This window comes from Stutzerimonas urumqiensis, from assembly GCF_003640395.1.
GTDB lineage: Bacteria > Pseudomonadota > Gammaproteobacteria > Pseudomonadales > Pseudomonadaceae > Stutzerimonas > Stutzerimonas urumqiensis.
This window is the reverse complement of the sequence record NZ_RBZQ01000012.1, coordinates 1-40,845: the sequence shown is the minus strand read 5'-3', so window position 1 is coordinate 40,845 and position 40,845 is coordinate 1. Positions and strand designations below refer to the sequence as shown.

40 protein-coding genes are annotated in these 40,845 nt (G+C 65.8%); 22 read left to right on the top strand and 18 right to left on the bottom strand.

Annotated features, from left to right (window positions below; genetic code table 11):
• Positions 1 to 531 precede the first annotated feature (531 nt).
• On the bottom strand, positions 532 to 957 hold the full coding sequence (locus D7325_RS18570; RefSeq protein ID WP_120997944.1) for a VOC family protein: 426 nt from the start codon (positions 955 to 957) through the stop codon (positions 532 to 534).
• A gap of 100 nt (positions 958 to 1,057) precedes the next feature.
• Here D7325_RS18570 and D7325_RS18565 point away from each other — a divergent pair, with 100 nt between their 5' ends.
• Positions 1,058 to 1,930 carry a LysR family transcriptional regulator gene (locus D7325_RS18565; protein ID WP_120997943.1) on the top strand — a complete coding sequence of 291 codons (873 nt, stop codon included), beginning with the start codon at positions 1,058 to 1,060 and terminating at the stop codon, positions 1,928 to 1,930.
• A gap of 226 nt (positions 1,931 to 2,156) precedes the next feature.
• On the opposite strand, the gene D7325_RS18560 is transcribed toward D7325_RS18565, so the two are convergent.
• The 6 genes from D7325_RS18560 to zur form a co-directional block, all read right to left on the bottom strand.
• On the bottom strand, positions 2,157 to 2,930 hold the full coding sequence (locus D7325_RS18560) for a MetQ/NlpA family ABC transporter substrate-binding protein (protein ID WP_120997942.1): 774 nt from the start codon (positions 2,928 to 2,930) through the stop codon (positions 2,157 to 2,159).
• A 44-nt stretch (positions 2,931 to 2,974) separates the two neighbouring features.
• Positions 2,975 to 3,652: a methionine ABC transporter permease gene (locus D7325_RS18555; protein WP_120997941.1), complete on the bottom strand. Its 678-nt coding sequence runs from the start codon at positions 3,650 to 3,652 to the stop codon at positions 2,975 to 2,977.
• Complete coding sequence (locus tag D7325_RS18550; RefSeq protein WP_120997940.1) at positions 3,652 to 4,659, bottom strand: methionine ABC transporter ATP-binding protein; 1,008 nt, start codon at positions 4,657 to 4,659, stop codon at positions 3,652 to 3,654. The genes D7325_RS18555 and D7325_RS18550 overlap by 1 nt, the downstream gene beginning before the upstream one ends.
• Before the next feature lie 114 nt (positions 4,660 to 4,773).
• Positions 4,774 to 5,562 (bottom strand): zinc ABC transporter permease subunit ZnuB, encoded by a 789-nt coding sequence (znuB, locus tag D7325_RS18545; protein ID WP_120997939.1) that lies wholly within the window; start codon positions 5,560 to 5,562, stop codon positions 4,774 to 4,776.
• Positions 5,555 to 6,328 carry a zinc ABC transporter ATP-binding protein ZnuC gene (gene znuC / locus D7325_RS18540; protein WP_120997938.1) on the bottom strand — a complete coding sequence of 258 codons (774 nt, stop codon included), beginning with the start codon at positions 6,326 to 6,328 and terminating at the stop codon, positions 5,555 to 5,557. Before znuC ends, znuB begins: the two co-directional genes overlap by 8 nt.
• Positions 6,325 to 6,810: a zinc uptake transcriptional repressor Zur gene (gene zur, locus D7325_RS18535; protein WP_120997937.1), complete on the bottom strand. Its 486-nt coding sequence runs from the start codon at positions 6,808 to 6,810 to the stop codon at positions 6,325 to 6,327. The genes znuC and zur overlap by 4 nt, the downstream gene beginning before the upstream one ends.
• A 66-nt stretch (positions 6,811 to 6,876) precedes the next feature.
• On the opposite strand from zur, the gene D7325_RS18530 reads away from it, so the two are divergent.
• Entirely contained in the window at positions 6,877 to 7,887 is a 1,011-nt protein-coding gene (locus tag D7325_RS18530) for a zinc ABC transporter substrate-binding protein (RefSeq protein ID WP_120997936.1), read from the top strand.
• Here D7325_RS18530 and D7325_RS18525 read toward each other — a convergent pair.
• The 4 genes from D7325_RS18525 to D7325_RS18510 form a co-directional block, all read right to left on the bottom strand.
• Positions 7,869 to 9,098 carry a nucleoside recognition domain-containing protein gene (locus tag D7325_RS18525; protein WP_120997935.1) on the bottom strand — a complete coding sequence of 410 codons (1,230 nt, stop codon included), beginning with the start codon at positions 9,096 to 9,098 and terminating at the stop codon, positions 7,869 to 7,871. The two genes, D7325_RS18530 and D7325_RS18525, sit on opposite strands and share 19 nt — an antisense overlap.
• Before the next feature lie 425 nt (positions 9,099 to 9,523).
• Complete coding sequence (locus D7325_RS18520) at positions 9,524 to 9,694, bottom strand: DUF1328 domain-containing protein (protein ID WP_120997934.1); 171 nt, start codon at positions 9,692 to 9,694, stop codon at positions 9,524 to 9,526.
• Between the two features lie 237 nt (positions 9,695 to 9,931).
• Positions 9,932 to 10,171 carry a hypothetical protein gene (locus D7325_RS18515; RefSeq protein WP_120997933.1) on the bottom strand — a complete coding sequence of 80 codons (240 nt, stop codon included), beginning with the start codon at positions 10,169 to 10,171 and terminating at the stop codon, positions 9,932 to 9,934.
• Positions 10,172 to 10,359: 188 nt separating this feature from the next.
• Positions 10,360 to 10,791 carry a PA2169 family four-helix-bundle protein gene (locus tag D7325_RS18510; protein ID WP_120997932.1) on the bottom strand — a complete coding sequence of 144 codons (432 nt, stop codon included), beginning with the start codon at positions 10,789 to 10,791 and terminating at the stop codon, positions 10,360 to 10,362.
• 294 nt (positions 10,792 to 11,085) lie between these two features.
• On the opposite strand from D7325_RS18510, the gene algB reads away from it, so the two are divergent.
• Genes algB through D7325_RS18495 form a run of 3 tightly spaced genes read left to right on the top strand, consistent with a single transcriptional unit; the run spans position 11,086 to position 14,651 of the window.
• Entirely contained in the window at positions 11,086 to 12,432 is a 1,347-nt protein-coding gene (algB, locus tag D7325_RS18505) for a sigma-54-dependent response regulator transcription factor AlgB (protein WP_120997931.1), read from the top strand.
• Positions 12,429 to 14,216 carry a KinB sensor domain-containing domain gene (locus tag D7325_RS18500; protein WP_120997930.1) on the top strand — a complete coding sequence of 596 codons (1,788 nt, stop codon included), beginning with the start codon at positions 12,429 to 12,431 and terminating at the stop codon, positions 14,214 to 14,216. The genes algB and D7325_RS18500 overlap by 4 nt, the downstream gene beginning before the upstream one ends.
• Positions 14,217 to 14,246: 30 nt before the next feature.
• A complete protein-coding gene (locus D7325_RS18495; protein ID WP_120997929.1) occupies positions 14,247 to 14,651 on the top strand; it encodes a DUF1330 domain-containing protein in 405 nt (134 codons plus the stop codon).
• A gap of 59 nt (positions 14,652 to 14,710) precedes the next feature.
• Here D7325_RS18495 and D7325_RS18490 read toward each other — a convergent pair whose 3' ends face one another.
• The 6 genes from D7325_RS18490 to D7325_RS18465 all read right to left on the bottom strand — a co-directional run bounded on the left by D7325_RS18490 (position 14,711) and on the right by D7325_RS18465 (position 21,537).
• Entirely contained in the window at positions 14,711 to 16,249 is a 1,539-nt protein-coding gene (locus tag D7325_RS18490; protein WP_120997928.1) for a nucleobase:cation symporter-2 family protein, read from the bottom strand.
• 187 nt (positions 16,250 to 16,436) lie between these two features.
• On the bottom strand, positions 16,437 to 17,210 hold the full coding sequence (locus D7325_RS18485; protein ID WP_120997927.1) for an N-acetylmuramoyl-L-alanine amidase: 774 nt from the start codon (positions 17,208 to 17,210) through the stop codon (positions 16,437 to 16,439).
• A gap of 120 nt (positions 17,211 to 17,330) precedes the next feature.
• Positions 17,331 to 19,217: a GGDEF domain-containing protein gene (locus D7325_RS18480; RefSeq protein ID WP_120997926.1), complete on the bottom strand. Its 1,887-nt coding sequence runs from the start codon at positions 19,215 to 19,217 to the stop codon at positions 17,331 to 17,333.
• 12 nt (positions 19,218 to 19,229) lie between these two features.
• A complete protein-coding gene (locus tag D7325_RS18475; protein WP_120997925.1) occupies positions 19,230 to 20,099 on the bottom strand; it encodes an endonuclease/exonuclease/phosphatase family protein in 870 nt (289 codons plus the stop codon).
• Positions 20,100 to 20,105: 6 nt separating this feature from the next.
• Positions 20,106 to 20,735: a thiol:disulfide interchange protein DsbA/DsbL gene (locus D7325_RS18470; protein ID WP_120997924.1), complete on the bottom strand. Its 630-nt coding sequence runs from the start codon at positions 20,733 to 20,735 to the stop codon at positions 20,106 to 20,108.
• 169 nt (positions 20,736 to 20,904) lie between these two features.
• A complete protein-coding gene (locus D7325_RS18465) occupies positions 20,905 to 21,537 on the bottom strand; it encodes a c-type cytochrome (protein ID WP_120997923.1) in 633 nt (210 codons plus the stop codon).
• Between the two features lie 246 nt (positions 21,538 to 21,783).
• Here D7325_RS18465 and yihA point away from each other — a divergent pair, with 246 nt between their 5' ends.
• Complete coding sequence (gene yihA / locus D7325_RS18460) at positions 21,784 to 22,428, top strand: ribosome biogenesis GTP-binding protein YihA/YsxC (protein WP_120997922.1); 645 nt, start codon at positions 21,784 to 21,786, stop codon at positions 22,426 to 22,428.
• Between the two features lie 55 nt (positions 22,429 to 22,483).
• Positions 22,484 to 22,909: an OsmC family protein gene (locus D7325_RS18455; RefSeq protein ID WP_120997921.1), complete on the top strand. Its 426-nt coding sequence runs from the start codon at positions 22,484 to 22,486 to the stop codon at positions 22,907 to 22,909.
• A gap of 46 nt (positions 22,910 to 22,955) precedes the next feature.
• Here D7325_RS18455 and D7325_RS18450 read toward each other — a convergent pair whose 3' ends face one another.
• The gene (locus D7325_RS18450; protein WP_120997920.1) at positions 22,956 to 24,059 is read right to left on the bottom strand and encodes a TRAP transporter substrate-binding protein; all 1,104 of its coding nucleotides are present in this window, start codon (positions 24,057 to 24,059) and stop codon (positions 22,956 to 22,958) included.
• Positions 24,060 to 24,302: 243 nt separating this feature from the next.
• On the opposite strand from D7325_RS18450, the gene D7325_RS18445 reads away from it, so the two are divergent.
• From D7325_RS18445 to D7325_RS18375, 15 genes are all read left to right on the top strand, one after another.
• Entirely contained in the window at positions 24,303 to 24,848 is a 546-nt protein-coding gene (locus D7325_RS18445) for a TRAP transporter small permease subunit (RefSeq protein ID WP_120997919.1), read from the top strand.
• A complete protein-coding gene (locus tag D7325_RS18440) occupies positions 24,841 to 26,217 on the top strand; it encodes a TRAP transporter large permease (protein ID WP_120997918.1) in 1,377 nt (458 codons plus the stop codon). The genes D7325_RS18445 and D7325_RS18440 overlap by 8 nt, the downstream gene beginning before the upstream one ends.
• A 93-nt stretch (positions 26,218 to 26,310) precedes the next feature.
• Positions 26,311 to 27,213: a D-hexose-6-phosphate mutarotase gene (locus tag D7325_RS18435; protein WP_120997917.1), complete on the top strand. Its 903-nt coding sequence runs from the start codon at positions 26,311 to 26,313 to the stop codon at positions 27,211 to 27,213.
• Positions 27,214 to 27,522: 309 nt separating this feature from the next.
• A complete protein-coding gene (tssA, locus tag D7325_RS18430) occupies positions 27,523 to 29,085 on the top strand; it encodes a type VI secretion system protein TssA (RefSeq protein WP_120997916.1) in 1,563 nt (520 codons plus the stop codon).
• Between the two features lie 32 nt (positions 29,086 to 29,117).
• Positions 29,118 to 29,624 (top strand): type VI secretion system contractile sheath small subunit, encoded by a 507-nt coding sequence (tssB, locus tag D7325_RS18425; protein ID WP_120997915.1) that lies wholly within the window; start codon positions 29,118 to 29,120, stop codon positions 29,622 to 29,624.
• Positions 29,625 to 29,649: 25 nt separating this feature from the next.
• Complete coding sequence (gene tssC / locus D7325_RS18420; protein ID WP_120997914.1) at positions 29,650 to 31,128, top strand: type VI secretion system contractile sheath large subunit; 1,479 nt, start codon at positions 29,650 to 29,652, stop codon at positions 31,126 to 31,128.
• A 4-nt stretch (positions 31,129 to 31,132) separates the two neighbouring features.
• Positions 31,133 to 31,540 carry a type VI secretion system baseplate subunit TssE gene (gene tssE / locus D7325_RS18415; protein WP_120997913.1) on the top strand — a complete coding sequence of 136 codons (408 nt, stop codon included), beginning with the start codon at positions 31,133 to 31,135 and terminating at the stop codon, positions 31,538 to 31,540.
• Between the two features lie 8 nt (positions 31,541 to 31,548).
• A complete protein-coding gene (locus D7325_RS18410) occupies positions 31,549 to 32,052 on the top strand; it encodes a PAAR domain-containing protein (RefSeq protein WP_120997912.1) in 504 nt (167 codons plus the stop codon).
• Between the two features lie 11 nt (positions 32,053 to 32,063).
• Positions 32,064 to 32,879 carry a hypothetical protein gene (locus D7325_RS18405; RefSeq protein WP_245962114.1) on the top strand — a complete coding sequence of 272 codons (816 nt, stop codon included), beginning with the start codon at positions 32,064 to 32,066 and terminating at the stop codon, positions 32,877 to 32,879.
• On the top strand, positions 32,869 to 33,210 hold the full coding sequence (locus D7325_RS18400) for a hypothetical protein (protein WP_120997911.1): 342 nt from the start codon (positions 32,869 to 32,871) through the stop codon (positions 33,208 to 33,210). Before D7325_RS18405 ends, D7325_RS18400 begins: the two co-directional genes overlap by 11 nt.
• Positions 33,211 to 33,323: 113 nt before the next feature.
• A complete protein-coding gene (gene tssF / locus D7325_RS18395; RefSeq protein ID WP_120997910.1) occupies positions 33,324 to 35,114 on the top strand; it encodes a type VI secretion system baseplate subunit TssF in 1,791 nt (596 codons plus the stop codon).
• A complete protein-coding gene (gene tssG / locus D7325_RS18390) occupies positions 35,078 to 36,145 on the top strand; it encodes a type VI secretion system baseplate subunit TssG (protein WP_120997909.1) in 1,068 nt (355 codons plus the stop codon). The genes tssF and tssG overlap by 37 nt, the downstream gene beginning before the upstream one ends.
• A gap of 9 nt (positions 36,146 to 36,154) precedes the next feature.
• Complete coding sequence (gene tssH / locus D7325_RS18385; RefSeq protein WP_120997908.1) at positions 36,155 to 38,764, top strand: type VI secretion system ATPase TssH; 2,610 nt, start codon at positions 36,155 to 36,157, stop codon at positions 38,762 to 38,764.
• Positions 38,765 to 38,816: 52 nt separating this feature from the next.
• Entirely contained in the window at positions 38,817 to 40,286 is a 1,470-nt protein-coding gene (locus D7325_RS18380; RefSeq protein ID WP_425452332.1) for a sigma-54 interaction domain-containing protein, read from the top strand.
• Positions 40,287 to 40,415: 129 nt separating this feature from the next.
• On the top strand, positions 40,416 to 40,845 hold a 430-nt coding region (locus D7325_RS18375), incomplete at its 3' end, for a contractile injection system protein, VgrG/Pvc8 family (RefSeq protein ID WP_281273545.1).

The following is a 40,845-nucleotide window of genomic DNA, read 5'->3' as shown; positions in this document are numbered from 1 at the left end:
TGATCCAGCACCAGGCTGGCTGCTTCGAGTTTGAAATCTGTACTGAATGATCTTCTGGTCATGTAAACAACACCGTATGGCTGGGCGAAGCTTAGCGCCCTATCGGGGTGTCCAGAATCATTGAGCCACAACACACCGGCTTCCGCCGCACGCCTGTAGGAGGCCGCTTGCGGGCGATTCGTGCCGGCACGCATGCGCGCAAGGACACAGGGGCTGAATGACGAGAAGCTCGCCAAGCAGGCAGCAAAGGCTGAGCCGAAATACCCGTGGCCGACATCGTTCGTAAGGCGCGCCCTGGGGGCGGTTTGGCTCAGCGGCGGAATCCATCGCCCGCAAGCGGGCTCCTACAAAAAAGTTACCGTTGCCCACGTGCCCTGGCGCCGCATCGCCGCATGCCGCATCGGCATCCGTCGCACCGCGGCACGCCGCTCGCCTCACGCCTCACGCCTCACGCCTGTAGGAGCCCGCTTGCGGGCGATCCGTGCTACCGCAGCGATGCCGGGTCCACCGGGCGCCAGGTACCTTGGCGGATCACTTGGCGAACAGCTGGCCGATGTCCTTGAACGCCTTGAACTCCAACGCGTTGCCGCACGGGTCGAGCAGGAACATCGTCGCCTGCTCCCCGACCTGGCCCTTGAAGCGCACGTAGGGTTCGATCACGAACCGCGTCTCGCGCGCCTGCAAGCGATCGGCCAATGTCTCCCAGGCCGCCCAGTCGAGTACCACACCGAAATGCGGCACCGGCACGTCGTGCCCATCGACCGGGTTACGGTGGGCGGCCTCCTGGTGCGGCATTTTCGGCGCTTCGTGAATCACGAGCTGGTGGCCGAAGAAATCGAAATCGACCCAGTGGTCGCTGCTGCGTCCCTCGGCGCAGCCGAAGACATCGCCATAGAAATGCCGGGCAGCGGCGAGGTCATGTACGGGAATGGCAAGGTGAAACGGCGATAGAGCCATGCGCGGCTTTTCCTGGCGTGGATGATTCACCGATTCTCAGCAACAAGCCTTTCGATGAAAAGCGCATATCCTTGCAGCCGAGCCTCAAGGATTTCGATCAATGCGCGAACTCAAGACCTTCGTCGCCGTCGCTCGGCATGGCACCTTCGCCGCGGCCGGACAGCATGTCGGCCTGACGCAATCGGCGGTCAGTGCACAGATGCGCGCCCTGGAGCGCCAGCTGGGCGTAGCCCTGTTCGAGCGCAGCGGGCGGTCGGCCGTCCTCAACGCCGCGGGCCGGCATGCGCTGCCGCTGGCCGAGCAGATCCTCGCGCTGTTCTCGCAGATGGCGCGACCCGATGACACTGCCCATTGGCGGGGCGAGCTGCGCATCGGCGCGATCGCCACGGTCCAGACGGGCCTGCTGCCTGACGCATTGCCGCGCTTCCGGCAGCAGGCGCCGCACATCGAGCTCAAGCTGGTGCCGGGCGTGTCGCTGGATCTGCTCAGCCAGCTCGATGCCGGCGAGCTGGACCTGGCGCTCCTGATCAAGCCACCGTTTCCGCTACCCAAGGAACTGCTCGAAGTGCCGCTGGCACGCGAACCCTTCGTGCTGGTGTTGCCGGACCACCTGGCCGGCGACGATCCGATCGCCCTGCTCGCGAGCCAGCCGCTGGTGCGCTACGACAGGCGCTCGTTCGGTGGTCGGCTGGTGGAGCGCTTCCTGCGCCAACAGCGCCTGCAGGTGCGCGAAACGCTGGAGCTGGACGAGCTGGAGGCCATCGTGCGGATGGTCGAGGCCGGCATGGGCGTAGCGCTGATTCCCCGCGCCGGCCTCTGGCTTCAACGCCAACCCCGCGTGCGCATTCTCGAACTCGGGGCGCTGACCTTCTACCGCGAACGAGTCGCCGTGCTGCGTCGCGCCCAACGCCAGCCGGCCCTGGACTGCCTGCTCGAGTGCCTGAGCGAGGTGAGCGACGTCCGGCACCGGTAAGCCAGGGCGCTACTTCCCCGAGAAGGACGGCCCACCCTACAAGGGGCTGCGCCAAACACGTTACCGGCATGCCATGCCGAGCCCTTGTAGGAGCCGGCTTGCCGGCGATCGGCGCCAACGCCAGGGCCATCGCTCGTCTCCGATCCAGGTGCAGGCAAAGCGGCCTCTGGTTCGGCCTCAAGAACGAAAAAAGCCCGCAATGCGGGCTTTTTCAGCGAAGCGACAATCAGAACGCCGGTACCACTGCGCCCTTGTATTTCTCGTCGATGAACTGCTTGACCTCGTCGCTCTGCAGCGCTTTGGCCAGCTTCTGCATGGCGGTGCTGTCCTTGTTGTCCGGGCGGGCCACCAGGATGTTGACGTACGGCGAGTCGTTGCCTTCGATGATCAGCGCATCCTTGGTCGGGTTCAGCCCGGCCTCGAGCGCGTAGTTGGTGTTGATCAGCGCCAGGTCGACCTGGGTCAGTACGCGCGGCAGGGTGGCGGCTTCAAGCTCGCGGATCTGCAGCTTATTCGGGTTTTCGGCGATGTCCTTGACGGTGGCGGTGATGCCCGCGCCGTCCTTCAGCGTGATCAGACCGGCCTTGTCCAGCAGCAGCAGCGCGCGGCCGCCGTTGGTGGCGTCGTTGGGGATGACCACATTGGCGCCTTCGGGCAGCGCATCGAGGGACGTGTGCTTGTCGGAATAGGCGCCAAACGGCTCGATGTGCACGCCGGCGACGCTCACCAGCTCGGTGCCGCGGCCCTTGTTGAACTCATCGAGGTACGGCTGATGCTGGAAGAAGTTGGCATCCAGGCGCTCTTCGGCGACCTGGATGTTGGGCTGCACGTAGTCGGTGAAGACCTTCACGTCCAGCTCGACGCCCTGCTCGGCCAGGGCCGGCTTGATGTGTTCGAGAATCTCGGCGTGCGGCACGGCGGTGGCCGCGACGGTGAGTTCCTCGGCGGCCTGGGCCGAGATAGCCGCGACGGCGGCGAGGGCAGCGATCAGTTTCTTCATGTGAGCTCCTTTCGTTCTGTAGCGCGATGACAGCGCTTAGGCAGTTATTTGCGGGAAAAATGCACCACCAGCTTGTCGCCGACCGATTGCAGCACCTGCACCAGTACCAGCAGCAGGATCACTGTCACGACCATCACGTCGGTCTGGAAGCGCTGGTAGCCATAGCGGATCGCCAGGTCGCCGAGCCCGCCGGCGCCGACCACGCCGGCCATCGCGGTGTAGGACACCAGGGTGATGGCCGTGACCGTCACCGCGGCGATGATGCCGGGGCGCGCTTCGGGCAGCAGCGCGCTGAAGACGATCTGCCGGGTGCTGGCGCCCATCGCCTGGGTCGCCTCGATGATGCCGCGGTCCACCTCGCGCAGCGCGGTTTCCACCAGCCGCGCGAAGAAGGGCGTGGCCCCGACCACCAGCGGCGGAATCGCCCCCGCGACGCCCAGCGAGGTACCGGTGATGGTCACGGTGATGGGGATCATCACGATCAAGAGGATGATGAAGGGCAACGAGCGGAGCACGTTCACCACGAACGACAACAGCGCATACAGCGGGCGGTTCTCGAACAGCTGGCGCGGGCCGGCGAGGAACAGCAGCACGCCCAGCGGCAGGCCCAGCAGGATGGTGAACAGCAGCGAGCCGCCGAGCATCAGCAGGGTGTCGAGGGTGGCGAGCCAGATGTCGTACCAGTCGACGTTGCCCAGCAGGGATTCATACAGGGCTTCCATCAGCGCAACACCTCCACGTGCACGTCGGCGGCATCGAATTCGGCCAGCGCGGCGGCGAGGTCACCACCCACCAGCGCCAGCGTTAGCTGGCCGTAGGGCACGTCCTTGATGCGGTCGATGCGGCCCGCCAGGATGCTGTAATCCACGCCGGTCCGGCGCGCCACCGTACCCAGCAGCGGGGTGTAGGTCGCTTCGCCCTGGAAGGTCAGCCGCAGGATGCGGCCCGGCACATGGGCGAAGTCATCGTGCTGCTCGTTCTCGTCGAGCGCTTCGTCTTCCTGGACGAAGCGCTGGGTGGTCGGGTGCTGCGGATGCAGGAACACCTCGGCGACCGTGCCCTGCTCGACGAGCCGGCCGCCGTCCATCACCGCCACGCGATCGCAGACGCGGCGGATCACGTCCATCTCATGGGTGATGAGCACCACGGTGAGCTTCAGCTCGCGGTTGATCTCGGCGAGCAGCTGCAGCACCTGGGCGGTGGTCTGCGGGTCGAGCGCACTGGTCGCCTCGTCGCACAGCAGGATGTCCGGCTCGGTCGCCAGGGCACGGGCGATACCGACGCGCTGCTTCTGGCCGCCGGACAATTGCGCCGGGTATTTGCGTGCCTGTTCGGCCAGCCCGACGCGCTCGAGCAGCGCGGCGACGCGGCGGTCGATGTCCTCGCGCGAGCGGCCGCCGGCCAGGCGCAGCGGCATGGCGACGTTGTCGGCGACGGTCTTGGACGACAGCAGGTTGAAGTGCTGGAAGATCATGCCGACGCGCTGGCGGAAGCGCCGCAGGCCGTCGGCCTCCAGCGCGGTGACGTCCTCGCCATTGATGACGATGCGACCGCCGGAGGGCTCCTCGAGCCGGTTGATCAGCCGCAGCAGCGTGCTTTTGCCGGCGCCGGAATGGCCGATGAGGCCGAACACCTCGCCGTTCTCGATGGCGAGACGGGTCGGTTGCAGCGCGACGATATCGCGGTTGCCGACGCGGTACGTTTTGTGGACCTGGTCGAATTCGATCACGGGCGAGCCTTGTGGGTCGACGAAGCGGTGCCGGGCGATGGCCCGAGGGGGCGCATTCTACCGATTTGGCCGGCCGCCCGCAGGTATCGGAGGCCAACCGCGCCGAACGCGCGGTCAGGCCGGCCGGCGCGGAAGGATGAAGCTCGCCAGGAACAGCCCCGCCGCCGACACCACGATCGACGGCCCGGCCGGGGTGTCCTCGTACCAGGACATCGCCAGGCCCAGGCAGACCGCCACCACGCCCAGCAGACTGGCGCCGACCGCCATGCCCTCGGGCGTACGCGCATGGCGCTGCGCGGCGGCCGCCGGGATGATCAGCAGCGACGTGATCAGCAGCACGCCGACAATCTTCATCGCCACGGCGATCACCACCGCGATCAGCAGCATCAGGGCCAGGCGGATCGCCGTGACCGGCAAGCCTTCGACCCGCGCCAGCTCCTCATGCACGGTGACCGCCAGCAGCGGCCGCCACAACAGCATCAGCAGCACCAGCACCAGGGCGCTGCCGCCGACGATCCACAGCAGGTCGTGGCTGCCGACCGCCAGCAGGTCGCCGAACAGGTAACCCATCAGGTCGATGCGCACGTCGCGCATGAAACTCAGCGTCACCAGCCCGAGCGACAGCGTGCTGTGCGCCAGAATGCCGAGCAGGGTGTCCGACGCCAGCGGCTGGCGTTGCTGCAAGGTCACCAGCAGCACCGCCAGCAGGACGCAGGCGACCGTCACCGCCAGCGTCGGGCTGACGTCGAGCATCAGGCCCAGGGCGACGCCGAACAGCGCCGCGTGGGACAGCGTATCGCCGAAATAGGCCATGCGCCGCCAGACGACCAGCGAGCCCAGCGGCCCGGCGACCAGCGCCAACGAAAGGCCTGCGATCAGGGCGTTGACGAGAAAATCAGCCATGCCTGTGCCCGCACTTGTCGTCATGCACATGCGGGCGCAGCACGGCGCCATGCAGGTCGTGCGCATGATCGTGATGGTGGTGGTAGATCGCCAGGCTGCGGGCATCCTGGCCGAACAGCTCGCGGAACGCCGGGTCGTTGCTGACCTGCTCCGGGTGGCCCGAGCAGCAGACGTGGCGGTTCAGGCAGACCACCTGGTCGGTGGCGCTCATGACCAGGTGCAGGTCATGGGAGACCATCACCACACCGCAGCCATGCCGGTCGCGCAGCCGGCCGATCATCCGGTAGAGCTCGGCCTGGCCGGTCACATCGACGCCCTGCACCGGTTCGTCAAGCACCAGCAGCTCGGGCTCGCGCAGCAGCGCCCGCGCCAGCAGGACACGTTGCAGCTCGCCGCCGGAGATCGATTGCAGCGGGCTGTCGATCACCTGTTCGGCGCCGACCTCGGTCAGCGCGGCCAGCGCGCGCGACCGATCGACGCCCGGCACCAGGCGCAGGAAGCGCAGCACCGTCAGCGGCAGCGTGGCGTCGACATGCAGCTTCTGCGGCATGTAGCCGATGCGCAGCCTGGGCTTGCGCCACACGCTGCCACGGTCGGGCTTGAGCAGGCCGAGCACGGTGCGCACCAGGGTCGTCTTGCCGGCGCCGTTGGGGCCGATCAGCGTGACGATCTCGCCGGCGCGGACGTCCAGCCGGGCGCCCTCGAGCACCGGCTGACGGGCGAAGCGGACATGGATGTCCTCCAGACGAACCAGCGCCTCGCTCATGCCGCCCTCCGACAGGGCGCACAGAGGCCGACCACCTCGACCGTCTCGCCCTCCACGGCGAACCCGACCTGTGCGGCAGCCTCGCCGATGGCGTTGCGGATGGCAGGCTCCTGCATTTCGATCGCCGTGTGGCAATCGCGGCAGATGAGGAACTGCCCCTGGTGCGGGTGCTCCGGGTGGTTGCAGCCGATGAAGGCGTTGAGCGACGCGATGCGATGCACCAGCCCGTTTTCGAGCAGGAAGTCGAGCGCGCGGTAGACGGTTGGCGGCGCGGCGCGGCGGCCATCCTGCTCGCTGAGGATCGCCAGGATGTCGTAGGCGCCCAGCGGCTTGTGGCTCTGCCACACCAGTTCGAGCACCCGTCGGCGCAGCGCGGTCAGCCGCACGCCCTGTCGCGCGCAGAGCTGATCGGCCTCGGCCAGGGCATGACTGACGCAGTGAGCATGATCGTGAGGGGTGCAGGCCAGCGGAGTATCGGACATGACGGCGGACGCGTTTGGCGAGAGACGTTATTATGTTACCCATTCTGACCTGCCGAGTATGCCCCTGTGCCGCGTCTTCGTCCGCTCCTTGCCTCGCTCATTGCCTCTCTGGGCCTGTCCGCCCTCCCCGCCCACGCCGAGGTCGAGCTGCTGACCAGCATCAAGCCGCTGCAACTGATCGCCGGGGCCGTGCAGGCCGGTATCGACGAACCGGGCCTGCTGCTGCCGGCCGGCGCCTCGCCGCACCATTACAGCCTGCGCCCGTCCGACGTTCGGCAGTTGCGTCAGGCCGACCTGTTCTACTGGATCGGCCCGGACCTGGAGAGCTTCCTGGCCAAGCCGCTGGACGGTCGTGACGGCCCGGCGCTGGCGGTACAGACGCTGCCCGGGCTGACCCTGCGCCACTTCGGCGAACACGAGCACGGCCATGCGGGTGAGTCATCGGAGGAACACGAGGCGCACGAGCACGAGGACCATGCGCATGACGACCATGAAGCCCACGGCGAGCACGACCACGCCCACCGACCCGGCAGCCTCGACGCCCACCTCTGGCTCGATCCGCACAACGCCCGGGTGATCGCCCGGCGCATGGCGACCGACCTGGCCGCGGTCGATCCGGCGAATGCGCAGCGCTACCAGGCCAACCTGAAGGCGTTCGAGCAGCGGCTCGACGCGCTCGACACGCAATTGAAGCAGTCGCTCGCCGCGGTCGAAGCCGTGCCGTTCTTCGTCTTCCACGAAACCTACGACTACTTCGAAGCCGCCTACGGCCTCGAGCACACTGGCGTGTTCGCCCTCGGCGAGGTGCAGCCCGGCGCACGGCAGGTGGCCGACATGCGTGAGCGACTGCGCGAGGCCGGCCCGAGCTGCGTGTTCAGCGAGCCTCCGGTTCGTCCGCGCCTGACCGAAACGCTGACCGAAGGCCTGCCAGCGCGGCTGGCCGAGCTGGATGCGATGGGGCTGGACCTAGCCGCTGATGCGAACGGCTATCCGCGGCTTCTGGAGCGCCTGGCCGCCGGGCTGACCCAGTGCCTTACCGCCGTCGCCGAGCAGGCCGATCAGCCGAAGAACCAGTAGCAGACCAGGATCGCCGCGATCACGCCGGCCAGGTCCGCCAGCAGCGCGCAGCCGACCGCATGGCGCGCGCGCTGGATACCCACCGCACCGAAGTAGACCGCCAGCACGTAGAAGGTCGTTTCGGTGCTGCCCTGCACCGTGGCGGCGACCAGCGCCGGAAAGCTGTCGACGCCCTGGCTCTGCATGGTTTCGATGAGCATCGCGCGCGCCGCGCTGCCCGAGAACGGCTTGACCAGCGCAGTCGGCAACGCGTCCACGAAACGGGTATCCCAGCCGAGCGCCTCGACCAGCCAGCGAATGCCCTCCAGGCCGAAGTCGAGTGCACCCGACGCGCGCAAGGCGCCGACCGCCACCAGCATCGCGACCAGATAGGGCAACAGGCTGCGGGCCACGTCGAAGCCTTCTTTCGCGCCTTCGACGAAGGCTTCGTAGACCGGCACGCGCCGCAACGCACCGATCGCCACGAACGACACGATCAGCCCGAACAGGGTCAGGTTGCCGAGCAGCGACGACAACTGCGCCAGAGCGGTCGCCGAGAGCCCGGCCAGCAGCGCCATGAAGCCACCGAGCAGCAGCGCGCCGGGCACCAGATACGCGAGCACCACCGGGTCCCAGAGCCGCAGCCGCTGGACGATCGCCACGCTCAGCAGGCCCGCCAGCGTCGAGGCGCTGGTGGCCAGCAGAATCGGCAGAAAGACCAGCGTTGGGTTGTCCGCGCCCTGCTGCACGCGGTACATGAAGATCGACACCGGCAACAGGGTCAGCGACGACGCATTGAGCACCAGGAACAGGATCTGCGCATTGCTCGCCGTGTCCGGCAGGGGGTTGAGTTCCTGCAGCGCGCGCATCGCTTTGAGGCCGATCGGCGTCGCGGCGTTGTCCAGGCCGAGGCCGTTGGCGGCGAAGTTGAGTGTGATCAGGCCCAGCGCCGGGTGTCCGCGCGGCACCTCCGGCATCAGCCGGTAGAACAACGGACCCAGCAGGCGGGCCAGCCATTCGACCAGCCCGGCCTTCTCGGCGATGCGCAGGAAGCCGAGCCAGAGCGTGAGCGTGCCGAACAGCAGGATCATCACCTCGACCGACAGCTTGGCCATCGCGAACAGGCTCTCGACCAGCGCGGCGAAGACATCGGGATCGGCGCCGAACAGCCAGCGCGCCAGTGCCGCCACGGCGGCCACGATGAAAAAGCCGAGCCAGAGGCCGTTGAGCATGTCGTTCTCCCGGTGAGCGAAGCCCCGGATGATAGCGGCCCGGACCGGCCATGGTCATTGACCGCGCGCTGGTTCACGCAGCCACGCATTCACGGAAGGCTGCGTCACGGTGCGGTTCGGTTGATAAGGAGAAAGACGGAAGGATTTGAAAATCGCGGACCGGAGCGCGAGATGATCGCTGCTCCAGCCGCGATTTCACCGGACCTGGCCCTCAGACGGGAGTACTCCCTGTACTCCTAGATCGGATCGCGTCGATCGCAACCCGTTCCGGCCCCCTGGTCCACCCCGGCGACGGGGCGGAAATGGGTACGGCTTATGGCCGCATCCCTACTTGCTGGCGCGCGCCGGGCGGCACGTGCCGGGAAGACTGGCGAATCCCTGCCGCTGCGACCGCTCACTCCGGAGCGGCCGTTGCAGTGGCTGCGTCAGACCCGCGGTCCGCGTCCGCGACCGAAGATCAGCGAGGCGACGAACAGGACCAGGAACACGACGAACAGTATCTTGGCGATGCCGGTTGCCGCGCCCGCGATACCACCGAAGCCCAGGACCGCAGCGATGATGGCGATGATCAGGAAGGTAATGGCCCAACTCAACATGGTGTATCTCCTACTCGGTTAGGATCGGTCGTCGGATGGGTGGCCGACACTGGCCCCCCTCCGAGAAATTGCACCTGCATCCATGCCTTCTAGAGAATGCTGTGTCACCGGTCGCTGCATGCGCGAGTCCCACAGGGCCTGACCTGCGTAAGCAAGGTTGGCCGCCAGACTCACCAGCAGGCAGCACACCACGACAAGCATCGACAAACTGGCTAACCACATAGCGTTATTCCCCGCTCAGAACACCCAGCGCTTTCCGCCGACCTGGGTGTAGTTCCCTCTCTGCGAGTCCTGGTACGACGCCTGTCGTGCGAACTCGATCGGTTGAGCGTCGTAGAGGCGAATTCGTTCCGCGACATCGCGTTGCGCCTTGCTCAGCGGCTGGGACATCGGACGATCGGCGCCGAACATCAGCGTGACGGCAGCGACGGTCAACAGCCCCTTGCACGCAAGAGAAAAGCTGGCTTGGCGGATCATCCTCAACTCCTTCTGTACCAAATCGGTCGTTCTTGAGTAGAGAGATTGCAGCCAGCGTGCCAATCACAACGTCAAAATAAACTCTTGAATATCAATAAGTTATGGATAACCATCGCCCCGTCTTCAGCTTAAAGTGCACGATGCCCCATCCGGCGGTCGTGCATTCTGCAAGGCGCGCCTCGGCAGCCTCAGGTACGGCCGACCTGTACGTGCCGAATGCGCTCGTGGCAGGCGCGCAGCCTGGGCAGCTCGATCGCCAGCAAGGCGCGCAGGTCGGGCTCGGCGCCTTCGAGCGCATCCTCGAAGGCGCGGACGATGTGCGCCTCCATGTCCTGAAGCTCCGTAATGTAGGTCGCCTCCTTGTGGCCAAGCCGAGCCTTGGCATCGGCGTACTTCTCGCGCAGGCGACCCTGGAGCGTGCCGTGCTGCGACGGCTGCTCGTGGTTGGCCGCCACCTTGACGCTCAGCGCCTGGATGACGTGCGTCTTGGCTTGCGCCATGTCGCGGAACAGGTGCTGGAGCTCCACGTCGGCCACTTCCTCCATGGCGTGCTGGTAGAAGCGCTGGCCGTCACGGGTGATTTCGATCAGCTCGTTGAGGTGGTTCATGCTCTGGTTCATGGCTCCTCCGGTGCGATTGCCGAGCGGGGCGAACGCCCGCCGTTCAGACTTTGACCGCAATTGCGCCGCGAATAGCCGCGGCGATGCCCATCGCATCGGCTGCTGCGACAAACGCCGCGCCAGTCCGCCCGGCCATGAGGCCCAACTCCGCCGAATTCGCCCGAACCGTGCAACTTGCACGGCAATGCGTACACTAAGCAGGGCGCGCCAACCCCAACGGCGCATCGAAGCAGGCCGCGAGGCCGCGCCGCCGGCGCTTCCTGCCGGCAGGACCGTCCATTCACGGGAGCTTTCATGGAACCTACGCCGGAACTCAGCGGCCGCATCCTTCTGGTGGATGACGAAGCCGCTATTCTCCGAACCTTCCGCTATTGCCTCGAAGACCGCGGCTACACGGTGGTGACCGCCGCCAGCGCCGCGCAGGCCGAAGCCATCCTGCAGCGACAGGTGTTCGACCTGTGCTTCCTCGACCTGCGCCTGGGCGAAGACAGCGGCCTCGACGTGCTGGCACATATGCGGGTAGTGGCGCCCTGGATGCGCGTGGTGATCGTGACCGCGCACTCGGCCATCGACACGGCGGTCGACGCGATGCAGGCCGGCGCAGCGGACTACCTCGTCAAGCCGTGCAGCCCCGAACAACTGCGACTGGCCGCGGCCAAGCAGCTCGAGGTCCGCCAGATGGCGGCACGCCTGGAGGCGCTCGAAGGCGAGGTGCAGAAGCGCAGCGACGCGCTCGGCTCCAACAGCCCGGTCATGATGGGCATCCTGGAAACCGCACGGCAGGTCGCCGACACCGATGCCAACATCCTCATCCTCGGCGAGTCGGGCACCGGCAAGGGCGAGCTCGCCCACGCCATCCACAACTGGAGCCGCCGCGCGAAGAAGGCGTGCGTGACCATCAACTGCCCGTCGCTGTCGGCCGATCTGATGGAAAGCGAGCTGTTCGGCCACAACCGCGGCGCCTTCACCGGCGCCACCGAGAGCACGCTTGGCCGGGTCAACCAGGCCGACGGGGGCACCTTGTTCCTCGACGAAATCGGCGACTTCCCGCTGGCGCTGCAGCCCAAGCTGCTGCGCTTCATCCAGGACAAGGAATACGAACGTGTCGGCGATCCGGTGACCCGCCGCGCCGACGTGCGCATCCTCGCGGCCACCAACCTCAACCTCGAGGACATGGTTCGCGAAGGCCGCTTCCGCGAAGATCTGCTGTACCGGCTGAACGTCATCACCCTGAAGCTGCCGCCGCTGCGTGAACGCCCCGAAGACATCGTCACCCTGGCCGAGCGCTTCCTCGCCCACTTCGTCAAGAACTACGGGCGTCCGGCCCGCGGCCTCAGTGACGAAGCGCTGGCGGCCCTGCGCGCCTACCGCTGGCCGGGCAACGTGCGCGAACTGCGCAACGTCATCGAGCGCGCCAGCATCATCTGTCCCCAGGCGCTGATCGAACTCAGCCACCTGGGACTCGGCGGCCAGGCGGCCAGCAATGCGCCGCGCATCGGCGAGCCGCTGAGCCTAGAAGAACTCGAAAAAGCCCACATCGCCGGCGTGCTGGCCACCAGCGACACGCTGGAACAGGCCGCCCGCACCCTGGGCATCGACGCCTCCACCCTCTACCGCAAACGCAAGCAGTACGGCCTATGAGACTGCAGATGAAGCTCAGGACGCGCCTGTTCCTGGGATTCTCCGCGCTGATGACGGTCGCCCTCCTCGGCCTGCTGCTGGCGCTGGTCAGCGTGGTGCAGATGGCGCGCAGTCAGGAGCACCTGATCCGCGACAGCTTCTCGGTCATCGAGATCAACCAGAAGCTGCGCCAGGCACTGGGCAACCAGATGGTCATCCTGCTGCGCCAGGAACGTGATCGCGGCGCGCTCGACGAGAGCCGCCAGGCCTTCGAGCAGACCCTCGCCCGCGGCATCGCTCAGGCGCCGGACGAGCGCGACCGCGCGGCCTACCGGGAAATCGGCCAGGCCTATGCCGACTTCATCGGGCAGATCGAGACGCCCCAGGGCCTGCGCTGGACCCTGACCGAAGAGAGCGAGCTGAGCCGGTCCTTCAACCAGGTGCGCCTGCTGATGGTGGACATGCAGCAGGGTGCCTACGACCAGATCCGCAATACCGAGATCGAAGGGCGCGAGCGCGCCGTGCTGCTGGCCGGCCTGCTCGGCCTGACGGGCATCGCGGTGCTGCTGATCGGCTTCGTCACCGCCCACGGTTTTGCCCGGCGCTTCGGCGAGCCCATCGAGAAACTGTGCGCCGCGGCCGACCAGATCGGACGTGGCGATTTCAACATCGTCCTGCCCTCTTCGCCGATCGCCGAGTTGTCGATCCTGATCCGCCGCTTCGGGCTCATGGCCCAGGCGGTGCACCAGTTCAAGCAGACCAACGTCGAGGCGCTGGTCAACGGCCAGCAACGGCTCCAGGCGCTGCTCGACAGCATCGACGACGGCTTGCTGATCATCGACCGCGACGGTCGGCTCGAGCACGCCAACCCGGTCGCCCAACGTCAACTCGCCTGGGAAGCCGGGCATATCGGCGCGCCGCTGGGCAAGGCGCTGGGCCATCCGGAGCTCGACGCGGCGGCCGAGCAGGTCCTCAACGACAACGCCCTCGCCGCGCCGCCGCAGGACCTGGAAATCGAAGCCGACGGCGAGCGACGGCTGCTGGCCTGGCGCATGAGCCCGGTCAGCCACCACGACGGTCGGATCAGCGGTGCGGTGATGGTGCTGCACGACGTCACCGACCAGCGCACCTTCGAGCGCGTTCGCAACGAGTTCGTCCTGCGCGCCTCGCACGAACTGCGCACCCCCGTGACCGGCATGCAGATGGCCTTCAGCCTGCTGCGCGAGCGCATCCACTTCGCCCAGAACAGCCGCGAAGCCGATCTGCTGAGTACCGTTCACGAAGAGATGCAGCGCCTGGTCCGGCTGATCAACGACCTGCTCGACTTCTCGCGCTACCAGAGCGGCCAGCAGAAGCTCGAGCTGATGCCCTGCGACATTCCCGAACTGCTCGAAGCGGCACGCCAGCGCTTCCTGCCGCAGGCGCTGGATCATCGCATCGAGCTGGGTCTGGAGCTGCAACCGCCCCTACCGAACCTGCTGCTCGACCGCCCGCAGATCGAGCGCGTGCTCGACAACCTGTTGAGCAACGCCTTGCGGCACACGCCCGATGGCGGCGAGATTCGCCTGCTGGCGCGCCGGCACGGCGAGCGGGTGATCCTCAGCGTCGAAGACAATGGCGAGGGCATCCCCTACAGCCAGCAGGCACGGATTTTCGAGCCCTTCGTGCAGATTGGACGCCGTCGCGGCGGCGCCGGACTGGGCCTGGCCTTATGCAAGGAAATCGCCCAGCTGCATGGTGGTCGCATCGGCGTGCATTCACGTATCGGGCATGGAACGATCTTCTACATCGCGCTGCCGATCTGAGCCGCGCCGAACCGGAAGAAGGAGCCCCCGATGCCGAGCCTGGAGCCGAGCCGCGAGCAACTCGAACGCTACGCGCAGGCGATGCCTGCCGACCAACCCGTGCTGATGCTGAACCTGCTGCGCTTCAACGAGCAGGCCCGCTATCCGGCCGACAGCGGCCAAGGCCCCTGCACTGGCCGGGAGGCCTACGCCCGCTACAGTCGCGTTGCAGGCAGGAAGGTGCAGGGCGTCGGGGGTTCGGTCGAGCTGTTCGCCGACGCGCACGTGGCGCTCATCGCGCCCGCCGGGGAGCAGTGGGACGAAGTGCTGCTGGTCCGCTATCCCTCGCGAGAGGCCTTTCTCGGCATGCTCGCCGATCCCGAGTACCGCGCGGCCACCCTGCACCGCCGCGCCGCACTGGCGGATTCGCGCCTGATCGGCACCACCCGCCGTTGAATACCTTCGCTTAAGCCACCTGTCCGCCGACCCAGGGCCGGCGGACGGCAGGCTGCCGGTCAGGCGCTGCTCGGGTCGGTGACCTGAATCCGGCTCGGAGCGGATGGGTCGGCGGCGGCCCGGGTATTCGCCGGCGCCTCGTCCTCGACGACCGGCACCTCGTTGCCGTCGGCGTCGTACAGCTTGCCATCGACCAGGTGATCGCCGTCATTGAGGGCCGCGATGTCGCGGTAGCACACCGTTCGCTCCGTGCCGGCGACGAACACCGACTGCTGATCGGAGTTACCCGCGGTGAAGTGGTTGAACGCCAGGTTCAGCAGGATGGCCATGACCGCGGCCGAGCTGATGCCGGAGTGGAAGATGGTGGCGAACCAGTCCGGGAAGTCATGGTAGAAAGTGGGCGCGGCGATCGGAATCATGCCGAAGCCGATCGAGGTGGCGACGATCACGAGGTTCATGTTGTTGCGGTAATCGACCTTGGCCAGGGTGCGGATGCCGCTGGCGGCGACCGTGCCGAACAGCACAATGCCCGCGCCGCCGAGCACCGCCGTCGGAACCGCGGCGATGATGCGGCCCATGATCGGCAGCAGCCCCAGCATCACCAGGATCAGCCCGCCCGTGGCCACCACATAGCGGCTCTTGATGCCGGTGACCGCGACCAGTCCGACGTTCTGTGCGAAGGCGCTCTGCGTGAACGAGCCGAAGAGCGGTGCCAGCGCGCTGGACACCATGTCGGCGCGCAGGCCGTTGCCCAGCCGCTTCGAATCGACCTTGGTACCGATGATGTCGCCGACCGCCAGGATGTCGGCGGAGGTCTCGACCAGGGTCACCAGAATCACGATCAGCATCGAGATGATCGCCGCGACCTGGAATGTCGGCATGCCGAAGTGCAGCGGCGTGGGCAGGGCGACCACCGGCCCTTCGGTGACCTGCGAGAAGTCGGCCATGCCGAAGGCCATCGCCATCAGCGTGCCGATGACGATCGCCAGCAGGATCGACAGCCGCGAGATCGCCGCGCTACCGACCTTGCTCAACAGCAACACCGTTACCAGCGTGAGGGCCGCCAGGCCGATGTTGCCCATGCTGCCGAAGTCGGGCGCCTGGCTGTTGCCACCCATCGCCCAGCGCGCGGCCACCGGCATCAGGGTCAGCCCGATAGTGGTGATGACGATGCCCGTCACCAGCGGCGGAAAGAATCGAATGACCTTGGAGAACACCGGCGTGATCAGCAGGCCGATCACCGAGGCGCCGATGATCGCGCCGAGCACCGTCTGCATCCCGCCCTCGCCATCGGTGCTGACGATCGCAACGATGGTGGCCACGCTGGCGAAGGAAACGCCCTGTACCAGCGGCAGCTGGCAGCCGAAGAAAGGCAAGCCGAGGGTTTGCAGCAGGGTCGCCAGGCCGCCCACGAACAGCGAAGCGGCGATCAGCAGGCCGATGTCGGCCGGGGACAGACCGGCGGCCTGGCCGACGATCAGCGGCACGGCAATGATGCCGCCGTACATGGTCAGGACGTGCTGGAAGCCATAGGCGATGTTGGCACCGATGCCAAGGTTCTCGTCTTCCGGCCGCGGTTGGGCGTGGGGTGTCGTCATGGGGCTGCTCACTCTTGTTTTTGTAGTCACTGTGGACAAGCGCGCGATTAATTGCACACGACTTTGTACACAATCGAGTGTAGGCCGGCAGATCGGCGATTGCTAGCACCCTGAGGCGCCAGCGAGACAGACGGATCCGGTTGTTCGATCAGAAAGGGGAAGGGATTGGCCGAGGATGCGAGGCGACTCAATCCATGTCGTCGAGGACGGTGAGGAGCGCGGCGGTCTCGGCATCCGGCTCGCCGTCGAAGCGACTCGGGCGGTATTTCATCTGGAAGGCCGCGAGCACGTTGCGGGTGGCCTCGTCGAGCAGGCCCGTGCGCGGCACCGCGTAGCCCTGCCGCGCCAGCCGCTCCTGGAACCAGCTCACCGGCGGCAGCGCATCGGCGAAGACCTGCTGGTGGAGGGCCACCGCGCGCGCGTCCGGCCAGTGCATCAGCCCCGCCTCGGCCAGGCGCTTCCAGGGAAACAGCGGCCCCGGATCGACCTTGCGCTGCGGCGCGATATCGCTGTGCCCGATGATGGCGCCCGGCTTCAGGCCGTGCCGCGCCATGATGTCCTTGAGCAGCGCCACAAGCGCCTCGATCTGCGCATCGGTGTAGGCGTACCAGCGCCGCCCTTCGGGTCCGTCGATATACCCCGGGTTCACCAGCTCGATGCCGATCGAACTCGCATTGAGCCAGGTGCGGCCCTGCCACTCGCTTTCGCCGGCATGCCAGGCCCGGCGGTCCTCGTCGACCAGCTGATAGACCGTGGCCGGCGCATCGCCGATGAGGTAGTGGGTGCTGACGTCGGTCCCCGTAAGCAGGGCCAGCGAGCGCTCGGTGTCGGCCGAGGTGTAGTGCAGGACGATGTACTGCACGCGGCTGTCGTGCCCGGCCGAGGGATGGCTGCGATCGATGCGCAGGCCGCTGCTGCAACCGACCAGCAGGAGCAGCGCGAAGGCGAGAAGGGGCTTCATGAAGGTTCTCCGAGCGACGGCTTGAACGGTCGGCAACTGCCTGGGCGGCAGCGACGCGATTATACCGAGGCCGCGCGGCGCGCCGATGACAGCGACGTCATTGCTCGACCGTCTGTCGATTCAGCCGCCGCTTTCGATCCGGTTGCGACCCGCACCCTTGGCGCGGTACAGCGCCTTGTCGGCACGTCCGAACACCTGATCCGGCACGTCGCCGTCGCGAAACACCGTGACGCCGGCCGAAAAGGTTACCTGAACCCGCTGGCCCTTGAAGTGAAACGGGCAGTTCTCGATGCCCTTGCGCAAGGTTTCGAGCAGCTGCATGGCACCCGCCAGCTCGGTGTCGGTCAGCAGCATGACGAACTCTTCACCACCGAAGCGCGCGAGGAAGTCCGTCTTGCGGACCCGCTTGCGAAGTTCGTTGGCGACGATCTTCAGTACCCGGTCGCCAGCCAGGTGGCCGAAGCCGTCGTTGATCCGCTTGAAATGGTCGATATCGATCACCGCCAGCGCCAGCTGATGGCCGTAGCGCTGCCAGCGCGCCACTTCCAGCATGAGGCGCTCGTCCCAGGCGGCCCGATTCGGCAGGCCGGTGAGCGTATCGGCCAGGGCTTTCTGCCGCTGCTCTTCGAGGTGGTCACGCAGATCGCTCGCGGCCTGCTCCATCACCATTACCCGCTCGGACAAGGCGCCGAGCCGCTCGCCCAACGCCTGTTCGGTGTCACTGCGCTGCTGGCGGTACGCATCGACGGTACGCAGCAGCCCTTCGAGCCGTCCCTCCACCGTGCGCTTGAGGGCTTGCAGGTCGGATGCCTCCATGACGCTGGTCTGCAGGCCATCGACCTGTTCGCGCAGCTCCGCGTCCAGCGCTTCGGCGGCGGCCTGGTTCTGCGCGTGCCCCTCGCGTGCCACCGCGAGGTGATCCTGCATGGCGCAAAGCCGCTCATTGAGCTGCTGCAGGTAGCGCTCGAACTCACGCTGGCCGAGATCGGCCACGGCCAGCATCAGCATGGCCAGGTCGTCCAGCACCGGTACCAGTTCGTACCAGTTGAGGCCATGTGCGATTCGCTGACGCAACGCCTCGGCGCGCGGCCGGTGATGCTCGGGTAGCGGCAGGTCTTCGAGAAGGCTGCGCAGCGTCGCCTCGACGCGCTCGGCAATGGCGCTGTAGCCGGGCTCCGGCGAGGCCGGCAGGGCGAAGGGATCGGCGGCTTCAGGCTCGGTGGGCACGTCCACCGGCTCGGTTTGGGCTTCGCCTGACGGCGCCGCCGCGGGTGCGGCCGGCGCCTCGGGCGACGCTTCGGACAGGGTCGGCGGCGGTACCACCGAAGCCTCGCTGTCGGGTGTCGGCACTGGGTTTTCCGATGGTGCCGGCGCGAGCGGCACCACCGTCTGGTCGCCCGGCGAATCATCGGCATGAGACGGGTACGCCAGCTCGATCGGACGCTCCGGCAGCGCACTCGCATCCGCCAGGGCTGCGGCTTCTGCCGGGCCCTGCCGCCCGAACAGCCGCTCCAGCAAGCCGCCACGGCCGGGCGTGCCCGCCTGCTCGGCAAGCGCCTTGTGCTGCAGGTCGGCCAGTTCCACCAGCAACGCAGGCACCTCCCGCGCCTGGGCGACGCGCTCGTCGAGCGAGCGGGCAAAGCGCTTCAATCCCTTGCGGACGTCGGCGGGCACCGGCTGCGCTTGCAGTTGCTCGACCAGCCGCCCCAGCGCGGCCGCCAGTTGGACGGCGCGGTCCTGCCGGTTTCGTTCGGAGTCGAGCACGGCGCGCTCGAGCCGCGGAATCAGGCGCTCGAGCCCCTGATCGAGGTCACCGTCACGCAGCAGCTCGCGCATCTCGTTCATGCACTGATCGACCGCACGGTCCGCGCCTTCGACCGCCAGGCTGCTGCGCACCAGGCCCCGGCGCAGCAGGTCCACGCGCGCTTGCCAGCGGGTCTCGAGGCGCTCGTGTTCCTCCAGCGAGGCGAGGTATTTGTCCTTCCAGCGACCGTTATCGTCTGTCATGGGGAGTCATCGCTAGGAGGCGGGCACCATCGGAACGGGCAGCGCCGGGTGGGTCAGGCAATCGGGCAGGCGAATCTCGACCGCGACGGGCAGGTGGTCGGAAATCGGCTGCGGCAACACGCGCACACGCTCCAGCGTCAGGCTGGGGCTGATGAGGATGTGATCCAGGCAACGCTGTGGCTGCCAGCTCGGAAAGGTCGCTTCGATCTGCGGGGCCAACAGGCCCAGATCACGCAGCGGCGAGTGCTCGAGCAGGTCCACGGCATGGGTATTCATGTCGCCCATCAACACGCAGTGGCGGTAGCCCTCGACGAGCTCGCGGATATAGGCCAACTGGCGCGTGCGAACCCGCGTGCCCAGCGCCAGATGCATCATCACCACGATCAGCGCATCGTCGCCTTCGCCGAAGCGCATGACGATTGCCCCGCGGCCGGACGGGCCGGGCAAGGGGTGGTCTTCGAGCGACTGCGGCTCGAGACGACTGAGCAATCCGTTGCTGTGCTGGGCCAGCCGACCCAGGTTGCGGTTGAGCTGCTGATACCAGTACGGGAAGGCGCCAAGCTGGGCGAGGTGTTCGACCTGGTTGACGTAGCCGGAACGCAGGCTGCCGCCATCCGCTTCCTGTAGCGCGACCAGATCGTATTCGCCCAGCAGCGCCCCGATGCGCTGCAGGTTCGCGGCACGCCCGGCATGCGGCAGCACATGCTGCCAGCTGCGGGTCAGGTAGTGATGGTAGCGACCGGTATTGATACCGACCTGGATGTTGAAGCTGAGCAGACGCAGGCGCCCATCGGCAGGCAGCCCGCTGTCGTCGAGGCAGTTGGCGTTGACACGGGCACGTCCCGGAATGGCCGTGCGCGGCGAACTCCAGCGGCGCAGCATGGGAGATTACTCCGCCGCGCGCTCTTTCTCGATCAGGTAGTCGGCCACCTGGAGCGCACGCTCCGGGCCGCCGGCCGAGCCCAGGTCGAAGCGGTACTTGCCATTGACGACAAGCACCGGAACGCCGGTGATCTGGTAGGCCATGCCCTGCTTCTTGGCCTTCTCCACACGGCTTTTCACGCCGAAGGAGTTGTAGGTTTTGAGGAATTCGGCTTCGTCCACGCCCTGGGTGGCGAGGAATTCGGCCATCTGTTCAGGCGTTGCCAGTCGCTTGCGCTGCTGGTGAATGGCATCGAACACGGCGTCATGCACCTTCGCCTCGACACCCATGGCTTCCAGGGTGAGGAACAGCTGGCCGTGCACATTCCACTGGCCACCGAACATCGCCGGAATGCGCTTGAAATCCACGTCGTCAGGCAATTCGGCGACCCAGGCGTTGAGGGCGGGCTCGAACTGATAGCAGTGCGGGCAGCCGTACCAGAACAACTCGACTACTTCGATCTTCTCGGGATCGGCAGTCGGCACCGGGTTGGACAGCTCGACGTATTCCTTGCCCGCCTGGAATTCCTGGGCGTTGGCCGACACGGCAAGCAGGCTGGACGCCACGAGAAAGGCGCTGAGAACGAGTTGACGCATGGAAGTCTGACTCCTGGTCTTTGTGGACGGTACTGGCGTGGCAGCGGCCGTCCTTCATGGGCGGCGAACGCTCACCGGCGAACCGAAACCGCTCCATTGTAAGCAGCGAAAATGAAAAAGGGCGACCGGACAGCGCGTCCGATCGCCCTTTGGTGACCGCTACCCGCTGTCAGTGCAGGCCCTGAATGTAGCTCGACAGCGCTTGAATGTCCTTGTTGCTGAGCTTCGAAGCGATGGTCCGCATGACCATGGTGTCGCCATCGTTGGTGCGCACACCCTCGCGGAAGTCGGTCAGCTGCTTGGCCACGTACGCCGCATGCTGACCGCCAAGACGCGGAAAGCCGGCCGGCTCGTTGCCCACGCCATCGGGCGCATGGCAACCGGTGCAAGCCGGCATGCCAAGCTCGACCTTGCCACCCCGGAAGAGCGCTTCGCCCTGATCGACCAGCGCGGGATCGGCTTGACCGATGCTCATCTCCTGGCTGGCGAAATAGGCCGCCAGGTCGGCGAGGTCCTGATCGCTGTAAGGCGAAAGAATACCCGTCATCTCGGGCACCTTGCGACCGACATCAGCCGGCGCGCCGGGGGCACTGCCGACCTTGATGTCATGGAGTTGCTTGAGCAGATACCGCTCGCCCTGGCCAGCCAGCTTCGGGAAGTTCGGGGCCACACTGTTGCCGTCGGGGCCATGGCAGGCGCCACAGACCGCGGCCTTGGCCTGGCCTGCTGCCGGGTCGCCTGCGGCATGTGCCATACCGGTGATGCCAAGGGTCAACAGCAGACTCACGAGTACTTTGTTCATCAGCTCATCCAACTACGGCTAGGGGTGTTAAAGGAATGCATCGGCTAGCGAGCTGCCTGGCGGCTCGATGCCTGCTTATTGTGCAGAATGACTGCATGCCAGCGACTACGTCACCTGCGCTCGAGGCCTTGTGCGGCAAGGCTTCCAGGCGAACAAAGCGCACACAAAATCTGCGGCATTATATACTGCCGACCCTAAAACGGAAACGAACCGTTGCCGCACCCCCGCGCACCTACCGGAAGGTCCATGTCTACCAAGAACCCCATCGTCGGCCTCTGCCAGCAAGCCACTTTCACCATCAGCGCGGCCAAAGTGGACCAATGCCCTGCCGACGAGGGCCGCGAGGTGGCCTTCGCAGGTCGCTCCAATGCCGGCAAGTCGAGCGCCATCAACACGCTCACCCACGCGAACCTCGCCCGCACCTCGAAAACACCGGGGCGTACCCAGCTGTTGAACTTCTTCCGCCTGGATGACGAGCGTCGACTCGTCGATCTGCCGGGCTATGGATACGCCAAGGTGCCTATCCCGCTGAAGCAGCACTGGCAGCGCCACCTGGAAGCCTACCTGGGAAGCCGCGAGAGCCTTGTCGGGGTCTTCCTGATGATGGACATCCGCCACCCGCTCACCGACTTCGATCGCATGATGCTGGACTGGTCGATTGCCGCCGACATGCCCCTGCATATCCTGCTGACCAAGGCGGACAAACTCGCCTATGGCGCGGCCAAGAACGCCCTGTTGCAGATTCGCCGCACGTTGCAAACCGAATGGGGCGACGGCGTGAGCATCCAGCTTTTTTCCGCGCCCAAGCGGCAAGGCATCGAGGAAGCCCATACCGTTCTGGCTCGCTGGCTGGATCTGGCGATGGACGAGGCCGTCGATCCGTCGGTCTGAACTTGCCGCACGAGCCCTTCTCTGAAGAGAACTCTCACACAGAGGAGTTCGAATCATGAAGAAATCGGCATCCGCCATCTGGCAAGGGTCGCTGAAGGAAGGCAAAGGCACCATCAGCACGCAAAGCGGCGCGCTCGATGGCAATCCCTACGGCTTCAACACGCGCTTCGAAGGCGCGCCCGGGACCAATCCCGAGGAGCTCATCGGCGCGGCGCATGCGGGTTGTTTCTCGATGGCCCTCTCGATGATGCTGGGCCAGGCGGGTCTGACGCCTGAACGCATCGAAACGAAGGCCGAGGTGACGCTGGACAAGCAGGGCGAGGGCTTCGCCATCACGGCGATCGATCTCCAGCTCAAGGCACGTGTGCCCGGCGCGGACGAAGCGCAGTTCCAGACGATCGCCAACCAGGCAAAAGAGGGTTGCCCGGTGTCCAAGGTGCTGAACGCGACCATCACGCTTTCGGCCACGCTCGAGCGCTGATAACGCGCGGAATGAAGCGCCCGGAGGCTCCGGGCGCTTTCTTCGGTCAGCCGACGCGAATGTTGTAGATGTCCTTCTCGTTCAGCTCGGCGTACTCGTAGAGACGCTTGAGATAGGCGCTCTGCTGCTCCCACACCTTCGCCGCGACCGGGTCGGCGGCGGCCGACGCATCGACCACTTCCGACGCGACTTCACGCAGGCGAGTCAGCACTTCGTCCGGCAGGCGCCGCACCTCGACGCCCTGCTTGCGCAGCTCTTCCATCGCCTCCATGTTCTTGGCGTTGTAATCGTCGAGCATGTCGCCATTGACGTAGCGGGCAGCGCCGCGAACGATCGCCTTCAGGTCGTCCGGCAGGCTTTCCCACGCCTTGAGGTTCACATCCAGCTCGAACGTGACGTTCGGCTCCTGCCAGCCTGGGGTGTAGTAGTACTTGGCGGCCTTGTGCAGACCAAGGGCCAGGTCGTTATACGGCCCGATCCATTCGGTGGCGTCGATGGCGCCGGTCTGCAACGCGGTGAAGATTTCGCCGGCCGGCATGTTCACCACGGTGCCACCCATCTTGGTCAGCACTTCCCCGCCCAGGCCCGGGGTCCGCATCTTCAGGCCCTGGAAGTCTTCGACCGAGTTGATCTCCTTGTTGAACCAACCGGCGGTCTGCACGCCCGTCGCGCCGCAGGCCATCGGCAATACGCCGAAGGGCTTGTAGACCTCTTCCCACAGCTGCATGCCGCCGCCGTAGTGCAGCCAGGCATTCATCTCCTGCGCGTTGGGGCCGAAGGGCAGCGCACAGAAGAACTGCGCCGCCGGCACCTTGCCCTTCCAGTAGTACGGCGCACCGTGCCCCATCTCGGCGGTACCGCGCGAGACGGCATCGAAGACTTCCAGCGCGGGAACCAGTTCGCCGGCGGCATAGACCTTGACGGTCAGCCGGCCACCACTCATTTCGTTGACCAGCTGGGCGAAGCGCTCGGCACCGACGCCGACGCCTGGGAAGTTCTTCGGCCAGGAGGTGACCATCTTCCAGTTATAGGTTTGCTGCTCGGCCGCCGCCTGCTTTTCGCCGGAGGCTTCGTTATTTTCCTTGCAGCCCGCCAGTGCAGTAGCCGCCAGACCGACCCCGGCCGCTGCCAGAATGTCACGACGCTTCATGGGATGACTCCTTGTTTGTTGTTGTTTGTTATTCGGTGACACAGCGTACTGTGCACTTCCATTTCATAAGAAACGAAACGGCACTCTAATTCGAAGCGCAACGCCTTGGTCAAGTCTACGAAAGGCGGGTAAGCCTGCTACTGTACGGCAGCGCCGGAGACCGACATTCTGGCGTGCGCGGCCAAAAGTCGCATAAAATCGCCGGCCCTTCCAACACTAAAACGTATAAGAAGGTATAACCCAATGCCATCTAACACTCCCCCCCTGCTCCGGGTGGCGGGCGCGATTCACGCGCTCAATCGCCTCCTGGGGCAAGCCTGTGCCTGGCTCACGCTGTTCCTGGTGGCGGCCACTGCACTGGTGGTCGTTCTTCGCTACGGATTCGGTATCGGTGCGATCGCACTGCAGGAGCTGGTCATGTACGCCCATGCACTCGTTTTCATGGGTGCGGCTGCTTGGACGCTCCAGCGCGAGGGCCATGTGCGTGTCGACATCTTCTACCAGAAGTTCTCCGCGCGGCGCAAAGCGCTGGTCGATGGCCTGGGGCATCTGTTCTTCCTGTTGCCGGTCTGCCTGTTCCTCGCCTGGAACAGCTGGGATTACGTCGCCAGCTCCTGGGCGACCGGAGAGGTGTCAAACGAGGCCGACGGCCTTCAGTTCGTCTATCTGCAGAAGACCATCATCCTCGTGCTGGTCGTATCGCTGATTCTTCAGGCCATCGCCGACCTCATCACGTTCGGCTACAAGCTCGCCGGGCGCCTTCCGGAATCGGAGGTGAGTCATGGCTGAGTTCATGGCCATCCTGCTGTTCGTCAGCATCTGCGTCGCACTGATGTCGGGCTATCCGGTCGCCTTCACCCTGGGTGGCATGGCGCTGGTATTCGCCGGCATCGGTATCGTCACCGGCACTTTCGATCCGAGTTTCCTGCACGCGCTACCCAACCGTCTGTTCGGCATCATGAACAACCAGACGATGCTGGCCGTGCCGCTGTTCGTGTTCATGGGCGTGATGCTGGAAAAGTCCCGCGTCGCCGAAGACCTGCTCGAATCCATGTCCCGCCTGTTCGGCACGCTGCGCGGTGGCCTGGCGATCTCGGTTTGCGTGGTCGGCGCCCTGCTCGCCGCCAGTACCGGCATCGTCGGGGCCACCGTGGTCACCATGGGCTTGCTCGCCTTGCCGACCATGCTGCGTCGCGGCTATGACCCGGCGATCGCCACCGGAACGCTCGCCGCCACCGGCACGCTCGGGCAGATCATTCCGCCGTCGATCATCCTGGTCCTGCTGGGCGACGTGATGTCCAGTGCGTTCCAGCAGGCGCAGCTGAAGATGGGGATCTTCTCGCCGAAGACCGTTTCGGTCGGCGACCTGTTCATCGGCGCCCTGATCCCCGGCCTGGTGCTGGTTGGTCTCTACATCCTGTACCTGATCATCGTGGCGATTTTCCAGCCGAAGAAGCTGCCGGCACTGCCCCAGGAAGAGCTGGGCCCGATCGAATGGGGCAAGCTCATCGCTGCGCTGTTCCCGCCCCTGCTGCTGATCGCGGCGGTGCTCGGCTCGATCCTGACCGGCTACGCCACGCCGACCGAAGCGGCGGCCGTCGGTGCGCTGGGCGCGACCCTGCTCGCCCTGGCCAAGCGCCAGCTCAACTTCGCCCAACTGAAGCAGGTAGCCTTCGGCACGACCGAAATCACCTCGATGGTGTTCCTGATCCTGATCGGCGCCTCGCTGTTCTCGCTGGTGTTCCGTGGCTTTGGCGGGGAAATTCTGATCGAGGACATGCTCAGTGCCCTGCCTGGCGGTGCGCTCGGCGCGCTGATCGTGGTCATGCTGGTGATGTTCCTGCTGGGCTTCATCCTCGACTTCATCGAGATCGTGTTCGTCGTGGTGCCTATCGTCGGACCGATCCTGCTGGCGATGGGCCTGGACCCGGTATGGCTGGGCGTGATGTTCGCGCTGAACCTGCAGACCTCGTTCCTGACGCCGCCCTTCGGTTTCTCGCTCTTCTACCTGCGCGGGGTCACGCCGGCATCGGTACCGACCAGCACCATGTACAAGGGCGTCATTCCGTTCATCGCGATACAGCTATCGATCCTGATCATCGCCTATCTGTGGCCTGGCCTGATCACTTGGCTACCGAGCGTTGTCTACGGACCGTGATCCGATCACCAGCCGCTCTCCACGCCCGTCTCTGACGGGCGTTTTCTTATCGGCGAGCGCCTTTCGCTGCGGCATACAAGCAGGAGAACCACGATGACTTCCACTCCCTCCATCGAACGCGTAAGCCTGGGCGAGCTGACCTGCTGGCAAATCCGGCACCAGGGTGCCGAGCTACTGGTCGCCGAGCAGGGCGCGCAAGTCCTGCGCTACGTACCTGCTGGTCAACGACCTTTGATCTGGCTGAGCGAGCAGGCCGTCTTCGCGCGCGGCCGCTCCGTGCGTGGCGGTGTTCCCGTTTGCTGGCCCTGGTTCGGCGATCTTTCCCGCAATCCCGAAGCCGTGCGCGGTATGCAGACAGCAGCCGAAACGGCGCCTGCGCACGGTCATGTACGGGCACGCGACTGGACGCTGAGCGAAACGCAAAGCCAGGGCATGGCTGGCCTGGTGTTTGTCTACGACACGCGCACCGACCCGCTACCGGGCTGGCCGCATGACGCCGAACTGAAGCTGGAGATCCATCTCGACGATGCGCTGCATCTCCGGCTCACGACCCGCAATCGCAGGGCAACCGAACTGGCTTTCAGTCAGGCACTGCATACCTATTTCGCCGTCAGCGATGTCCGCAAGGTCGCTCTCGAAGGCATGGCGAATCGTGCCTACATCGAAACCCTGGATGACTGGAGTCGTCGGACCCAAACGGACGAGCCGGTGATCGACCGTGAGACGGACCGCATCTACCTCGGTTTGCCGACACAGCTGAGTGTGCTCGATCGGGACTGGAATCGGCGAATCGAACTGATCACCGAAGGGAGTCGCTCCGCCGTTCTCTGGAATCCATGGATAGACAAGGCCAAACGCCTGAGTGATTTCGCCGACGATGCGTGGCAACGAATGCTATGCATCGAGACGGCGAACGTGCTGGACGACTACGTCAGGCTGGCGAGCGATGCATCACATACGCTCGGTGTTTCCCTGGCGAGCAAACCGCTGACCTGACACAGAATGCCGCGTCGCACCGTGACGCGGCGCAAATACGCGCAGGCATAATCACCATCCCCCTGATAATGCCAACTGGAACGCTTCCACAAAGTTCCGTAAATACTCGAAGCAATCTCTGACAGCGTTATAGCGGTCACACTTCCTGCCTTGCTGCTAGCGCTGCGCAAGCCCTAGGATGCGCTCCCACGGAAGTTGCGCAATCTATTGCACAGCACAAAGTGCGCAATAAATTGCACAACTTCCAAAGAAAGAGCCGCCTTTGGCTACTTTCGAAAAAAGTTCATGGACGAACTTATCGAGTCAGGGATGACCTATTCAAACGCGCTTACCAGCCATTATCTGGCATTGGCGAAACAGCCCATTTCGCCCGGCAACTTCGCCGGCGAGGACTGTCGCTTCTCGCCGGAATACGAAGCGCTGGAAAGCGAACTCGGCAAGGCGGCGTCGCTGCACCACGCCGGCACCGTCGACTGGCAGCGAGTGGCCTCTGGGGCGGAAGCGATCATCGCTCAGCAGGCGAAGGATCTACGCGCGGCGGCCTGGCTGACCTGGGGCTTGTACCAACGGGAGTCGTTCGCCGGCCTGCATGCCGGCATCGCGCTGCTGGCCGAGCTCTGCGAACAGCGCTGGAGCGATCTCCACCCCCGTAAACCCCGAACGCGCGCCGCGGCGCTCGGCTGGCTCGTTCCGCGGCTGGACCAGGCCATCGGCGAGCAGGTCCCGGTCGCCGAGCAGCTTGCTCTGTTCACCAGCCTCGCCAATCTGTTGCGCCGCCTCGACCGCTGCCTGACCGAGCACCTTGCGGATGAGTCTCCGCTTCTGCTTCCGCTCTGCCGTCGCCTCGACGAGATGGTCAGCCGCGCCGGCAAGGGTCAGCCTGACGCCGGTGCCGTCGGCACCGCCATCGCGCAGGTCAAGCAGGTGGCGACGCAGGTACTGACCGGCAACGTCCCTATTGGGACTGAAAAGGACGCGCAAAAAGCGTTGCGCGCCCTACAGGAGCAGTCCAGGCCGCTGGCGACATGGTGGCTCAAGCAGAAGGCGACCGATCTGAAGGCGCTACGGTTGTGCCGGACACTGCTGTGGCTGGGAATCGACAGCCTGCCCGAGCGCAGCGCCGAGCACATAACGGCGCTTCGTGGACTTCCGGCGGACAAGCTGGCCAGCCTGAAGGAACGCTTCGCCCAGGGCGCCTATGCCGATCTGCTGGCAGAGCTGGAGACCAGCCTCGCCCGCGCACCGTTCTGGCTCGATGGGCAACGCCTGGCCTGGGAATGTCTGCAGGCCCTGGATGCGCCGCAGGCGATGCGCGAGGTGGAAATCCAGCTGGCGCTGTTCCTGCAACGCGTGCCGGGGCTCGAGGAGCTGCGCTTCCATGATGGGGCGCCCTTCGCCGATGCCCAAACGCGCGCCTGGATCGCCGGCCAGGTGCTGCCTCACCTCCAGCTCCCGGAAACCCGCCGTGATCCTTCGCCCGCAGCGACCGATCAGGTCCCCGCCTGGGATCGCGCGCTCGACGAGGCCTTGCCGCTGCTGCGCAAGGAGGGCCTGAAAGCCGCCGTGCAGCAGCTCAAGACCGGCCTGGCCGGCGCTCAGGGCGGTCGCGAGCGCTTCCACTGGCAGCTGGCCCTGGCGCGCCTGTGCATGCAGGCGAAGAAGTACGACCTCGCCAAGACCCAGCTCGAATCACTGGACCAGACGCTGACCGCCACCGGCCTCGGCGACTGGGAACCCGATCTCGCCCTCGAAGTGCTGCGCCTGTTGCATCACTGCTGCGAAGTGCTGCCGCAGAACCATGCGGTGCGCGAGAGCAAGGACGAGATCTACCGCAGGCTGTGCCACCTCGATCTCGAGGTGGTGCTCGATTAGGCCCCCGGGCCACCCATTCAAGGAGAACACCCATGGCCAAAGAAGGCTCGGTAGCCCCCAAGGAACGCATCAACGTCACCTTCAAACCCGCCACCGGCGGCGCCCAGGAAGAGATCGAACTGCCACTCAAGCTCATGGTGCTCGGCGATTTCACCCAGCGCGCCGACGATCGCAAGATCGAAGACCGCAAGCCGATCGCCATCGACAAGAACAGCTTCGATGAGGTCCTGGCCAAGCAGGAGCTGAGCCTGACTTTCGCCGTGCCGAATCGCCTGCAGGACGAAGCCACCGACGACGAGCTGCCGGTGCAGCTGAACATCGGCTCGATGAAGGATTTCAACCCCGCCAACCTGGTCGAGCAGGTCCCCGAGCTGAAAAAGCTGATGGAGCTGCGCGACGCGCTGGTCGCCCTCAAGGGGCCGCTGGGCAATGCCCCTGCCTTCCGCAAGGCGATCGAGAGCGTGCTGGCCGATGACGACTCGCGCGAGCGCGTGCTGGGCGAACTGGGCCTGGCCGCAAAACAACACCTGGACGCCTGATTATCTGGACAAGGAACGCCAACACATGAGCACTAGCGCAGCAGCCGTCGAGAGCGGCAACCACCTTGCCGACCTCGGCATTCTCGACCGCATCATCGCCGAAACCAAACTCACCCCCGACGACGAGGCCTACGACATCGCCAAGCGCGGCGTCTCGGCCTTCATCGAGGAACTGCTCAAGCCGCAGAACGAACACGAGCCGGTAAAGAAGGCGCTCGTCGACCGCATGATCGCGGAGATCGACGCCAAGCTCAGCCGGCAGATGGACGAGATTCTTCACCACCCGCAGTTCCAGGCGCTGGAATCGTCCTGGCGCGGGCTGAAGCTGCTGGTCGACCGCACCAACTTCCGCGAGAACATCAAGCTGGAGATCCTCAACGCCTCCAAGCAGGACCTGCTCGATGACTTCGAGGACAGCCCGGAGGTGGTTCAGTCCGGCCTCTACAAGCACATCTACACCGCCGAGTACGGCCAGTTCGGCGGCCAGCCGGTCGGCGCGCTGGTCGCCAACTACTTCTTCGATCCGAGCGCCCCGGACATCAAGACGATGCAGTACGTGGCATCGGTCGCCAGCATGTCCCATGCGCCCTTCATCGCCGCCGCCGGCCCGAAGTTCTTCGGCCTGGAAAGCTTCACCGGCCTGCCGGACCTGAAGGACCTGAAGGATCACTTCGAAGGCCCGCAGTTCGCCAAGTGGCAGAGCTTCCGCGAGCAGGAAGACGCCCGCTACGTCGGCCTGACCGTACCGCGCTTCCTGCTGCGCAACCCCTACGACCCGGAAGACAACCCGGTCAAATCCTTCGTCTACAAGGAAAACGTCGCCGGCAGCCACGAGCATTACCTGTGGGGCAACACCGCCTACACCTTCGCCAGCCGCCTGACCGACAGCTTCGCCAAGTTCCGCTGGTGCCCGAACATCATCGGCCCGCAGAGCGGTGGCGCAGTCGAAGACCTGCCGCTGCATCACTTCGAAAGCATGGGCGAGATCGAGACCAAGATCCCGACCGAGGTACTGGTCTCCGACCGTCGCGAGTACGAGCTGGCCGAGGAAGGCTTCATCGCCCTGACCATGCGCAAGGGCAGCGACAACGCCGCCTTCTTCTCCGCCAATTCGGCGCAGAAGCCGAAGTTCTTCGGTAACAGCGAGGAAGGCAAGAACGCCGAGCTGAACTACAAGCTCGGTACCCAGCTGCCCTACCTGTTCATCGTCAACCGCCTGGCGCACTACCTGAAGGTGCTGCAGCGCGAGCAGATCGGCGCCTGGAAAGAGCGCACCGACCTCGAGCTGGAACTGAACAAGTGGATCCGCCAGTTCGTCGCCGACCAGGAAAACCCCAGCGCCGAAGTGCGCAGCCGCCGGCCGCTGCGCGCCGCGCAGGTCATCGTCAGCGATGTGGACGGCGAGCCGGGCTGGTACCGCGTCAGCCTGAACGTGCGCCCGCACTTCAAGTACATGGGCGCCGACTTCACCCTGTCGCTGGTCGGCAAGCTGGACAAGGAATAAGCGCTTGAACGGATACGGCAGCCTTTTCGAACGCCTCGGCGGCGACGCCGACACGCGTGCCGGCTGGAGTCGCGAGATCGCGGCGATGGCCTCGGTGGCTGCCCATCTGACCAAGATGCTCAGCACCCGGGCGGGCAGCGTGCAGACGCTGCCCGACTACGGGTTGCCCGATTTGAACGACATGCGCCTCTCGCTGCACGACTCGCTGCAGCAGGCGCGTGCCGCCATCGAACGCTTCATCGAAGCGTACGAACCCCGCCTGCGCCAGGTCCGCGTGGTGCCGCTGCCGCACGACCATGACCCACTCACGCTCGCCTTCGCCATCGAGGGCCTGCTGGAGATCGAAGGTTGCAAGCGGCAGGTCAGTTTCTCCGCACGCCTGGATGGCAGCGGCAAAGTCAGCGTCGAGTAGGAAGCGCCATGTCCGGTAAACCTGCCGCCCGCCTGGGCGACCCCACCGCCTGCCCCGTCCCGGGCCACGGCAACAACCCGATCGCCACCGGCTCGCCGGACGTGCTCTTCGACGGCCTGCCCGCTGCGCGCATGGGCGACCCCTCCGCCTGCGGCGGCGACATGGCCGGCGCGGTGATTCCCACCGTGCTGATCAACGGAAAGCCGGCTGCGGTGGTGGGCAGTGTGGGTAGCCATGGCAATGCCGTGGTTGCAGGGTCAGGGACGGTGTTGATTGGGACAGCACACTCCGCCGCTTCATTCGTTTCGCCATCAACACTGTCCTTCCCGGGCGGCTTCGATGCTCAATACCAGCTCACCAATAGCCTTGGGGATCCACTGGCCGATACCCGCTATCTGATCGTTCGTCAGGACGGAAGCGAAGAGGCCGGGCTAACGGATGCGCAGGGGATGACCCATCGCCTGGCACCGCACGGCGCGGCCGAGCCGCTCGAAGTTTTCATCGAATTCTGAGGAGGCTCGAGATGGCCGACCAACACACCCGACAGAAAGACGGTGTCACCTACGTCAAAGCGGGTACGTCCACCTCGACAGAGGTGCAGCAAACCGAACCGGAAGTGCTGTCGTACTGCCGCTGTACTGGCCAGGAACTGACCACCCTTCCCGAGTACGCGAGCGTACCCAGTTATACGGGCGACCTCCCCTCGCCCCTACAGATCATGTGGTATGCCCCCGAGGGTAACGAAGTTCCTAGAACCGAATTCTCGGACTCCGAAATTCGCGGCTGGATCAGAGATGCCGCCAACTACCATCGCATTCCCCAGATCCTGCTTGCGGTGATATTGCAACAGGAGAACGGCCCGGGAGCCAGCAAGGCCCTGCAGTTCGGTGAGCGCTCGCTCACCACCTTTCTCGCCATCGTCGACGAGGTTGCATTCGACATCGTTCCGGACAGGATCGCCGGCAGCTCCAGCGGCTTCGTCAACATGAGCCGCACCACGCTGCGAAAAGCTGCAACCTATACCGAAAACTACTACTGCAAGCGGCCCATGCCGGAGGACGTCCAGTACCGCATCTTCGGTTACAACCAAGACACCCGCATTCCCGGCGACGACTGGAAGGCCGACCTCTACTACGCCGCCGCCCATCTGCGCGAACTGATTGATCGCGTGACCGGCACCCCCTGCCACCAGGGCAGCCTGACAGCGCAGCAACTGAAGGCGGTTATCGGTGCCTACAACGGCTCAGGCCCTCTGGCCGAAAAATACGCCAGCGATGCCATGGATCTTCTTGAACGCGCCAAAATGGGCTCCGCGAGTTTGTATTTCTATGAACGCTAAACGAGCTGCCTGTCTCGCCACAACGGTCGTCCTGCTGGGCGTATTGCTGTTGACCCGCGTGGTCGGCAACGGCCTGATGCTGGTTATTGACCGTGAGAACTTCGTACCCACGGAGGCCTCGATTTTCACTCTCGATCCTTACGTCATCAACGAAGGATCGAGTTCGTATTGGCTTTATGCCGAAGACAACGACAACTACTACCACTTCACCTATGAGCCGGGGCGGGAATACCTGTTGATGAGCAAGGACCAAACCTGCCCAGGTTTTCAGAGGGACGACGTCAGCACTTGGTGCACCCCCCAAGCCAAAAGCATATTGGGGAGCAAGTAATGGGCCGGCAAAAAAGTTACAGCGTGACTGACGTGCGCAGCTTTCTACATCACGAAAGGCCTGGCTCCTAGTACGTAGCCACTCCGATAGCGACCGAACGCAAAGGACTGATCGTGTCTTTCAATCACTACTACCAGAGCGAACTCACCGCCCTGCGCCAGCTCGGCAAGCGGTTTTCCGAGCGCAGCCCGGCGTTGGCGCCCTTTCTCGGGCAGGCGGGGCGCGACCCGGATGTCGAGCGACTGCTGGAAGGCTTCGCCTTTCTCACCGGCCGGCTACGGCAGAAGCTCGACGACGAGCTGCCGGAGCTGACCCATTCGCTGATGCACCTGCTGTGGCCCAACTACATGCGTCCGCTGCCGGCCTTCAGCATGCTGCAGTTCGATCCGCTCAAGCGCAGCGGCAACCCGCTGACCGTGCCGCGGCATACGCCGGTCGAGGCCAAGCCCGTGCGCGGGGTGACCTGCCGCTTTCGCACGGCTTATGCCACCGAGGTGCTGCCGCTGGAGCTGACCGAGCTGAACTACTCGGTCAAGGGCGACGGCGCCCTGCTCAGCCTGCGCCTGGGCATGACCGCCGATGGTCACCTGGGCGAGGTCGGCGTCCGCCGGCTGCGGCTGCACCTGGCCGGCGAGCGCTACGTCAGCCAGATGCTCTACCTCAGCCTGCTGCGTCATCTCGACGGCATACAGCTGATCGCGCTGGACACCCACGGCAAGCCCTTCACCGATGCCCAGGGCCTGCCGCTGCCGCCCCTGGCACTGGATGCCGGCAAGCTCGAACCGGTGGGCTTCGCCGAGGACGAGGCACTGATTCCCTACCCGCTCAACACCTTCCGCGGCTACCGGCACCTGCAGGAATACTTCGCCTTCCAGGAGAAGTTTCTCTTCGTCGATCTTGGCGGCCTCGACGCGCTGCAGCGCATCCCGAAGGAACGCCTGGAACAGGCGCGCGGCTTCGAGCTGCGCTTCGACATCCGCAAGGCCGGGGCCCAGCGTATTCGGCCGACGCGCGACAATGTCCGGCTCTATTGCACGCCGGTGGTCAACCTGTTCGATCACGATGCTACCCCGGTGCGCCTCGACGGCAAGCAGGACCAGTACCTGGTGCGCCCCGCCGAACTGGACAGCAGCCATTGCGGCATCTACTCGATCAACCGGGTCACCGGCTGGAAGCCCGGAGGCAAAGGGTATGAAGAGTACGTGCCGTTCGAATCCTTCGAGCATGACCCGAGCTTCGACGTACCGCTGGCGCGCCCGCACTACAGCGTCCGGCAGCAGCCGTCACTGCTCGGCGATGGCCTGGAAACCTACCTGTCGTTCGGCCTGCGCGACCTGGACGGCCACGAGACGCTGTCCATCGAGCTGACCTGCACCAACCAGAACCTGCCGCGGGAATTGCGCCTGGGCGACATCTGCCTGCCCAGCGAAGACACGCCCGAGTTCCTCACCTTCCGCAACATCAGCCCGGTCACGCCCAGCTACGCGCCGCCGCTGCACCGCGACTTCCTGTGGAAGCTGATCAGCAACATGTCGTTGAACTACCTGTCGCTGGCCAACGTCGAGGCGCTCAAGGTCATCCTCGAGACCTATGACCTGCCGCGCTATTACGACCAGCATGCCGAAAAGGTCAGCAAGCGGCTGCTCGGCGGCCTGAAGGCGATCGCCCACCAGCACGTCGACCGCCTGCACCGCGGCCTGCCGGTGCGCGGCGTGCGCACCGAACTGACCATGGACCCGGACGGTTACCTGGGCGAAGGGGACCTGTTCCTGTTCGCCTCGGTGCTCAACGAATTTTTCGCGCTCTACGCCAGCTTGAACTCGTACCACGAGCTGCGCGTGAGCAGTACACAAGGAGAGGTGTACCAATGGACGCCACGCATGGGGCAACAGCCCCTTCTCTGAACGCAGCAGCCCCTGCTCTGAACGCCCGGCCGGGCAGCGCCGGGGTCGGGCAGGACCTGTCCCCGCTCAGCCACGGCATCCGCGAGTACAGCCTGTTCCAGGGCGTGCTGCTGGCGTTGGACCGCCTGCGCGCGCTGCATCCGGGCCTCGACGAGCAGGCGCTCTACGAGCGCCTGGATTTCCAGGCAAACCCGAGCCTCGGCTTTCCCGGCAGCGACATCGATATCGTCGAATTCTTCGAGGATGGCAGCGGGTGGCGCGCCCGGCTGCGGCTGAACCTGGTGAGCCTGTTCGGTGCCGGCTCGCCGCTGCCTGCCTTCTACGCCGACCAGGCGCTCGGCGACAGCGCCGAAGGCAACCCCACGCGCGAGTTCCTCGACCTGTTCAACGACCGCCTGCAACGCCTGTTGCTGCCGGTTTGGCAGAAGTATCGCTACTACGCCCGGTTCACCACCGGCGCGCGCGATCCGCTGTCCGAACAGCTGTTCGCCCTCATCGGATTGGGCGGCGAACAAATCCGTGCAGCCAGCGAGCTGAACTGGAAGCGCCTGCTGCCTTACCTCGGTCTGCTCAGCCTGCGCGCGCACTCCGCGGCGCTGATCGAATCGGTGCTGCGCTACTACTTCAAGCATGCCGACCTGCGCATCGAGCAATGCCTGGAGCGCCAGGTCGACATTCTCGGCGAGCAGCAGAACCGCCTCGGCCGCGCCAACAGCCAACTCGGTGAAACCCTCGTCCTCGGCGAGCGCGTGCGCGACCGCGGCGGCAAGTTCCGCATCCACATCCGCCAGCTCAGCTGGGACCGCTTCCACGAATTCCTGCCGGTCGGCACGGGTTACCAGCCGCTCTGCGCGCTGGTGCGTTTCACCCTGCGCGACCCGCTGGACTACGACATCCGCCTGGCGCTGCGCCAGGACGACATCCGCGAGCTGCGCATCGGGGAAGGAAACCCCTGCCGCCTCGGCTGGACCAGCTGGCTCGGCACCGAACGGGCCGACGGCATGGTCACCCTCGGCAGCAAGATTCACTAAGGAACCGACATGATCAACCTAGACCTGCAACAACTCGTCCAGGCGCTCGATGCGCCGACCAAGCGCGACCTGGAAGGCGCGGCCGAACGCTGCGTCGTGCGTGGCGGCAGCAAGATTCTCGTCGAGGACTTGCTGCTCGGCTTGCTCGAGCGCACCGATGGCCTGCTGCTGCGCGCCCTGCAAGACGCCGAAGTCAACGCCGGCGAACTGGCCCAGGCATTACAGGCACGCGGCGAGCACAGCGAATCGCGCAACCCGGTGTTTTCCGCCGAACTGGTGCAATGGCTGCAGGATGCCCTGCTGGTCGGCAACCTCGAACTCGGCCAGAGCCGGATCGACCAGGCCGCCCTGCTGCTGGCCCTGCTGCGCAATCCGATGCGCTATGCCGGCAGCCGCTACCAGCCGCTGCTGGCGCGCCTGAATGCCGAACGCCTGCGCGATTTCGCGCTGGCCCAGCAGCCGCAAACTGTGCCCGGGACGCCGGCTACCACGGGCGAATCGAACCTGGCTCGCTTCACCCACAACTTCACCCAGCAGGCGCGCGACGGCAAGCTCGACCCGGTGCTGTGCCGCGACGGTGCGATCCGCCAGCTGATCGACATCCTGGCCCGCCGCCGCAAGAGCAATCCGATCGTGGTCGGCGAGGCGGGCGTCGGCAAGACCGCCATCGTCGAAGGCCTGGCCCTGCGCATCGCCAACGGCGAAGTGCCGGACACCCTGAAGAACGTCGAGCTGCTCTGCCTCGACCTCGGCCTGCTACAGGCCGGTGCCAGCGTGAAGGGCGAATTCGAACGGCGCCTGCAAGGCGTGATCGACGAGGTCAAGGGCGCGGCCAAGCCGACCATCCTGTTCATCGACGAAGCCCACACGCTGATCGGCGCGGGCGGCCAGGCCGGCAGCGGCGATGCGGCCAACCTGCTCAAGCCGGCACTGGCACGCGGCGAGCTGCGCACCATCGCGGCGACCACCTGGAGCGAATACAAGAAGTACTTCGAGAAGGACCCGGCGCTGGCGCGGCGCTTCCAGCCGGTCCAGCTGCACGAACCCAGCGTGGACGAAGCCGTGACCATCCTGCGCGGCCTGGCCCCGGTCTACGAAAAGAGCCACGGCATCTACCTGCGCGACGATGCAGTCGTTGCCGCAGCCGAACTCTCGGCGCGCTACCTCGCCGGACGCCAGTTGCCGGACAAGGCGGTCGACGTACTCGACACCGCCTGCGCCCGCGTGCGCATCAGCCTGGCCGCTGCGCCGGAGGCCTTGGAGCGGCTGCGCGGCGAGATCGCCGAAGGCGAACGCCAGCGCGAAGCGGTGCGCCGCGACCGAGACGCCGGGCTGAAGATCGACGACGACGCACTGGTCCAACTCGAAGCCCGCCTCGCCGAGGCCAGCGCGGAGCGCGATCAGCTGGAGATCCGCTGGAGCACCCAGCGCGAGCGGGCCGAACGCCTGCTCGACCTGCGCAAGCGCTGCGCCGCGGCACGAGAGCTGCCGACCGCGCTGACCGAACCTGAGACCAGCGCCGCGCAACCAGACCTGGCGCAGCTGGAAGCCGAGCTACACGATCTGCAAGACGAACTGACAAGCGCCCATACGGCCGAGCGGCTGGTGAGCTTCGAGGTCTGCCCGCGCCTGGTCGCCGAGGTGATCAGCCACTGGACCGGTGTGCCGCTGTCGCAGCTGGCGCGCGAGCACAACAGCAAGGTGTTGAGCTTTGCCGATGATCTGCGCCAACGTTTGCGCGGCCAGGAACAGGCCGTTGCCGCGCTGGATCGGGCCATGCGTGCCACCGCGGCGGGCCTGAACCGTCCCGACGCGCCGGTGGGCGTGTTCCTACTGGTCGGCCCCAGCGGCGTCGGCAAGACCGAAACCGCCCTCGCCCTGGCCGACCTGCTCTACGGCGGCGAGCGCTTCCTCACCACCATCAACATGTCCGAGTTTCAGGAAAAGCACAGCGTGTCGCGCCTGATCGGGGCGCCGCCCGGCTACGTCGGCTATGGCGAAGGCGGCATGTTGACCGAGGCCGTGCGGCAGAAGCCCTACTCGGTCGTACTGCTCGACGAGGTCGAGAAGGCCGACCCGGACGTGATGAACGTCTTCTACCAAATCTTCGACAAGGGCGTGGCCAATGACGGCGAGGGCCGCGAGATCAACTTCCGCAACACCCTGATCCTGATGACCAGCAACCTCGCCAGCGACGAGATCGCACGCCTTTGCGCCGGCGGGCAACGCCCCGCAGCCGAAGACCTGGAAACGGCCATTCGCCCAACCCTGAGCCGCCATTTCAAACCGGCGCTGCTCGGGCGCATGAAAGTGGTGCCCTACTACCCGGTGATCGGCGAGGTGCTCGCCGAGCTGGTAGGTGTCAAGCTCGCGCGCTTCGGCGAGCGGTTGGCCCGCCGCAATCTTTGCTTCAGCCACTGCGATGCACTGGTCGCGCACCTCGCCGAGCGCTGCACCCACAGCGAGAGCGGCGCACGCCTGATCGACCATCTGATCGACCAGACGTTGCAGCCTCAGGTCGTCGACCGCCTGCTGGACGCCATGGCCCACGGCCAAGCCCTGCAACGGGTGCACGCCACGCTCGACGGTGACGGAGCGGTCGTCTGTGAGTTCGCTTAAGACCCCGCCGGTATTTGCCGAAACGGGCTCGCCGTACGAGACGGGCACCCTTCTGGCCCGTCTTGCCCAACTGGCCGGGACGACCGATCCAGCTGCCTGGCTCGGCGGCCTGGTCGAGGTGGCCGCGCAGTTGGCCGCGAGCCCGCTGGCGCAGCTTTACCTGCTCGACGCCACCCACACGCGGCTGATGCTTTCGGCCGAGTGGTTCGACGGGCGCCGCCAGCACGAGGCAACCAGCCTGCCGAGCGACTACGACGGCGAACAGTTGTTGCAGTACTGCCTGAGCCAGAACCGACTGCTGAGCATCGCCCCGCTCGACGCGAGCCTCCATCCCACCAGCTTTCTGCCCGAAGCGGCACGGCCCTGGCGTAGCCTGCTGTGCCTGCCGTTGCCGGATGCCGAGGGCCATGCGGTCGGGCTGCTGGTGACCGCAAGCCCATCCGGGTGCGACCTGGCGCAGGCTGCCGAGCCGCTGGCCAGCCTCGGCCGGTTCGCGCTCGGCCAGGCGCAGCTACTCAGCCGCCTGCGCGGCGCGGTGCAACCAGCCCGTCCCGACGAGGCCGCCGTCGCCCGCCCCTGCGCCAGCGGCTACGGCCTGATCGGTGACAGTCCCCGCATGCGGGCCGTGTACAGCCTGATCGGCAAGGTGCTGCACAACCCGGTCAGCGTGCTGCTGACCGGCGAGACGGGTACCGGCAAGGAACTGGTCGCCCGCGCCATTCATGATTGCGGTTCGCGACGCAGCCAGGCGTTCGTCGTCCAGAACTGTGCGGCCCTGCCAGAGCATCTGCTGGAAAGCGAGCTGTTCGGCTACCGCAAGGGCGCCTTCACCGGCGCCGATCGCGACCACGAAGGCCTGTTCGACGCGGCCAACGGCGGCACGCTGTTCCTCGACGAGATCGGCGACATGCCGCCGACCCTGCAAGCCAAGCTTCTGCGCGTCTTGCAGGAGGGCGAAGTCAGGCCGCTGGGCAGCACCCGTACGCACAAGGTCGACGTGCGCATCGTCGCCGCCACCCATCAGGACCTGCGCAAACGTGTCGAGGACGGTCGTTTTCGCGAAGACCTCTACTACCGCCTTTCGCTCTTCCCCATCGAGCTGCCGCCCCTGCGCGAGCGCGACCAGGACATCCTGCGCCTGGCCCGGCATTTCGCCGACAACGCCTGCGGCTTCCTGCAACGCGACGCCGTGCGCTGGTCGGACGCGGCGCTGGAACAACTGGCGGGCTATGGCTTCCCGGGAAACGTGCGGGAACTCAAGGGATTGGTCGAACGCGCCGTACTGCTCTGCGACGGCGGCGAGCTGCTACCGGAGCACTTCAGCCTGCGCCCTGTGGACGACGCACTGGACAGCACCCTGAACCTGCGCGAGCGGCTCGAACGCGTCGAGCGCAACCTGCTGGTCGACTGCCTGCGCAAGAACGGCGGCAACCAGAGCCAGGCCGCCCGCGAACTGGGCCTGCCGCGCCGCACCCTGCTCTATCGCATGGAGCGATTGGGGGTCAGCACCGGTGACCTCTAGCACGAGCGATACGCCGGTGCTCTTGCTTCCCGTTGATTTGATCGACGCCGCGGAACTGCCGGCCAGTAAGCGATAGCCTTGCGCCAAGCCTTACGGCCCCATGGAAGATTTCTCGAACAAGGACTGCCAATGTTCAACCCGGCCAACCACCCCCATTTCAGCTTGCAGCTCCCCGGCATCGAGCACGACCTGCAAGTGCTCGAGTTTCGCGGTCGCGAGGCGCTTTCGGCGCCCTTCGCCTTCGACGTCGAGCTGGTCAGCGAACGCCCTGACCTCGAGCTGGAAGCGCTGCTGCATCAGCCGGCCTTTCTCGCCTTCGCCCCGCATGGCGGCGGCATTCACGGGCGGGTGTACCGCGTCGCCCAGGGCGATTCCGGCAAGCGCCTGACCCGCTATCGCCTGAGGCTGGTGCCGCAACTGGCCTACCTCTCTCACCGCACCAACCAGCGCATCTTCCAGCACCTGACCGTGCCGCAAATCGTCGCCCAGGTGCTGGAGGAGCACGGCATCCTCGCCGGCGTCGGCCATCGCTTCGATCTTGGCCCGGTGGTTTATCCCG

Coding starts and splice junctions, on each gene's coding strand:
- D7325_RS18570 (WP_120997944.1), bottom strand. CDS start 957: ATGGCTCTATCGCCGTTTCACCTTGCCATTCCCGTACATGACCTCGCC.
- D7325_RS18565 (WP_120997943.1), top strand. CDS start 1,058: ATGCGCGAACTCAAGACCTTCGTCGCCGTCGCTCGGCATGGCACCTTC.
- D7325_RS18560 (WP_120997942.1), bottom strand. CDS start 2,930: ATGAAGAAACTGATCGCTGCCCTCGCCGCCGTCGCGGCTATCTCGGCC.
- D7325_RS18555 (WP_120997941.1), bottom strand. CDS start 3,652: ATGGAAGCCCTGTATGAATCCCTGCTGGGCAACGTCGACTGGTACGAC.
- znuB (WP_120997939.1), bottom strand. CDS start 5,562: ATGGCTGATTTTCTCGTCAACGCCCTGATCGCAGGCCTTTCGTTGGCG.
- znuC (WP_120997938.1), bottom strand. CDS start 6,328: ATGAGCGAGGCGCTGGTTCGTCTGGAGGACATCCATGTCCGCTTCGCC.
- zur (WP_120997937.1), bottom strand. CDS start 6,810: ATGTCCGATACTCCGCTGGCCTGCACCCCTCACGATCATGCTCACTGC.
- D7325_RS18525 (WP_120997935.1), bottom strand. CDS start 9,098: ATGCTCAACGGCCTCTGGCTCGGCTTTTTCATCGTGGCCGCCGTGGCG.
- D7325_RS18520 (WP_120997934.1), bottom strand. CDS start 9,694: ATGTTGAGTTGGGCCATTACCTTCCTGATCATCGCCATCATCGCTGCG.
- D7325_RS18515 (WP_120997933.1), bottom strand. CDS start 10,171: ATGATCCGCCAAGCCAGCTTTTCTCTTGCGTGCAAGGGGCTGTTGACC.
- D7325_RS18510 (WP_120997932.1), bottom strand. CDS start 10,791: ATGAACCAGAGCATGAACCACCTCAACGAGCTGATCGAAATCACCCGT.
- algB (WP_120997931.1), top strand. CDS start 11,086: ATGGAACCTACGCCGGAACTCAGCGGCCGCATCCTTCTGGTGGATGAC.
- D7325_RS18500 (WP_120997930.1), top strand. CDS start 12,429: ATGAGACTGCAGATGAAGCTCAGGACGCGCCTGTTCCTGGGATTCTCC.
- D7325_RS18495 (WP_120997929.1), top strand. CDS start 14,247: ATGCCGAGCCTGGAGCCGAGCCGCGAGCAACTCGAACGCTACGCGCAG.
- D7325_RS18490 (WP_120997928.1), bottom strand. CDS start 16,249: ATGACGACACCCCACGCCCAACCGCGGCCGGAAGACGAGAACCTTGGC.
- D7325_RS18485 (WP_120997927.1), bottom strand. CDS start 17,210: ATGAAGCCCCTTCTCGCCTTCGCGCTGCTCCTGCTGGTCGGTTGCAGC.
- D7325_RS18480 (WP_120997926.1), bottom strand. CDS start 19,217: ATGACAGACGATAACGGTCGCTGGAAGGACAAATACCTCGCCTCGCTG.
- D7325_RS18475 (WP_120997925.1), bottom strand. CDS start 20,099: ATGCTGCGCCGCTGGAGTTCGCCGCGCACGGCCATTCCGGGACGTGCC.
- D7325_RS18470 (WP_120997924.1), bottom strand. CDS start 20,735: ATGCGTCAACTCGTTCTCAGCGCCTTTCTCGTGGCGTCCAGCCTGCTT.
- D7325_RS18465 (WP_120997923.1), bottom strand. CDS start 21,537: ATGAACAAAGTACTCGTGAGTCTGCTGTTGACCCTTGGCATCACCGGT.
- yihA (WP_120997922.1), top strand. CDS start 21,784: ATGTCTACCAAGAACCCCATCGTCGGCCTCTGCCAGCAAGCCACTTTC.
- D7325_RS18455 (WP_120997921.1), top strand. CDS start 22,484: ATGAAGAAATCGGCATCCGCCATCTGGCAAGGGTCGCTGAAGGAAGGC.
- D7325_RS18450 (WP_120997920.1), bottom strand. CDS start 24,059: ATGAAGCGTCGTGACATTCTGGCAGCGGCCGGGGTCGGTCTGGCGGCT.
- D7325_RS18445 (WP_120997919.1), top strand. CDS start 24,303: ATGCCATCTAACACTCCCCCCCTGCTCCGGGTGGCGGGCGCGATTCAC.
- D7325_RS18440 (WP_120997918.1), top strand. CDS start 24,841: ATGGCTGAGTTCATGGCCATCCTGCTGTTCGTCAGCATCTGCGTCGCA.
- D7325_RS18435 (WP_120997917.1), top strand. CDS start 26,311: ATGACTTCCACTCCCTCCATCGAACGCGTAAGCCTGGGCGAGCTGACC.
- tssA (WP_120997916.1), top strand. CDS start 27,523: ATGACCTATTCAAACGCGCTTACCAGCCATTATCTGGCATTGGCGAAA.
- tssB (WP_120997915.1), top strand. CDS start 29,118: ATGGCCAAAGAAGGCTCGGTAGCCCCCAAGGAACGCATCAACGTCACC.
- tssC (WP_120997914.1), top strand. CDS start 29,650: ATGAGCACTAGCGCAGCAGCCGTCGAGAGCGGCAACCACCTTGCCGAC.
- D7325_RS18410 (WP_120997912.1), top strand. CDS start 31,549: ATGTCCGGTAAACCTGCCGCCCGCCTGGGCGACCCCACCGCCTGCCCC.
- D7325_RS18405 (WP_245962114.1), top strand. CDS start 32,064: ATGGCCGACCAACACACCCGACAGAAAGACGGTGTCACCTACGTCAAA.
- D7325_RS18400 (WP_120997911.1), top strand. CDS start 32,869: ATGAACGCTAAACGAGCTGCCTGTCTCGCCACAACGGTCGTCCTGCTG.
- tssG (WP_120997909.1), top strand. CDS start 35,078: ATGGACGCCACGCATGGGGCAACAGCCCCTTCTCTGAACGCAGCAGCC.
- tssH (WP_120997908.1), top strand. CDS start 36,155: ATGATCAACCTAGACCTGCAACAACTCGTCCAGGCGCTCGATGCGCCG.